The following is a 57,513-nucleotide window of genomic DNA, read 5'->3' as shown; positions in this document are numbered from 1 at the left end:
TCAGTTCCTGGAGCCCGAAAGGGGCCTTGGGTGCGGGGAGCACCCGGGGTTTCGACGGGCTTCCGCGCACCGGGGGGTGGGGACCTCCCGCGAGGAGGAACAGCGCGGCGCGGGGGCGGGGGGCCTCCGAGGGGAGGAACAGTGCCGGGGGGCGGGGGCCTCCCGAGGGGAGGGGCAGTACGGGGGGTGGGGGCCTCCCGAGAACAGTGTTAGGCGAATACGTCGAACCACTGGGAACCTTGGGGGGTTCTGTGCAAGGGGGATTACTCAACCCGTCTCCGTCTGCGCGCGGGCGGCTGACGGACGGGGCGATCAGACAGCCCGCGATCGACTGGGAGCAGCGGTACCGCCGTACCGTGATCACCAGCGATACCGTGGCCACCGCCTTCGTGGTGGCGGCGATCGGCAACTTCTTCGGGGCCCGGGACGCGGCCAACTGGCATGAGAAGTGGGGGATTCTCGCATTCGGCACCGAGCTGCTGGTGCTGGGGGCGCTCGCGGTGAGCCGGGCGTGGGCTCCGGCCGTGCTCGGCCAGGGCGCCGAGGAATTCCGTCGGCTCGGACGTTCACTGTTCACGGCGACCGTCGTACTGGCGCTCGGCGGGATCGCCCTCACCTCGCGCAACATCAAGCTCTGGATCTTCGTCGCGATCCCCGCGATCGCGCTCATCACCATGACCGCGCGGTATCTGCTGCGCCTCTGGCTGCACAAACAGCGGAAGGAAGGGCGGTGTCTGCGACCGGTGCTCGCCGCCGGGAGCCCGGCCACCGTACGCGACCTGATCACCCGAACCCGCAAGTTCCCGCACCTCGGCTGGCGGGTGGAGGCGGTGTGCACGACGGACGGTCGCGGGCTCGACGGTGACCAGCTCGACGGAGTGCGGGTCGTCGGCCGGCTGGCGGACGTCGCCAAGCACGTCCGCCACGACGGCTACCGTGTCGTCGCGGTCACACCGGACCCGCACTGGTCACCGGACCGGTTGCAGCGGCTGGCCTGGAACCTCGAGGGCAGCGACGCCGAGATGGTCGTGGCCCCCGTGCTGATGGAGGTGGCCGGCCCGCGGCTGCACATCGACGCGGTGCTCGGGATCCCGCTGCTGCGGGTCAGCATGCCGACCTTCACCGGCGGCCGCCGCGCGGTCAAAGGGGTCGTCGACCGGATGGGCGCGGCGATCCTGCTGGTGCTGTTCGCGCCGCTGATGGTGTTCGTCGGGCTGCTGGTGCTGGCGGACAGCCGGGGTGGGGTGTTCTACCGCCAGCGCAGGGTCGGCAAGGACGGCCAGGAGTTCACCATCCTCAAGTTCCGCACCATGGTCGCCGGGGCCGACCGGGCACGTGCCGAGCTGGCCGACCGCAACGAGGGCGCGGGGCTGCTGTTCAAGCTCCGCCGGGATCCGCGGGTGACCCGGGTGGGATCGGTGCTGCGGCGGTACTCGATCGACGAGCTCCCGCAGCTATTCAACGTGCTCACCGGATCGATGTCGCTCGTCGGCCCGCGGCCTCCGCTGCCGGAGGAGTCCGCCGCGTACGGCCCGGACATCCGGCGGCGGCTGCTGGTCAAGCCAGGCCTCACCGGCCTGTGGCAGATCAGCGGGCGCAGCGACCTGCCGTGGGAGGAGGCGGTCCGGCTGGACCTGCGGTACGTGGAGGACTGGTCGCTCGCCCTGGACACGGTGATCTTGTGGAAGACGCTGCGTGCGGTGCTCCAGGGGCAGGGGGCCTATTGATGCGCGGGCTCCTACTGATGCGCGGGTGCGTCTTGATGCGCCGTGGGTGTCGTCCGGTCGGCGCATGGAGGGCAGGCCGGAAGGGCCTGCCCGGGGGGAGGAACGGGTCATGAGGGTCAGCGTTTTCGGGCTCGGCTACGTGGGCTGTGTGTCGGCCGCGTGCCTGGCCAGCATGGGGCATGAGGTCATCGGGGTGGACGTGAACCAGGTGAAGATCGACCTGGTCAACGACGGCAAGGCCCCGGTGGTCGAGGAGCGGATCGGCGAGCTCATCGCCGAGGTGGTGCGCACCGGGGCGTTACGCGCCACCGGTGACGTCCGCGAGGCGATCATGGGCAGCGAGGTGTCGCTGGTCTGCGTGGGCACGCCGTCGGAGCCCAACGGCAGCCTGTGCACCACGTACTTGGAGCGGGTCACCGAGCAGATCGGCGCCGCGCTGGCCGAGGGGGCCAAGCAGGGGGGCCGGCACACCGTCGTGTTCCGCAGCACCATGCTCCCGGGCACCTGCCTGAACCTGCTGGTGCCGATCCTGGAGAAGTACGTCGGCGGCACGGCCGGGGTGGACATCGGGGTCGCGGTCAACCCGGAGTTCCTGCGCGAGGGCACGAGCGTGCGGGACTTCTTCGACCCGCCCAAGACCGTCATCGGCGAGCTCGACCCGGCGAGCGGCGACGCGGTGGCGGCGCTGTACGACGGCTTGCCCGGGGAGGTGTTCCGGGTGCCGGTCCCGACGGCCGAGGCGATCAAATACGCGGACAACGCCTTCCACGGCCTCAAGATCGGCTTCGCGAACGAGCTGGGCGCGGTGTGCCAGGCGCTCGGGGTGGACTCGCACCAGGTGATGGACGTGTTCCTGGCCGACCGCAAGCTGAACATCAGCCCCGCCTACCTGCGGCCCGGCTTCGCCTTCGGCGGCTCCTGCCTGCCCAAGGACCTGCGCAGCCTGGTCCACGCGGCGCGGCGGGCCGATGTCTCGGTGCCCATCCTCGCCCATGTGCTGCCCTCCAACTCCGACCACCTTCAGCGCGCGGTGGAGCTGGTCGAACGCACCGGCAAGCGCCGGGTGGGCCTGTTCGGGCTGTCCTTCAAACCCGGCACCGACGACCTCCGCGAGAGTCCGCTCGTCGAGCTGGCGGAGAGGCTCTTCGGCAAGGGGTACGACCTGCGGATCCACGACGCCAACGTGAGCCTGTCCCGGCTGCTCGGCGCCAACCGCGAGTACATCGAGACCCGGCTGCCGCACCTGGCGCAGCTGCTCGCGGACTCCGTCGAGGAGGTGCTCGAGCACGCCGAGGTGTGCCTGGTCGGGACCAGGGACCCGGCCGTGCTGTCGGCGCTGCCCCATGGCGACGGCCCGCTGATCGTCGACCTCGTCCGCCTTCCCGACGCCGAGGCGCGCCGGGCCGAACCGGGGTACATGGGCCTTGCCTGGTAACGCGATCAGCGGTGGAGGGCCGGGCCGGCGCGCGCTGATCCTGGTGGAGAACCTGTCGGTGCCGTTCGACCGGCGGGTGTGGCAGGAGTGCACGACGCTGCGCGACGCGGGCTGGACGGTGGACGTCATCTGTCCCCGGGGGAGCAAGCGGGACACGGAGCCGGAGGCGGAGATCGAGGGGGTGCGGATCCACCGCTACCCGTTGCGCGCGGCCACCGGAGGGCCGGCCGGCTATCTGCGGGAGTACGGATCGGCGCTGTGGCATACGGTCCGGCTGGCCAGGAAGGTCGGCCCGGTCGACGTGGTCCACGCCTGCAACCCGCCCGATCTGCTGTTCCTGCCGGCCCTGTGGCTGAAGCGGCGCGGCGCGCGGTTCGTCTTCGACCAGCACGACCTGGTACCCGAGCTGTATCTGTCCCGGTTCGACCGCGGCAAGGATCTGCTCTACCGCGCCGTGTGCGCCCTGGAGCGGCGCACCTACCGGGCCGCGGACGTCGTGCTCGCCACGAACGAGAGCTACCGGGACGTCGCGGTGCGCCGTGGCGGCCGGCGGCCGGAGGACGTCTTCGTGGTGCGCAGCGCACCCCAGATCGACCGGTTCCAACCGGTGCCGCCCGAGCCGGAGTTGAAGCACGGCAAGCCCCATCTGCTGTGCTACCTCGGCGTCATGGGCCCGCAGGACGGCGTCGACTACGCCCTGCGCGCCCTCGCGAAGCTGCGCGACGAGCTCGGGCGGACCGACTGGCACGCGGTGTTCATCGGCTCCGGCGACGCCTTCGACGCGATGGTGGAGCTGTCCCGGCGACTCGACCTCACCGAGCAGGTGCGGTTCACCGGGCGCATTCCGGACGCCGACCTGGTGCGCTACCTGTCCACCGCGGATGTGTGCCTCTCGCCCGACCCGCGCAATCCGCTCAACGACGTGTCGACCATGAACAAGGTCCTGGAGTACATGGCGATGGGCCGGCCGATCGTCTCGTTCGACCTGAAGGAGGCGCGCGTCTCCGCCGGTGACGCCGCCGTCTACGCGCCCGCCAACGACGAGGCCGAGTTCGCGGGGCTCATCGCGCTGCTCCTCGACGACCCGGACAAGCGGGCCCGGATGGGCAAGATCGGCCAGGAGCGGATCGGCGGGCCGCTCTCCTGGCGGAACTCACAAGCGTCACTGCTCGCCGCCTACGCATCGGCGGGCGACCCGGAACGGGCAGGGAAGAGGCCGCGCCGTTGAGCGATGACACGATACGCCTGGTCACGATCGGGCGGATGATCCGTCGGCGCTGGCGGCTGCTCACCATCCTCGCCGTGCTGGGGGCGCTCGTCGGCTACGGCACCTCCTTGCTGTTTCCGCCGCGCTACACGGCCTCGGCATCGGTACTGCTGCCGGGGGCGTGGGAGGAGCGCGAGCTGCTGACCCAGGCGGAGATCGCGACCAGTTCGGTGGTGGTCGACCGCGCGGCCGCCGCGCTCGGCTGGACCGGGGTCAGCGGCGGCGAGCTGCGGGATCGGGTGAGCGCCGAGGCCGCCGACGGGAACATCATCAAGATCTCGGGTACGGCCGAAACCCCGGAGCGCGCGCAGCGCCTCTCCGACCAGGTGGCCCAGCAATTCGTCACCTTCGCCGCGCGGCTCGCGGGCGAGGACACCGACTCCGAGGCGTCGGCCGGGCCCGAGGACTTGCGGAAGTTGGTGGTGCGGACCAGCCGCCGCATCACCGAGCTGGCCGATGCCGCCGATCCGGGGCGGACCGTGGAGAGCGTGCAGGGCCGCACCGAACTGGAGAAGCTGCGCATCGCGCTTCAGGAGGCGGTGAAGAAGCTGGACGAGGCCGACCCGGTGACCAACAAGTCCACCATGGTCGTCATGGGACCGGCGGCCCGGCCGTCCGGCGAGGCACCGCCGACGAGGACGCAGTTCATCGTCGCCGGAGCGCTGCTGTTCTTCCTGTTCGCGGTCATCGGCCATCTCACCGCCGCGCGGATGAGTCGCCGGCTGCGCACCGAACCGGAGATCGCCGCGGCGCTGGGCTCGGCGCTGCTGGGTACCGTCGACGTACCCGGTGAACGGCCCGCGCACCGGCCGGAAGGCAGTGGTCCGCGGGCCCGGATCCGCCGGCTGCTCGGCGTCGACATCCGGTGGGACCTGCCGACGCCGCAGGCGTCCGGGGACGAGGCCGGCAGGCACCTCCGCTACCGGCGGGTGTGCGCCCGCCTCCGGGACCGGCTGCCGGGTCCCCGGCGGCTGCTGGTGGTCGTACCCGAAGGCGACGAGATCGCCCGCCGGGCCGCGGAGCGGCTCGTCGCCGAGTCCGACGGCGATCCCTCCCCATCCTCTTCGAGCGGGGGATACCCCGTGCTGCGGGTGGTGGAGGTCTCGGTGTCCCAGCCGCTGGTGCCGGACCGCGGCACCGAGTCCGGTGCCCTGGTCGTGCTCAGCGCGGGCAACTGGACCGCGGGGGAGCTCACCGGCATCGCCGAGGCGTGTGCGGACGGCGACCACGAGATCGTCGGCATCGTCGTCGCCGGCGCGGTCCGGGTCCGCCCGAAGCGGTCCGCCGGCCACCCTCCGGAGGACGCCACTCCGGCGCTCGCGGGTCGCGGCCACGCGACGGGAGGTGCGGTGTGACGACGGGCACCACCTCGGAGCGGTCGGCGGCCGCTCCGCTGTTCGACCTTCAGGCGCTGGTGGTGGCGGTGCGCAGGCGCCGCCGCCTCTGGTGCTCCATGGCTCTGCTGGGGCTGCTGGCCGGTGTGGCGATGGCGGTCCTGCTGCCGCCACCGCCGACCGCGGTGACCAAAGTGCTGGTCGCGCATCAGGAGGACCAGCCGAACGACACCGGAACGCTGATCCGCACCGATGTCGCGCTGCTGGGCACCACGCGGATCGCCGACATGGCCCTGAAGTCCCTCAACTCCCCGGAAAAAGCGGAGGACTTCCTGCGGGACTACCGGGGCACCGGCCTGACCAACAACCTGTTGCAGATCGATGTGACAGGTGACAGCGACGCGGAAGCGGTGGCCCGGGCCAAGGCGCTGGCCGACGCGTTCGTCGCGGACCATGTGCGGCGGATGCGGGAGACCGCGAAGGCCGAGTCCAAGGCCCTGCTCGACCAGCGTGACCGGGTACGGGACGAACTCACCGAGGTCAACAAGGCGATCGGAGACCGCTCGCCGGACAGCGACCCGGAAGCGTCGGCGAGCACCGAGTCGCTCTTCGCCCGCCGGGCCGAGCTCAACTCTCGGATCGCCGACTTCGACCAACGCGCCGCGGAGGCGCGCACCGGCACGCCCCGGATCATCGCCGGCACGCAGATCGTGGACGCCCCGCGCGCCGTGCGGCACTCCCCGCTCAAGGCCGCCGCCACCAACGGCGCGATCGGGCTCGTCCTCGGGCTCGTCCTCGGGCTCGCGGTGGCCGCGGTCGGCACGGTGGTGGCGGACCGCCCGGTGCTGCGCCGGGAGATCGCGGCGAACCTGGGCGCCTCGGTGATCGCGGAGCTGCCCCACCGGTCGGGCGGGCCGTGGCGGCGCCGACGGGTCCGGACGGCACGGACGAGGCTCACCGAGTCCCTGGCCCGCACCGTGCGCGGCTCCGCGGAACCGGTGTCGCTGCTGGAACTGGGCTGTGCGCGCGGCACGACCGTGATCGCCCTGGACCTCGCCAGGGCACTGGCGGCGGATGGGCCAGTGGCGATCATCGACGGTCTGCCCGGCCCGCAGCTCGCAAGACGCCGCCCGAAGCCGGGGGACCCGACCGTGGTCAGCGGCGAGCACGCCGCGGCCATGTCGCACCAGGAGCGCCGGTTCGGCGTCGGCTCGGTCGCGCCCGGCACCGTGTGGACCGATCTCCACTACCTCGGTACCCAGACCGTGCTCGTCGTGCGTGCCGGGCACGGCAGCGCCGCCTGGCTGCACACCGTGGCGCGGCAGCTCGCGGACCAGCGCATTCCGGTGATCGGTGTGGTGCTGATCGACCCCGATCCGCGGGACCGGACCGACGGCACGCTGTGGGACGGGCTGCACATCGCGCTGCGGGGCCACGGCGAACGGCTGGCCCGGCGACACGGGACGGGCCAACTACGGACGGAGCGACCGCCGATGTGGGCCGCACGAGTCCCGGACAGCGACCAGGAGGCGCGGTAGCACATGTGTGGCATCGCAGGTACATACCGATGGCCGGACGGCAAGGCCGTGACCGACCGGCTCACCCATACCCTCGCCCACCGCGGTCCGGACGGGACGGGCCGGTACGGGCACCCCGCCGGGGACGGCGAAGTACACCTCGGCCACCGCCGGCTGGCCATCATCGACCTGTCCGGGACCGGCGCCCAGCCGATGGTCGCGGGCGGGCTCGCCCTGACGTACAACGGCGAGCTGTACAACGCGCCCGAGCTGCGTGCCGAACTGGCGGCCGCCGGGGTGCGCTTCCGGGGCACCTCCGACACCGAGGTGCTGCTGGAGGCGTGGCGGCGCTGGGGCACGGACTGTCTGCCCCGGCTGCGCGGGATGTTCGCGTTCGCGGTCTTCGACGAGCGCACCGGTGACCTGGTGCTCGCCCGCGACCAGCTCGGCATCAAGCCGCTGTTCCTGCTCCGGCGCGGCGAGGGCCTGGTGTTCGCCTCCGAACTCAAGGCGCTCGCCGCCGTGACCGGCGGGTCGCTCGAGGTGGACCGCGCGGCGCTGGTGGCCTCGCTGCTGTACTACTGGGTGCCGGACTCGCGCTGCGCGTTCCGCGAGGCGGAGAAGCTGCCGCCGGGGAGCTGGCTGAGGTGCCGGCCCGACGGCCGGGTGGAGCGCGGCCGGTTCTGGAACCTGAAGGACGTCGCCGCCGAGGGCCGGGAGCGGGCCCGCAGCGGCGAGCGGCCGGACCTGGCCGCCATCGTCGAGGAGTCGACCCGGCGCCACCTGCTCTCCGACGTGCCCGTGGCGACCTTCCTCTCCGGCGGGCTCGACTCCAGCTATCTGACCGCGCTGGCGGCCCGCCACCGACCCGGGATCTCCGCTTACACGATCGGGTTCCGCGCCGAGGACGCCAGGTTCGAGGCGATGCCGGACGACCTGCGCTACGCCCGGCGGGTTGCGACGCGGTTCGGCGTCGATCTGCATGAGATCGAGATCGCCCCGAACGTGCTCGACCTGCTGCCGAAGATGACGTACCACCTGGACGAGCCGATCGGCGACCCCGCCGCGATCAACACCTTCCTGATCTGCTCGGCCGCCCGGGAGGCCGGGGTCAAGGTGATGCTCTCGGGGATGGGCGCCGACGAGCTGTTCGCCGGTTACCGCAAGCACCTGGCCAATCTGATCGCGCTGCGCTACCAGCGCGTCCCGCGGCCCCTGCGGCGCGGGGTGTCCAGGGCCGTGGACCGGCTGCCGGTGGCCACGGCCCGCCGGGGGTACCGGTCGGTGCGCTTCGCGAAGCGGTTCCTCTCCTTCGCCGATCTGCCGGAGGAGACCGCGTTCCGGCGCAGCTACACCATGTACGACCAGGACGAGCTGCTGGCATTGATCGATCCGGACCTGGTGGGCACGGTCGAGGACGTGCTGACCGAGCATGCGGACGTCTACCAGGACAACGACCTCGACGACTTCGTCAACCGCATGTGCCTGGGCGACGCCCGGATGTTCCTGCCGGGCCTGAACCTCACGTACACGGACCGGTCGAGCATGGCCGCGTCCACCGAGGTGCGGGTGCCGTATGTGGACGTCGAGGTGGTCAGGGCGGCGTTCGCGGTGCCCGGTGACCGCAAGATCGTCGGACGGCAGGGGAAGGCCGTCCTCAAGGAGGCGGCCACCTCGATCCTGCCCCGGGAGATCGTGTACCGGCCCAAGGGCCTGTTCAGCGCCCCGCTGCGGGCCTGGATGAGCCGGGATCTGGCACCGCTGGTGCGCGAGGTGGTGCACGACGGCCTGCTCGTCAGTTCCGGGTTCCTGCGGCGTGACGCGCTGGCGCGGATGGTCGCCGAGGACGCCGCCGGGCAGCGGGACTTCTCCAAGCATCTGTGGCATGTGCTGACCCTCGAGTACTGGTATCGCGGCGCGACCTCCGAGGCCGGTCAGAGCGCTCATCTGACGGCGTAGAACCGGCGCAGAACCGGCGCGGAACCGGCGTAGAACCGGCCTAGAAACAAGGGGACTTCGGGTGAAACAGGTTGTGCAGAACTACAAGAGCGGCGAGCTGGCGCTGCTCGACGTGCCGGTGCCGGGGTGCAAGCCGGGCGGTGTGCTGGTCCGCAGCGCCTACTCGCTGATATCCACCGGGACCGAGCTCATGAAGGTGTCCGAGGCCGGCATGTCGATGCTGGGCAAGGCCCGCTCCCGGCCCGACCAGGTGGCCAAGGTCGTGCAGAGCGTGGCCACCAACGGGGTGCCCGCCACCTACCGCAAGGTGATGGGCAAGCTGGACTCCTACACCCCGCTCGGCTACTCGCTGTGCGGGGTGGTCGAGCAGGTCGGCGGCGGGATCGACGATGTGAAGGTCGGCGACCTCGTGGCCTGTGCAGGCAATGAGCACGCGCTGCACGCCGAGCTGAACTGGGTGCCGAAGAACCTCTACGCCCGGGTGCCGGACGGCCTCGCGCCGCGGCACGCGGCCTTCGGCACCGTCGGGTCGATCGCGTTGCAGGGCGTCCGCCAAGGCGAATCCCGCCTCGGCGAAGTGGCGCTGGTCATCGGCCTCGGGCTGATCGGGCAGCTGGTGGTGCAGCTCCTCGCCGCCTCGGGAGTCCGCGTCGTCGGGGCCGACCCCGACCCGGCGCGTTGCGAACTCGCCGAGCGCCTGGGCGCGGCGGCCTGCGGCGACCCCGCGTCCGCGGCCGTGGAGACCGCCGTCGCCGAACTCACCGGCGGTCACGGCGTGGACCAGGTGTATCTGGCCGCCGGCGGCGGCAGCAACCAGCCCGTCGAGCTGGCCGCCCGGCTCTGCCGGGACCGCGGCCGGGTCGTCGACATCGGCAAGTGCCGCCTGGACCTGCCGTGGAACGCGTACTACGAGAAGGAACTGGACGTCCGGTTCTCCCGCTCTTACGGCCCCGGGCGCTACGACCCGGAGTACGAGCTCGAGGGGCGCGACTACCCGATCGGCTATGTGCGCTGGACCGAGCGCCGCAACCTGGCGTGCTTCCTCGATCTCCTCGCCCGCGGCAGCGTCGACGTGGAGCCCCTGGTCTCCCACGTGGCCGACTTCGATGACGCCGTCGAGACGTACCGGCGCCTGAAGGACGGCGACCTGAAGGCCGTGGCCGTGCTGTTCCGGTATCCCGGCCACCCCGACCGAGCCGCGGAAGGGGAAGCCCCGGCGGTGGCCGTGCCCGCGGTGCGCCGCGGTGGCGGAGTGTCCGCCCCGGCCCGGCTGGCCAACGCTTCGGTGCGGCTGGCGTTCGTCGGGGCGGGAAACTACGCCACGTCGATGCTGCTGCCGCAGCTGGAACGGCGTGCAGGCGTCGAGCTGTCCACGGTCGTCACCACTACGGCGCTGTCCGCGGCCAACGCGAAGCGGAAGTTCGGCTTCGCCGAGGCGACCACCGATCTCGACGCCGTGCTCGGCGACAAGTCCATCGACGCGGTGTTCGTCGTCACCCGCCACAGCTCGCACGCCGAACTGACCATGAGGGCGCTGCGGGCCGGCAAGGCGGTGTTCGTGGAGAAGCCGCTGGCGCTCACCGAGGACGAGCTGGCCGGTGTGCTCGCGGCGGTGGAGGAGTCCGGCAACGACCGGCTCCAGGTGGGCTTCAACCGCCGGTTCGCACCGCTGCTCCAGGAGGCCGGGAAGCGGTTCGGCTCCCGGACCGGCCCGGCGAGCCTCCGCTACCTGGTCAACGCGGGCCGCCTCGAGCACGGCAGCTGGTACCTCCAGCAGGGCACCGAGGGCTCGCGGTTCGACGGCGAGGGCGGACACTTCATCGACACGGCGAGCTGGCTGCTCGGGGCCGACCCGGTCTCGGTGTACGCGGTCGCCACATCCGGCAACGACGACCTCCAGGTCGTACTGCGCTACCCGGATGGGTCCACCGCCACCATCGCGTACGTCACCACCGGCTCGCCGGGCTTCCCCAAGGAGACGCTGGACCTGATCGCGGACGGCAAGGTGCTGCGGCTCGACGACTTCGTCCGTGCCGCCGTTTACGACGGCCGCCGCAACCGGTGGGTCAGTTCGCGGCTGCCCAGGGCCCGGGACAAGGGCCAGTCCGCGGAGCTGGCCGCGTTCATCAAGGCCGTGCGGACCGGCGGGCCGATGCCGGTGCCGCTGGAGTCGCTGGTCGCCACCACGGCGGCCACCCTCGCCGTGCGGGCCGGGCTCGCCGCCGGCGCGCCGGTGGCATTGGCGGGGGCGCGATGACCATGACTCCAGCCTGGTACCTGCGGCGGCTCTCCCGGATGGGACCGCGGGAGGTCGGCGGCCGGGTGGGCGACGCGGTGCGCAGGCGGCGGTGGCGGTCGGCGCGGCCGGACTGCCCGAGCGTGACCGGCGCCCGGTTCACCGCGGTACTGCCCGCGGGGACGATCGCCGCGGTGCCACCGGACGCCGCCAAACGGCTCATCGCCGAGGCGGACCGGCTGATGGCCGGGCACGCCGAGTACTTCGGGGTGGACCGCGACGACCTGGTCGACCCGGACTGGTGGTACGACCCGAAGACCGGGCGCCGGGCTCCGGAGGGCTACGCCTTCGACGTGCCGTACCGCGACGAGGACGCGGTCGGGGACATCAAGCAGATCTGGGAGCCGTCCCGGCACCAGTACCTCACCCAGCTCGCCGCCGCCTACGCGATCACCGGGGACGAGCGGTACGCCGAGCGGGTGGCCGAGCACCTGCGGTCGTGGTGGACGGCCAACGCGCCGCTGCGCGGAGTGCACTGGACCAGCGGCATCGAGCTGGGGATCCGGCTGCTGTCCTGGGTGTGGATCCGCCGGCTCCTCGACGGCTGGCCGGGCGCGGCCGGGCTGTTCGAGGGCAACCCGGTGGCGCTGAACCAGATCTGGCACCACCAGCGCTGGCTGGCCGCCTTCCCGAGCCGGGGGTCCTCGGCGAACAACCACGTCATCGCCGAGGCCGCCGGGCAGTTGGCCGCGGCCTGCGCGTTCGGCTGGTTCCCCGCCTCGGCGCGCTGGCGGGCCGACGCGCTGCGGTCGCTCGAGCGGCAGCTGCGGGGCAACACCTTCGCCTCCGGCCTCAACCGCGAGCTGGCCACCGAGTACCACGGACTGGTGCTGGAGCTCGGCCTGGCCGCGGTGGCCGAGGCGGATGCCGCCGGAGTGCCGGTCCCCGCGACGGTCCGGCTGGTGCTGCTGCGGATGACCGACGCGCTCGCGGCCGTCGTGGACAGCCGGCTGCGGCCACCGCGCCAGGGGGACGCCGACGACGGGCACGGTCTGGTCGTGGACGGCGCGGGCACCGACCGCTGGGCCTCGCTGCTGGCCACCGGGGACGCCGTGTTCGGCCGGCTCGCCTGGTGGCCGGCGGTGACCGGCACCGATGTGCGCACCCCGCTGCTGGCCGCGCTCATCGAACCCACCGAACCGCCGGTGACCCGTCCACCGAGCCGACCGGCCCACTTCGCCGACGCGGGGCTCACGATCCTGCGCGGCCCGGGAGAGATCTGGTGCCGCTGCGACGGTGGTCCGCACGGCTTCCTGTCCATCGCCGCGCACGCCCACGCGGACGCGCTGTCCGTGGAGGTCCGGCACGACGGGGTCGACGTGCTCGCCGACCCGGGGACGTACTGCTACCACGGGCAGCCCGAGTGGCGGCAGTACTTCCGGTCGACCCTCGGCCACAACACCCTGCGGCTGGACGGTGGTGACCAGTCCCTCTCCGGCGGCCCGTTCCTGTGGACCCGGCATGCCCGCAGCCGCGTCCTGGTCGCGGAACCATCCGATGAGGGCGTGGCCCGCTGGTGTGCCGAGCACGACGGCTACCAGCCCTCCGTGCACCGCCGCCGGGTGGAACTGACGGCCGCGGACCGGGAGCTGAGGGTGGTCGACGAGGTGCGCGGCCCGCGCCGGGAGGTCCACCTGGCGTTCCACCTCGGCCCGGCGATCGCCGCGGACCTGGTGGCCAACCGGGCGGTGCTCACCTGGACCCGGGACGGCGAGGACCGCTCCGCGGTGCTCGACCTGCCCGGACAGCTGTCCTGGCGGGCACATCGCGGCGCGACCGAACCGCCGCTCGGCTGGTACTCCGCCGGCTTCGGGCGCAAGGAACCCAGCACCACACTGGTCGGCACCGGCTTCGCCGACGGCGCGCGGGGGTTCACCACCGTACTCAGGTTCCGCGGCTAGGGGTGGGGCGCGTGGTGATCAAGTGGCGGAACTGGGCGTTACCGGTGGCGGCCGCGGCGCTCGTCCTGCCGGTGGCGACCGGCTGTGTGAGCACGCCGGGCGGCGCCCCGGCCGCGGAGCCGACCGCCGCGCCGTCCGCGGCCCGGTCCGTGGCGTGTTCGTTCGCCAAGCCCACGGCCGGGCCGGCGAAGGCGCCGGCGGGCGCGGTGACGGTCGACCCCGCGGTCGTCGGTGACCTGGCGGCGAAGACCAAGAGCAACCCCCCGCACACCACGTTCTGGCTTCGACCGGGCAAGCACAGGCTCGACCCGGACCGCTATGCGCAGGTCATCCCCAAGAAGGGGGACCGCTACCTCGGCGCGCCGGGCGCGGTGCTCGACGGCCGGAAGAAGAACCAGTACGCGTTCGGCGGCACCGCCCGCGACGTCACCATCCGCCATCTGACCGTGCAACGTTTCGTGGCGCCGCCGGACGAGGGCGTGGTCAACCATGACTCGGCCGACGGATGGGTGATCGAGCACGCGACGATCCAGGACAACTCCGGCGCCGGGCTGATGGCCGGTGCCCGCCAGCGAGTGCGCGCCAGCTGTCTGCGCGACAACGGCCAGTACGGCATGAACGCCTACAAGGCCAAAGGCCGTATCAGCGGCCTGGTGGTCGAGGGCAACGAGATCACGGGCAACAACACCGGCGACTGGGAGCGGCGGCGCAAGGGCTGCGGCTGCACCGGAGGCATCAAGTTCTGGGCCGTCGACGGTGCCGATGTACGTGGCAACTGGGTGCACGACAACCGTGGCACCGGGTTGTGGGCGGACACCAACAACAACGACTTCCGCATCGAGAAGAACGTGCTCGAGGCCAACGACGGGGCCGCGCTGATCTATGAGACCAGCTACAACGCGGTCATCCGGAACAACACGATCCGGCGGAACAACTGGGTCGAGGGCCGCAGGGAAGCCGAACGCGGCGACAACTTCCCGTATCCGACCGTCTACCTGTCCGAGTCCGGCGGCGAACCACGGATCAAGGCCCGCACCGACAAGATCGAGATCTACCGGAACGTGCTGGAGAACAACTGGTCCGGGATCACCCTGTGGGAAAACGCCGACCGGTTCTGCAACAGTCCGGCCAACACCTCATCCGGTGACTGCACCCTGCTGGTCCGGGACACCGGCCGCTGCGCGAGACCGGCGATCGCCAAGCCACCGCTCTACGCCGACTGCCGGTGGAAGACCCAGCGGGTGGACATCCACGACAACCGCTTCGTGCTGGACAAGTCCGTCGTCAAGTGCACGGTGAAGTGCGACCGGATGGCGGTGCTGGCCAACTACGGCACCTATCCGGACTGGTCGCCGTACCAGGGCGAAGGGGTGGCCGAGGCGATCACCCACAAGCAGCACAACCGCTGGCACGACAACGTCTACCTCGGGCCATGGCAATTCGTCGCCCAGGACCCGAGCCGGGTGCTCGACTTCGGGCAGTGGCAGATCACGCCGTACCAGCAGGACGCGGGCAGCACCCTCCGCGCACGGGACGGTGGTTGAGATGGGCGGGGGGCACACACCGAAGATCGTCGGGACGGTCTGGGGGCTGCTGGTCCTCAACACGCTCGGCTCCGCCGGGGCGAAGACCATCGTCCCGCTGCCCCGCTCCCTCATCCAGATGGTCACCATGGGCGCGCTGGTCGCCGCGTTCGCGCTGGCGCTGGCGGTCAACCTCGGGCTGCGCATCCGGGCCAGCGCGTACGTATTCCTGCTCACCCTGCTCCTGGTGACGAGCGTGATCTCCAGCGCGCATCTGGAGTCCGGGTTCGGCGCGCTGTTCCGCTGCGCCCGGCTGGCTCTCTTCGTCGGCACGCTGTGGCTGCTCAGCCGCTGGTGGGACGGCGACCTGACGTTCGTGCGGCACCACATCCGGATGTACTTCGCGGTGCTCGGGTCGGTGGCCATGGGCCTGGCCGTCGCACCGGGCGCGGCCCTGCCCGACCTCTACGGCGGGCGGCTGGTCGGCGCGTTGTGGCCGCTCACCCCGCCGCAGATCGGACAGTACGCCGCGGTGATCATCGGGCTCACCGTGCTGCTCGTACTGGGCCGCAGGACCGACAGGGTGAGCGCGGCGGTGGTCATCGTGCCCTCGCTCGTCCTGCTCGCGCTGACCCATACCCGGACGGCCACGCTCGGCCTGTTCCTCGGCCTGGCGCTGGCGATCGGCTCGCTCCTCCTCACCAGCGGCGCGGCCCGCCGCTTCTTCAGCTGGGCGGTGCTGTGCGCCACGGTGGCCGCGGTGGGGTTCGCCTCCGTGCTCCAGGCGTGGTTCCTGCGCGGACAGAGCAAGGAGAACTTCTCCAGCCTCACCGGTCGGGCCAAGGTCTGGGACGCCCTGCTGGCCGCGCCCAGGACGGCGGGGGAGAAGTGGTTCGGCATGGGCCTGGGCGACAAGTCGTTCGGCGGGCTGCCGATCGACAACAGCTGGCTGGCCGTCTACAACGAGCAGGGTCTGGCCGGCGTCGCCCTGGTCGCGGCGATCATCCTCGTGCTGGGCGGTGTCGCGTTGCTGCGGCCGCCGTCGCTCGAGAGGGCCTGCGCGATCTTTCTGATCAGCTACTGCGCGATCGCCTCGTACACCGAGGCCGGCCTTGGCGACGCCTCGCCGTATCTGCTCCATCTGGCCCTGGCCGCCTCGCTGTTGGCGGCACCCGCCGCGGCCGCTCCGCTCATGACGCCCGAACTCCGTCGACGACACATTCCGCGCTGGGCCCGGAGATCGGAGGTTCCCTGAGCATGCACGTCCTCGTGGTGCACAACCGCTACGCCTCGGCGCAGCCGAGCGGCGAGAACAAGGTCGTCGACCAGGAGGTGGAGCTGCTGCGCGCGGCCGGCCACCATGTCGGGGTGTTCGAGCGGCGCAGCGACGACATCGCCGCCCGGTCCCTCCTCGGCAAGGCCGCGGTGCCGCTGCTCGTGCCGTGGAACCCGGCGGTCCGAGCGGAGCTCACCACCCGGCTGCGCGCCGAGCGGCCCGACGTGGTCCACGTCCACAACGTCTTCCCGCTCCTGTCGCCCGCGGTGCTCGCCGCCTGCGCCGACGCCGGTGTGCCCGCCGTCGCCACGCTGCACAACTACACCCAGGTCTGCCCTCCCGGCACGCTCCAGCGGGACGGCCGGCCGTGCGCCGAGTGCGTCGGATCCAAGGCACCGCTGCCCGCCGTCCGGCACGGCTGCTACCGGAGTTCCCGCCTCGCGACGGTGCCGCTCGCGGTCAGCCTGTCGGTCAACCGGCGGCGATGGTGGTCCGGCGTGCAGCGGTTCCTGTGCATCTCCGCGGCGCAGCGCGACGTCCTGGCGCGGGCCGGTATGCCGGCCGAGCGGCTGGCGGTGAAGCACAACTTCGTGCCCGACCCGGGCGTCCGCCGAATGGGCGGGGGAGAGCAGCTGCTCTATCTCGGCCGGCTCGCGGAGGCCAAGGGCGTGACGCTGCTCATGGCCGCGTGGGACGAGCTCGCGGCGAGCGGCGGGGTGGGCGTACCGCTCGTGATCGCCGGCGCGGGGCCACTGGAGCGAGAGGTGACCGCCTGGGCGGCGGGCCGGGACGACGTGAGGTACGTCGGCCTGTTGGACCCGGCGGAGTGCGCCAAGGCCATCGCGCGATCGGTCGCCGTGGTGGCTCCCTCGACGTGGCTGGAGGCGTTCGGCCTGGTGGTCGTGGAGGCGATGGCGGCCGGGGTCCCGGTCGTCGCCGCCGGTCACGGCGCCTTCGTCGAACTGGTCGAGGACGGTGTGACCGGGCTGCTGCACCAGCCGGGCGAGCCCGCCTCGCTCGCGTCCCGGATACGCCGGATCGCGGCCGATCCGGCCCTGGGCCGGGAGATGGGCCAGGCGGCCCGGCTCCGTTACGAACAGGGTTTCAGCCCGGCCGTCGGGCTGGAGCGCCTGGTGGAGGAGTACCGCACCGCGATCGCGGGTCGGTCAGCGCTGACTCGCGGCGGGGACTCCCGCGCGAGCAGGGGGGATGGGGACAGTAGATGACACGATGCCGACTCTGCGGCTCGGAAGCGATGACGAGCGTCGTCGACCTCGGGGCGACGCCACCATGCGAGAGCTTCCTCGCCGCGGACCAACTGGACAAGCCGGAGCCCGCGTACCCGCTGCACCTGCGGGTCTGCACCGACTGCTGGCTCGCGCAGATCCCTCCGCTGATCACGCCGGAGGAGACGTTCAGCGAGTACGCGTACTTCTCCTCCTACTCGACGTCCTGGGTGGAGCACGCGCGCACGTTCGTCGCCGACGCCGCGGCGCGGCTGGGCCTCGGCACCGGCGCCTTCGTGGTCGAGGTCGCGAGCAACGACGGCTACCTGCTGAAGCACGTGGTGGACCGGGGGATGCGCTGCCTGGGCATCGAGCCGTCGGTGAACGTCGGCGCCGCGGCGCGCGACGCGGGCGTGCCCACGCTCACGGAGTTCCTGAGCCCGGAGACCGGCTCGGCCGTCCGCGCCGAACACGGCCCGGCGAACCTGGTCGTGGCCAACAACGTGTACGCGCACATCCCCGACGTGGTCGGGTTCACCGAGGGGCTGCGCGCCCTGGTCGCCGACGACGGCTGGGTCTCCATCGAGGTGCAGCACCTGCTGACCCTGATCGAGGAGAACCAGTACGACACGATCTACCACGAGCACTTCCAGTACTACACGGTCGCCTCCGCGTCCCGGGCCCTTGCCAGCGGCGGACTCGCGCTCGTGGACGTCGAGCTGCTGCCCACCCACGGCGGCTCCATCCGGCTGTGGGCCCGGCCCACCGAGGTGGCCGGTGAGCCCACGCGGAACGTGTCCGACGTGCTGGCCCGGGAGAAGGCCGCCGGGCTTCAGGAGCTGTCCGGGTACACCGAGTTCTCCGCCCGGGTGGCCAAGGTGCGCCGGGACCTCCTGAAGTTCCTCATCACAGCGGCCGAGCGCGGCGAGACGGTCGTCGGCTACGGCGCCCCGGGCAAGGGCAACACCCTGCTCAACCACTGCGGCATCCGGCCCGACCTGCTCCCGTACACGGTCGACCGCAACCCCTACAAGCACGGCAGGTTCACCCCGGGCACCCGCATCCCGATCCTGCCGCCCGAGCGGATAGCCGCCGACAAGCCGGACTACGTGCTGGTCCTCCCGTGGAACCTGCGGGCCGAGCTGGTCGAGCAGCTGTCCTTCGTGCACGACTGGGGCGGCCGACTGGTCTTTCCCATTCCTGAACTGAGCATTGCCGAGGTCGCGTCTTGAAGGGGCACAGCATGAAGGTCGTTCTGTTCTGCGGCGGTTACGGGATGCGGATGCGCAGCGGTGCCGCGGACGACGTGCCCAAGCCGATGGCGATGGTCGGCCCCAGGCCGCTGATCTGGCACGTCATGCGCTACTACGCGCACTTCGGGCACACGGAGTTCATCCTGTGTCTCGGCTACGGGGCCCACCACATCAAGGACTTCTTCCTCAACTACGAGGAGACGACGTCCAACGACTTCGTGCTGCGCGGCGGGCGGACCGAGCTGCTGTCCACCGACATCTCGGACTGGACGATCACGTTCGCGCAGACCGGCGTCGAGTCGCCGATCGGGGAGCGGCTGCGCCGGGTGCGGCACCATCTGGACGGCGACGAGATGTTCCTCGCCAACTACGCCGACGTGCTCACCGATGCCCCGCTGCCGGAGATGATCGACAAGTTCGCCCGGCGCGACGCCGGTGCGTCGATGATGGTGGTACCGCCGCAGTCCTCGTTCCACTGCGTGGACCTGGGCGATGACGGCCTGGTGGGGGGCATCACCGCGGTGAGCGAACTGCCGCTGTGGGAGAACGGCGGCTACTTCGTGCTCCGCCAGGAGATCTTCGACCACATCCCGGAGAACGGGGACCTGGTCGCCGACGGATGCGCCCAACTGGCCAAGCGCGGCCGACTGGTGGCGCACCAGCACCGCGGCTTCTGGAAGCCGACCGACACCGTGAAGGAGCGGGCCGCGCTCGACGCCGCCTACGCCCGGGGCGACCGCCCATGGGCCGTATGGGAGCGGGACAGCGCCGGAGCACGGGCGTGATCCGGCTCGGCGCCGGACGCCCGGACCGGATCGCCGCGGTGGGCGCGCACTGCGACGACATCGCCATCGGCGCGGGCGGCACGCTGCTCGCGATGTGCCGCGCACGGCCGGGGCTGCGCGTCGACGCCCTGGTGCTCTCCGGCGGCGGCAGCGAGCGGGAACAGGAGGAGCAGGCCGCGCTCGCCGCCTTCTGCCCCGGCGCCGACCTGCGGCTGACCGTGCACAAGCTGCCGGACGGCCGACTGCCCGCGCACTGGGAAGAGGCCAAGGCCGCGGTTGAGGAACTGCGCGCGCGGACCGAGCCGGATCTGGTGCTGGCGCCGCGCACCGATGACGCGCACCAGGATCACCGCGGCCTGGCGAAGCTGATACCCACCGCCTTCCGCGACCACCTCGTGCTCGGCTACGAGATCGTCAAGTGGGACGGCGACCTCGGCCGTCCGGCGGCGTACCAGCCACTGTCGCCGGAGATCGCCGAACAGAAGGTGCGGCTGTTGCAGGAGCACTACCCCTCGCAGCGGCACCGGCCCTGGTACGACCGGGAGGCCTTCCTCGGCCTCGCCCGGATCCGCGGCATCGAATGCCACGAGCGATACGCCGAAGCGTTCGCCGTCACCAAACTCACGCTCAACCTGGGGGGTTGAACCTTGCGCGTACTGCTGACCGGACACCAGGGCTATCTGGGAACCGTCATGGCGCCCGTCCTCACGGCCGCCGGACACGAGGTCGTCGGCCTCGACTCCGGCCTCTTCGCCGACTGCGTCCTGGGCCCGGCGCCCGCGGACCCCCCGGGTCACCGGGTGGACCTGCGCGACGTCACGGCCGAACACGTGGTCGGGGTCGACGCCGTGATCCACCTGGCCGCGCTCTCCAACGACCCGCTGGGATCGCTGGCGCCGGAGCTCACCCACGACATCAACCACCACGCGTCCGTACACCTTGCCCGGCTGGCCCGCGACGCCGGGGTGCGGCGCTTCCTGTACGCGTCGACCTGCTCGGTCTACGGCGCCGCCGGCGGCGACGACCTGGTGGCCGAGGACGCCCCGCTGCGCCCGGTGACGCCGTACGCGGAGTCCAAGGTCCGGGTGGAGGACGACCTGCACGCGCTGGCCGACGGCGACTTCACCCCGGTGTTCATGCGCAACGCCACCGCCTTCGGCTACTCGCCCCGGCTGCGCGCCGACATCGTGCTGAACAACCTGGTCGGCCACGCGCTGCTGTCCGGCGAGGTGCTGGTGCTCTCCGACGGCACCCCCTGGCGCCCCCTGGTGCACGCCGCCGACATCGCACGGGCCTTCAGGGCCGCGCTGACCGCGCCGCGGGAAGCGGTGCACGACCGGGCGTTCAACATCGGCAGCGAGGCCAACAACGTCACGGTCGCCGAGATCGCCGGGCAGGTCGCCGAGGCGGTGTCCGGCGCGAAGGTGAACATCACCGGGGAGAACGGTGCCGATCCGCGCTCGTACCGGGTGGACTTCTCCCGGTTCCGCACGGCGGTACCCGGCTTCGACTGCGAGTGGACGGTGAAGCAGGGCGCGCTCGAACTCGCCGACGCCTACCGGCAACACGGGCTGACCCGCGAGGACTTCGAGCAGCGCTTCACCCGCCTCGCCGTGCTGCGCGCGGCGTCCGACGCCGGCACCGTCGACGACACGCTGCGGTGGCGCCGGTGACCATGCATGGAGGAGAAGGTGCCGGTGAGGAGATGCACGCCCTGGTGGAGCGGCTGTACCCGCTGTGCCGGAGCATCACCGGCGACGGTGTGCGCGCCACCCTGGAGATCGTCGGCGAGTACGTCCCGCTGAAGGTGCACGAGGTGCCGACCGGGACGCAGGTGCTCGACTGGACGGTGCCCGAGGAGTGGAACATCAGGGACGCGTACATCGCCGACCCCTCAGGGAAACGGGTCGTCGACTTCGCCGCGTCCAGCCTGCACGTGCTCGGCTACAGCGTGCCGGTGTCGCGGACCATGCCGCTGGCCGAGCTGCGCGGACACCTGCACACCCTGCCGGACCACCCGTCCTGGGTGCCCTACCGCACCAGTTACTACCAGCCGGAATGGGGGTTCTGCCTGGCCCAGGAGACCCTGGACGCGCTGCCGGACGGCGAGTACGAGGTACGTATCGACTCCACGCTCGCGGACGGGCACCTCACCTACGCCGAGCACGTGGTCCCCGGGCAGGTCCCCGACGAGGTGATCGTCTCCTGCCACGTCTGCCACCCCTCGCTGGCCAACGACAACCTGGCCGGCATCGCCGTGGCGGCGTTCCTGGCCCGGGCGCTGGCGGAGCGGACGCCGTACCACACCTACCGGTTCATCTTCGCTCCCGGCACCATCGGGGCGATCACCTGGCTGGCCCGCAACGCGGAGCGGATCGACCGGGTCAAGCACGGCCTCGTGCTGGCCTGTGCCGGTGACCGGGGCTCGTTGACGTACAAGCAGAGCAGGCGCGGCGACGCGGAGATCGACCGGGTGATGCGGCATGTGCTGGCCGCCTCCGAACGCCCGCACCGCGTCGCCGAGTTCACCCCGTACGGCTACGACGAGCGGCAGTTCTGCTCGCCCGGGTTCGATCTCGGCGTCGGTTCGCTCACCCGGACCCCGTACGCGGGCTACCCCGAGTATCACACCTCGGCGGACAACCCGGACTTCGTCTCCCCGGAGGCGATGGCGGACACCCTCGCCGTCTGCCGCGAGGCGTTCGCCGTCCTCGACCGCAACCGGCGGTACCTCAACCTCAGCCCCTACGGCGAACCACAGCTCGGCCGACGTGGGTTGTACGACTCGCTCGGCGGCCGCAGCGACGCCAAGCAGGCCCAGATGGCCATGCTCTGGGTGCTCAACCTCTCCGACGGCGAGCACAGCCTGCTGGACGTCGCGGAGCGATCCGGGCTGCCGTTCGACACCGTCGCCGACGCGGCCGGCGCCCTGCACGGCGCCGGGCTGATCAAGGCATGACGCCGATGCCCACCGAGGGGGAGAAGACGACGACACCGGCGCCACCGGCCGGATCCGCCAAGCGGGCCCTCGTCGGCCGGCTGTCCTGGGGACTGGCCGACCAGGCGGCCTCCAGCATGTCCAACTTCGCGGTGGGCATCTACGTGGCCCGCTCGCTGGGGGTGACCGCGTTCGGCGTGTTCAGCCTGGCCTGGGTGACCTACGGCGTGGTGCTCAACATCTCCCGCGGGCTGGCCACCGATCCGCTCGTGGTGCGCTTCAGCGGGGTGCCGGACGCGTCCTGGCGCGGGGCGGTGGCCCGCTCGACGGGCACCGCACTCGGCGTGGGCGCGGCCATCGGCGCGGCGTGTCTGGTGGCCGGGCCCGCCCTCGGCGGCCGGGTGGGCCCCGCGTTCGTCTGCCTCGGCGTCATGCTGCCGGGGCTGCTGCTCCAGGACGCCTGGCGGTTCTCGTTCTTCGCGGCGGGCGCCGGGCGGAAGGCGTGTCTCAACGACGTCGTGTGGGGCGTGGCGCTCGTCCCGGCCATGGTCGTGGCCGCCCGCGTGGGCAGCGTGGCCGCATTCGTCCTCGCCTGGGGCGCCTCCGCCACGGTGGCGGCGGGGTACGGCTACCTCCAGTCCGGCATCCGGTCCCGGGTGACCGGGGCGCGCGGATGGCTTCGCGAGCAGCGCGATCTCGGCTACCGGTACCTGGTCGAGAACACCTGCCTCAGCGGCGCGAGCCAGCTGCGGGCGTACGGGCTCGGCGCCATCGTCGGGGTCGGCGCGGTGGGCGCGGTGCGGGGCGCCGAGCTTCTGCTCGGCCCGTTCCTCGCCGTGTTGATGGGCCTTTCGCTGGTCACCGTCCCGGAGGCGGCACGGGTGCTGCGGCGGACCCCGCACCGCCTCGGCGCGTTCTGCCTCCTGCTGGGTGGCGGGCAGGCCGTCGGCGCGCTGATCTGGGGCGGGGCGCTGCTGCTGATGCCGGACCGGCTCGGCGAGTTGGTGCTCGGCGGTGTCTGGCACTCCGCCGCACAGCTCATCCTGCCGGTCACCCTCGGGGTCGCGGGCGCCGGCCTCGGCACCGGCGCGGCGGCCGGGCTGCGCGCGCTCGGCGCCGCCCGGCGCAGCCTGCGCTCCCAGCTGTTCGCCTCCGCCGCTTACGTCGGCGGCGGGCTCGGCGGGGCGGCCGTCGCCGGCACGGTCGGCTCGGCCTGGTGCGTCGCCGCCGCGACCGTCAGCGGCTCGGCCGTGTGGTGGCTGCACCTGCGGTCCGCCCTGCGCGAGCACCACCAAGGGGGTGTCTGATGGATCTCCGTGGGGAAGGAGCGGCGTTCGGTGCGGCGAGAGCACGTGCCGGGCGTCGCGACGCCACGGGGATCCATCAGACACCCCCTGAACTCGATCCCCGAAGTGAGGACCTCATGACCGCCCACCCCAGGCTGAGCATCGGCCTGCCCGTGTACAACGGCGAGGAGTACCTGGCCGAGTCGCTCGACGCCCTGCTCGGCCAGACCTACGAGGACTTCGAGCTGGTCATCTCCGACAACGCCTCGACCGACGGGACCGAGGACATCTGCCGCGAGTACGCCGCGCGGGACGCGCGCGTCCGGTACCTCCGGCTGCCCCGGAACGTCGGCGCCACGCCGAACCACAACTACGTGTTCACCCAGTGCCGCGGCGAGCTGTTCAAATGGGCCTCGCACGACGACCTCTACGCCCGCGATCTGCTGCGGTCCTGCGTCCAGGCGCTGGACGAGCGGCCGGACGTCATCCTCGCCCACGCCGACCAGGCGGTCATCGACGGCGACGGCCAGGTGAAGGTCCCGTACGAGTACACGCTCGCCACCGGCTCACCGCACCCGGCGGAGCGCTTCCGCAGCATGCTGTTCGAGCCCGGCGGTGACGACTTCTACGGGGTGATCCGGGCCGCCGCGCTGCGCCGGGTGAGGCCGATGGACAGCTACCACCACGCGGACCGCACCTTCGTCGCCGAGATCGCCCTGCACGGGCGGTTCCACCAGGTGCCGGAGCTGCTGTACTTCCGCCGCGACCACCCCACCCGCGCCGAGCGGGCGAACCCGAGCAAGCGCTCCCGGTGCGTCAACCTGGACCCGCGCCGGGCGGGCCCGCTGCACCCGACGCCCCGGCTGCTCGCCGAGTACGTCTGGGGGTTCGCCTCGGCGATCCGGCGGGCCCCGCTGTCCCCGGCCGACCGGCGCGCGTGCTACCGCCACCTGGCCGCGTGGATGACCAGCCGGGTCCGGCCGGGCGGCGGCGGTGAGCGGGTCGAGGACCGCACCCCGGTCGACCCGGCCAAGCTGACCGTCTCCGTCGACGCCCTCGTCGCCGGACGTGAGGGGCGGCGGGCATGAGGACGGCGCCACGCGTGGGGGTGTTCGGCCTGCTCGGCTCCGGCAACCTCGGCAACGACGGGTCACTCGAGGCCGTCCTCGGGTACCTCCGCGCCGAGCACCCGGACGCGGTCGTGGACGCGCTGTGCGGCGGACCCGAGGCGGTGACGGAGAAGTTCGGGATCCCGGCGACGCGGCTGCACTGGTACCGCGGGGAGTACCGGACCGCGTCGCGTGCGAACGCGATCGCGGCGAAGGGTCTGGGCAAACTCGTCGATGTCTTCCGCACCTCCGCCTGGGTGCGCCGGCACGACGTGGTGATCGTGCCGGGCATGGGCGTCCTGGAGGCCACGCTGCCACTGCGGCCCTGGGGCTTCCCGTACTCGCTGTTCCTGCTCTGCGCGAGTGGCCGGCTGCTGCGCACCCGGGTCGCGCTGGTCAGCGTCGGCGCCGCCGAGATCGGCGACCGGCCGACCCGGGCCCTGGTGCGCTGGTCGGCGCGGCTGGCCGCGTACCGGTCGTACCGGGACACCCAGTCCCGCGACGCGATGCGGGCGATGGGTGTGGACACCGCGCGCGACGAGGTCTACCCGGACCTCGCGTTCTCCCTGCCGGCACCACGGGCGAGCACACCCACCGGCACGCCGGGTCCCGTCTGCCTCGGTGTCATGGACTTCCACGGCGGCAACGACGACCGCGCCCGGGCCGAGGAGATCCACCGGCGCTACCTCGACGGGACGATCCGGTTCGTCCGTACGCTCGTCGAGGAGGGCAGACCGGTCCGGCTCCTCACCGGCGACCAGTGCGACGCGTCGGTGGTCGCCGCGATCCTCGACGCGGTCGACTCACCGCTGGTCACCGCGGCCGAACCGACCTCACTGGCCGACCTGATGAACGAGATGGCGGCCGCCGACACCGTGGTGGCCGTCCGCTACCACAACCTGATCTGCGCGCTGAAGACCGGAACGCCCGTGCTCGCGCTCTGCTACGCGGCGAAGAGCGACGCGCTCATGGAGCGCATGGGCCTCGGCGCGTACTGCCACCCGGCGCGCGAGGTCGACGCCGACCGGCTGCTCGAACAGTTCCGGGACCTGGAGAAGCAGGCGGCGAAGCTACGGCAGACCCTCACCGAGCGGAACCGGGCCGCGGCAGAGCAACTCGCCGACCAGTTCGCCGCGTTGACCGCGTCCGTGTTCCCGACGACCGACCACCCTCACACCCCGCGGAAGGCTCGATGAAAGCGACCGAAGTCCCGGCGATCGCCGGCGCGTACCTGTTCGAGCCCACGCCGCACGCCGACGAGCGCGGCTTCTTCTGCCGCACCTTCGACGCCGATGCGGTCCGTTCGGTGGGCCTCGACCCGGGCGCCTTCGTCCAGGACAGCCTGTCCCGCTCGGTCCGCGGCGTGCTGCGCGGCCTGCACCTGCGCTCCGGCGCCGGCGAAGCCAAGCTGGTGCGGTGCTCGTACGGGAAGGTCTTCGACGTCGTCGTGGACCTGCGGCCGGACTCGCCGACCTACCTGGGCCGGGCCTTCTTCGAACTGTCCGGCGAGACGCAGGCGACCCTGTACATCCCGGCGGGCTGCGCGCACGGCTTCCAGGCGCTGACCGAGACCGCCGACACCTCGTACCGGATCGACCGCCCGCACGATCCGGCCGAGGACGTGACGATCGCCTTCGACGACCCGGAGCTCGCCATTCCGTGGCCGCTGCCGGTCACGTCGATGTCGCAGCGGGACCGGGAGGCGCCGAGCCTCGCCGAGGTCCTGAAGCACAAGGAAGGGTGAAGTCGGCTTGGACACCGAAGGATTTCGACTACCCCGGTCGCGGACGGCGAACGAGCGGCTGCACACCATGATCCCCGGGGGCGCGCACACCTACGCCAAGGGCGACGACCAGTACCCCGAGGACCTGGCCCCGGTCATCAGCCACGGCCGCGGTGCCCACGTGTGGGACATCGACGGCAACCGCTACGTCGAGTACGGGTCCGGCCTGCGGTCGGTCAGCCTCGGCCACGCCCACCCGGGCGTGCTCGCGGCGGTGCGGCGGGAACTCGACCGCGGCGCCAACTTCGTCCGGCCCTCCATCGTGGAGGCCGAAGCCGCGGAGCGCTTCCTGGCCACGGTGGAGACCGCCGAGATGGTGAAGTTCGCGAAGAACGGCTCCGACGCCACCACCGCCGCGGTGCGCCTCGCCCGCGCCGCCACCGGGCGCTCGCGGGTGGCCATCTGCGCCGACCACCCGTTCTTCTCCGTCGACGACTGGTTCATCGGCACCACGCCGATGTCCGCGGGCGTTCCGGCGGCGACCAACGAGCTCACCGTGGCGTTCCCTTACGGGGACCTGGCCGCCACGGAGGAGCTGCTCACCCGGTACCAGGACGAGGTCGCCTGTCTGATCCTCGAACCCGCCACCGCCGTCGAGCCCCCGCCCGGGTACCTCGCCGGTCTGCGCGAACTGGCCGACCGGCACGGCTGCGTACTGATCTTCGACGAGATGATCACCGGCTTCCGCTGGTCCGAGGCGGGCGCCCAGGGCCTCTACGGCGTCGTCCCCGACCTCTCCACGTTCGGCAAGGCGCTGGGCAACGGATTCGCCGTCTCCGCGCTGGCCGGGCGCCGCGAACTGATGGAGCTGGGGGGCCTGCGCCACTCCGGCGACCGGGTGTTCCTGCTGTCCACCACGCACGGCGCGGAAACGCACTCGCTGGCCGCCGCGATGGCCGTGCAGACCATCTACGCCGAAGAGGGCGTCACCGCGCGGCTGCACACCCTCGGCGAGCGGTTGGCCGCCGGTGTCCGCGACGCCGCGGCCGGTCTGGGGGTCGGCGACCACGTCGTCGTCCGGGGCCGGGCCAGCAACCTGGTCTTCGCCACCCTCGACGAGAACGGGCGGCCGTCGCAGAAGTACCGCACCCTGTTCCTGCGCCGACTCCTCGCGGGCGGGGTGCTGGCCCCGTCATTCGTGGTGAGCAGCGCGCTCAGCGACGCCGACATCGATCACACCGTCGACGTGGTGGCCCAGGCGTGTGCGGTGTACCGGAAGGCACTGGACGCCGGTGACCCCACCCCGTGGCTGGGCGGACGACCGGTGAAGCCAGTGTTCCGCCGCTTGGCGTGACGTGGCGACGTGGTGTGACGCGGTGACGTGGTGTGGTGTGACGCGGCGACGTGGCGTGGCGTGACGTCAGCGACGCTCGCGCCGAGGGGCGTCGGCCACCCGGTCGACCAGCCACGCGGTCGCCGGAATCACCGCCAGCGCGGTGCACCAGCCGCCGAGGACATCGGTCGGATAGTGCGCGCCCAGGGCGACCTGCGCCCATCCCATCGCGGCGCCGGCCACGAGCGCCGCGGCGAGCACGAGTGATAGGCCGGCCGTCCCGCCGAGGCCGAACCGGCCGGTCGCGAGCAGCGCCACGACGATGGCGAGTCCGGTGAAGAAGGCGGTGTGCCCGCTCGGATAGGACAGGTTGCCGTCGCCGTGGATGGTGCGTCCCACCAGATGCTTGAGCAGCGTCGCCGTCCCCACGGTCATGGCGGCGCCGGCGACGACGAGGACCGCCGCGCGAGGACGCCGAAGCAGCAGACAGCTTGCCACGACGGCCACGATCAGCGTCGCCGCTCCGGCGGGTTCCCCCAAGAAGTCCATGGCCAGGGCGACGCGCCTCCAGGGCGGCCGCACGCTGTCCGCCGTCGGGTCGACGAGCCACCTGTCCACCCCGCCGGGCTCGCCGTGGCCGGCGTACAGCACCCCGAGCACGCAGACCACCAGCGCGGCGAGGGCCGCGACCGGCCCGAGCCGCGCGCGCAACGACAGGGGCAGCACCGCGGGCGCCGGTCGGCCGGTCAACGCGAGCCCCCCGTCGTGTCCGATCCACCCTCGCCGGCCTGGCCGTCGCCCTGGTCAAGGGCATCAGGATCAGCCTCTACGCGTCATCACCTGTCATCCTACCGGGAGTTCGTCAATCCCGGCGGCGGAGATGAACGCCGTGGAAGGTGGTCCGCGAGGCGATCGTGTCCGCGGAGCTGACGGGCGGAGCTGACGGTGGATCAGCGGTCATCGGTGACGCATGATGAAGGTGGCCGTTCCGCCAGAAGCGAGGTGCAGCGTCCCGATGAAGCGCAAGACCAGAATCCTGCTGGCGGGCCTGGCCTCCGTGGGCGGCGCCGTCACCGCCGCGGGCATGCTGCACAACCGCAGGCCCGATCGCAGGGAACTCCTCCACGCCACGGTCTACAGCGAGCCCGGCTACAGGGGCCGTAACCAGACGCTGACCTGGAACGGCCACAAGCACGAGGTCGTCCCGCTCAACCGGGTACAGCTGCCGCGCATCGGCTCGATCACGCTGGACCGGCTCGTGTACCGCTTCAAGCCCGATGTGCGGCTGCCGAACATGCGCTTCCTGTGGCACGCCCTCACCGAGCGCCCGGACCGCACGGACCCCGAGGGCGGCGTGGCCAGCTTCATCGCCATGCACGAGCTCGCCGGGATGTTCTCGGCGGGCTGGTGGGAGCCGGTCCGCGAGTCCGAGGCGCGGTCGGGAGTGCGGCTCTGGGCCGGGCGCCCCGGCCATCCGCCGCCCGCGCACGACGAGGGGGGCCCGTCCGGCGATGCGGCTCCCCGCGAGGCGGCTCCCCGCAAGGCGGCCTTTGGCGAGGCGGCCGCTTCCGATGCCCAGCCCTGGTGCGACATCCTGGCCAACACGCCCGACCTCGGCTCCTGGAGCACCCGCACCCGCTACCTCGAACTCGGCTACCACGCCGGAAGCGGCCCCCGCGGCTGACCGCGCGCCGGGGTGCGGTGTGACGTGAGGGGGAGTCGTGAAGAGTTCGCGCGCGATTCTCGGGATTCGGTCACGGGAGCGGAAGACTTGGGGGGCTCACTCGGCGCTTCGAACAGGTCGGGCGCCGACCCATGCGAGGGGAGACCGGGCAACGATGTTCACTCTGGTGCGGAGCAGATTACGGACGGCCGCGTTCGCGCTCTCGGCGGTGGCGGCCCTCGCCTTCGCCGGGACCGGGACCACGGCGAGCGCCACGACCGGCGCGGCAGCGGCCCCCGCTGTCGCGAAACAGGGGCCGACCTCGGTGGCGTACGTCGAGGTGAACAACAACAGCATGCGGAACGTCGGCAAGTACACCCTCGCGGGCGGCGGCGGCAATGTCTTCGACGTCGCCGTGATCTTCGCGGCGAACATCAACTACGACACGGGTACGAAGGCGGCGTATCTGCACTTCAACGAGAACGTGCAGCGCGTCCTCGACAACGCCGCCACGGAGATACGCCCGTTGCAGCAGAAGGGCATCAAGGTCGTCCTCTCGGTGCTCGGCAACCATCAGGGCGCGGGCTTCGCCAACTTCCCTTCGCAGCAGGCGGCTTCGGCGTTCGCGAAAACGTTGTCGGACACCGTGTCCACGTACGGCCTCGATGGCATCGACTTCGATGACGAGTACGCGGAGTACGGCAACAACGGCACCGGCCAGCCCAATGACAGCTCGTTCGTGCACCTGGTGACGGCGCTGCGCGCGAACATGCCGAACAAGATCATCAGTCTCTACAACATCGGCCCGGCCGCGTCGCGCCTCTCCTACGGCGGCGTCGACGTCTCGTCCAAGTTCGACTACGCTTGGAACCCGTACTACGGCACCTGGCAGGTTCCCGGCATCGCACTGCCCAAGTCGAAGCTGTCCCCGGCGGCCGTCGAGATCGGCCGGACCTCGCAGAGCACGGCCGCCAGTCTCGCCCGCCGCACCGTCAGCGAGGGGTACGGCGTCTATCTGACGTACAACCTCGACGGCTCCAATCGCGGCGCCGATGTCTCCGCGTTCACCAGGGAGCTGTACGGCAGCGACGCCGTCTACACGCCGTAGGGCGACCGCACACCTGCGTACGCGCGACGGCCCGGGCAGGCTGGGCGGCCCCCGGGGCGCTCCGGGCGGACGGATAGCCTGGGCCCGTCAGCGAAGATCGCAGAGAAGCTCGCAGAAGGGCGGAGCACATGGCAGACATCATGGAGACGGCGGCGCGGAAGGTCTTCGAGCGCTACGACCTCGACGGGGACGGCCTGGTCACCGCGGACGAGTACCGTAAGGTCGTGGCGGAGCTGGAGGGCTCGGAGATCACCCAGTCGCAGGCCCAGGAGCTCATCGACTCGCTCGACACCAACGGCGATCGCCAGATGTCCTTCGAGGAGTTCTGGGCGGCCATGAACTCCTGAACCGAAGCCTGCCGTGCCGAAAGTACGCGGAGACCCCGGGCCGTCATGTGCTCGGGGTCTTCTGCGCCCGCAGGCCGCTCGGCGGGAGGTCACGAGCCGACGGCCTTGTTGCGGTCGCCGGGCAACAGCGACATGAGCTTGGCGCTGCGGTACGGCGGCCACGCCGCCTGCTTCCGCGTCGCGGGGTTCGCGTCCTTGGTGAACGCGCCCCAGTAGCGCACCATCGCCCGCGACAGTCGCCGCTGCTCCGGTGTCGCGCCGTGGTGGTCCGCCGGCCGGACACCTGGCCATTCGGCCGCGGGCGCGGGCGGCTGCCAGCGCAGGCCGCCGACCGGCCGCTTACTTGTTCCGCGCCCGCCATTGTTCCGCTTTCGCCTCGGCCTCCTCGAACCTCAGCCCGGCGACCTGCGCCAGCGGCACATCCTTCAGTGGGCAGCCGGCGTAGTGGTCGGCCCTCTCGCTCGGAGCGGCGTCGCATCCGGGGCACTGTCGAGGAGGCATGGTGCTCCTTGTCCCTATGTCGAGTCGTGGTTGTCGGCCCCGGTCCGCCATCTCCGAATCGCGTTGCCTATGTGTGGCTTCACCCAGACGAGCGGCACAACGACGACCGGGGCGGCCGTAGTGCCCGCTGCGAGCCACCGCCACGCGGGTGCCGCCGCGTGAGCCGACGGGGCCAGGGCAAGACTACTTCCCACCGCCAGGCACAGGAGCCCCGACGAGTAACAGCGGTCCGCTCGTCCGGCCAGCCTGGTCCATCTGGAGTAGTGATTCCGTTGGTCCTCGATCAGCTGCTTGCGCCGATCGTCCGGTATCTCGGAAAGCGGACCCCACCAGGCCTCGACATCGCCGCGCGAGTACAGATACTGGCGGGAGCGAACGCCCCATACCACCGCCATGACCATGAAGAGCGTGGTCAGGGCGAGTGCGAGCAACGTGGGGCCGGGCCAGCGGAATTCGTCGCGGTCCGTGATGACGAGCCCCAGCAGCGTGATGCTCGCGCCACCGAGGAGGGGCGCCGCGGTCGTGTACTGCCCCTCGCGCGCGGCCGACCAGTTCAGCGGCGCGGGCTTGCGCCACGAAGGTTCCACGCTCCCCCCTCGAAGGAGGTGGTCGGCGGTCACGTATGCCGTCCCCGCCCCGATGGAATACCCGGACAAAGTACAGCGCGGCAGCATGGGGTGGAACGCCTCGAACAGGCCAGAAGGAAGGCATCGCCGCCCGCCGGAAAATCGGTGGAGCCGCACCCTCGTGTGCCGTTACCGTGCTTCCGCCCACAGTCACTCCGTCAAGGACGAGCCGTTGTACACCAAGTGAGATCCACCTAGCACTGATCCGTCGCGCGTCGCACCTGTGCGCCGTGCTCCTTTTCGCTGCGGTCTTCTCACTGGAACCGGTGTATCTCTATGTCCATGAACTGGGCGTTCGTGCCCACCCGCCTGCCGATTGTGCTCCGCCGTAGCCACGGGTGCGCCTCCGGGCGCTTCCGGGTGAAGGGCTTCCGTGCCGACGCGACCGAGCGGCCGGCCTGGCAGTCGCCGTACGGTCCGCCGCTGCCCCGCGCACACCGCGGCCGGTGGGTGCCTGTGCCGGGGTTGGCCACGCCTCGGTCCGCTGTGCGGCGTGGATACCCGTGCGGCCGGTGACGACGGTCCTCATGCGTCCAGACCACCGCGCTTGATCAGCTGACTCGCGATGACATTGCGCTGGATCTCGTTGGTGCCCTCGCCGACGATCATCAGCGGGGCGTCACGGAAGTAGCGCTCGACGTCGAACTCGGTGGAGTAGCCGTAACCACCGTGGATGCGGACGGCGTTCAGCGCGATCCGCATCGCCGTCTCGGAGGCGAAGAGTTTCGCCATGCCGGCCTCCATGTCCACCCGGCGTCCGGCGTCCGCCTCCCGGGCCGCGTAGAGGGTCAGCTGGCGCGCCGCGGTCAGCGAGGTCGCCATGTCGGCCAGGTAGTTGCCGATGGACTGGTGCTGCCAGATCGGCTTGCCGAACGACTCGCGCTCCTGTGCGTAGGCGAGCGCGTCCTCGAATGCCGCCCGGCCCACACCGAGGGCGCGGGCGGCAACCTGGAGGCGGCCGGTCTCCAGGCCCTTCATCATGTGCGCGAAGCCCTTGCCCGCCACGCCTCCGAGCAGTGCGTCGGCGGGTGCCCGGTAGTCCTCGAAGGACAGCTCGCAGCTCTCCACGCCCTTGTAGCCGAGCTTGGGCAGGTCACGCGAGACGGTCAGCCCGGGGCCGTGCTCGGCGAGCAGGATGGAGATGCCCGTGTGCGCGGGGCTCGCGTCCGGGTCGGTCTTGCACAGCAGGGCGATGAGCTGGGACCGGCGGGAGTTGGTGATCCACGTCTTCGCGCCGTTGACCACATAGCCGTCGGCCTCCCCGCGGGCGACGGTGCGCATCGCCTGGAGGTCGGAGCCGCCGCCCGGCTCGGTCAGCGCCATCGTCGCCCGGACCTCACCGGTGGCCATCCTCGGCAGGTAGCGCCGCTTCTGCTCCTCCGTGCCGAAGCGCAGCAGCAGTTTGGCGACGACCGTGTGCCCTCCCATCGCGCCCGCCAGGCTCATCCAGCCACGGGCCAGCTCCTCGGTGATCAGCACATAACACGGGGTGGAGACCGGGGTGCCGCCGTACTCCTCCGGGACGGCGAGTCCGAAGATCCCGAGCGTCTTCATCTGCTCGATGAGGGCTTCGGGGTAGGTGTTGGCGTGCTCCAGCTCCTGGACGACGGGCTTCACCTCCCTGTCGACGAAGTCGTGCACGGTGCGGACGATGAACCGCTCGTCCTCGGACAGGATGTCGAGTGTGCTCATGCGTGATGCTCCTCGTGGGGTGCCGTGGATGCCGTTGCCGCCTCGGGCCGTTCAGATGGCGTGCTCGGTACTGAGGCTTTCGATGTCAGCCGTGCCGTACCCCAACTCGGCCAGGACGCTGCTGGTGTGTTCGCCCGCGGCGGGTACGCCGTCCATGCGCGGGACCGTGCCCGCGAGGTCCACCGGCGGCAGCAGCGCGGGCACGGTTGATCCGCCGGGGATCCGTACACTCCGCCAACGACCGCGGGCTCCGAGCACGGGGTGGGCCAGGAACTCCGCGATGTCGTTGACTCCGGCATTGGCCAGACCCGCCCGGTCCAGCAGTCGCGTCGCCGCTTCGCTGTCGAGTTCTCCGAAGCGGGCGGCCACGATCCCGTTCAGCTCAGCGCGGTGCGCCACACGGTCGGAAGTGGTGGCGAATCGCTGGTCCCCGACGAGGTCGGGCCGCTGAAGGAAGTGCTCGCACAGGGCGGCCCATTCGCGCTCGTTCTGCACCGTGAACAGGACCTCCTTGCCGTCGGCGCAGGCGTAGGCACCGTAGGGGGCGATGGTGGCGTGCTGGGTGCCGATGCGCGGGGGCTGGGTGCCGCCGTGGCGGGTGTAGTACGCGGGCTGGCTGACCCACTCGGCCAGGGCCTCGAACAAGGAGACCTCCACGGCTCTCGCGGTTCCGGTGGTCGCGCGGGTGAACAGAGCGGTGAGGATGCCCGAGTAGGCGTACATGCCGGCGGCGATGTCCGCGATCGACACTCCGACGCGGGCGGAACCGTGCTCATTGCCGGTGAGCGAGACCAGGCCGGTCTGGCACTGCACCAGCAGGTCGTACGCCTTGCGGTCGGCCCATGGGCCGTCGGCCCCGTAGCCGGAGATGGAACAGGGGATCAGCGAGGGGAAGCGCTCCGCCAGGGCCTCGGCGCCGAACCCCATCCGGGCGACCGCCCCCGGGGCCAGGTTCTGTACGAACACGTCCGCCCGGTCGAGCAGTCGCTCCAGGACCGTTCTGCCCGCGTTCGACTTCAGGTCGAGCGTCACGGATTCCTTGGAGCGGTTGAGCCAGACGAAATAGCTGGACTGCCCGTGCACCGTGGTGTCGTACCGGCGGGCGAAGTCACCACCGCCCGGGCGCTCCACCTTGATGACCCGCGCGCCGAGATCCGCCAGCTGACGGGTGGCGAAGGGAGCGGCCACCGCCTGTTCGAGGCTGACGACGGTGATACCGGAAAGCGGCGGACGGTCCGGGTGATCGGTCATGGGGGCCTCCAGGGGGGCGCGGGTCCCGCATCGGGAGTGCCATCATGAACAGGCATCGACCCATTAGTGAAATAGCATTTCGTGATGTCCCCATGCCCGCAGTGGATGCCGCGGAACGGCCGGAAGGAGGGGGAACGCCATGGACGTCAAACAGCTCAAGGCGATCGTCACGGTGGCCGAGGTGGGTAGCGTCACGCGCGCCGCGGAGCTGCTCCATCTGGTCCAGCCCGCCGTCACCCGGCAGATCCGCACCCTGGAGCAGGAGCTCGGTGTCGAGCTCTTCGAGCGGACCGGGCAGGGCATGCGCCCCACCGGAGCGGGGGCGATCATGGTCGACCGGGCGCGGCGCGCCCTGAACGAGCTGGAGCGGGCCCGCGCCGAGGTGCAGCCGGCCCCCGGCGAGGTGGCCGGTATCGTCACCGTCGGCCTGCTGGAGAGCACCAGCGACCTGCTCGCCGAGCCACTGGTGACGGCGATCGCCCGCGATCACCCCGGCATTGAACTCCGGCTGATGACCGCCTACTCCGGGCATCTCCAGCAGTGGCTGGACGACGGCGACCTCGACCTCACCCTGCTCTACAACCTGAACAGCACGCCCTCCCTCAACGCCCTTCCCCTGGCGCGTGAGCGCCTGTGGGCCGTCGCTCCGGCATCCGCCGGACTGCGCGCCGACCGCCCTGTCCCCTTCACGGAAACGGCCGGGCACCCACTGGTCATGCCCACCTCGGGCCATGCGCTGCGCAGTCTGATCGACGCGGCGGCCGCGCGTGCCGAATCCGCCATGAACGTGGTCGTGCAGACCAACTCGATGCACGTGCAGAAGCGACTCGTACTGGCCGGGCACGGCTGGACCGTCCTGCCCGGTCTCGGCATCGCCGAGGACGTGGCGCGGGGCACCCTGAGCGCCGCGCCGCTGAGCGAGCCCGAGGTGTGGCGCTCCATCGTCCTCGTCACCCCGAGGGCCGGACGCACCCCTCCCGGCGTGGAGGCCGTCGCACGAGAACTGGTCCATCAGGTCAACTCGGCTGTCACCCAGGGCAGATGGCCCTCCGCGCGGTTGCCGGGAGCCGAAGCTCCGGCCGGGCTCGAGTGATCTCGCGCTGCGGTTCCTCATGCCCGCTACGCATGGCCACATCAGCTCTTTTTATTACTCTGCCTGCCTCATCAAACCCCATGATGGAGTCCAGACCTTGAACCGGGGCGCTCGTACGCGCTCACCCACCGGACCGTGAGGACACCCAGACCATGCCAGCCACCCCGCCCTCGCTCAAGTCCTATGTGGAGTCATGGACGCCAGGGCCGATCATGGCCGAGGACGCCCTGCCCACCGGCCCGGTGGAAGCCTTCTCGGCGCTGCTGGACCTGCCGGGCGCGGCCGCCGGGGCCGGTGACCCGATCCCGCCACTGTGGCACTGGTTCTACTTCCTCACCTGGCCCGCGCAGCGCGATCTGGGCGCCGACGGCCATCCGTCGCACGGCCACTTCCTGCCGCCTCTTCCCGGTCGGCAGCGCATGTGGGCCGGTGGACGTTGCGAGATTACCGAGCCGCTCCGACTCGGCGAGCCCGCCGAACGCGTCAGCAGCCTCGGCTCGGTCACCGTGAAAGAGGGCCGCACCGGGGAGATGCTCTTCGTCACCGAGCGGCGCGAGTTCCGCCAGCGCGGTCGCATCCGCCTCGTGGAGGAGCAGGACATCGTCTACCGGTCCGGACGCGGCGCCGCACGGCATCCCGTCGCCCTGGACGAGTCCGCCGTCCCCCGCCCCGCCGACCCGTGGCAGCTCCGACTGCGACCGGATCCCGCGCTGCTCTTCCGCTTCAGCGCCCTCACGGCGAACGCCCACCGCATCCACTACGACACGCCGTACGTCCAGCATGAGGAGGGCTACCCCGGGCTGGTGGTCCACGGCCCCCTGCTCGCTCTGCTCATGCTCGAACTGCCTCGCCGCCACTCCCCGGAAGCCCGGGTGCGCTCCCTGTCCTACCGGCTGCGGCGGCCGGTGTTCTCCGGCGAGCACCTCGCGGCCTGCGGTGCTCCCGCCGGTGACCGCGCCGAACTGCGCGTCGCCACCCACCGGGAAGACCGGCACGCCACGGCGGAGGTGACCTTCGCATGAGCACCCTCGCCGAGCGGATCGCCATCGCCAGAAGTCTCCTGTTCGTACCGGGCGACCGGCCCGACCGCTTCGGCAAGGCCGCCGCGTCCGGCGCCGATCTCGTCATCGTCGACCTGGAGGACGCGGTCGCGGCACCGGACAAGGAGCGTGCCCGCGACCACACCGCCGCCTGGCTCGCCCACGGCAACCCCGCGATCGTACGGATCAATCCGCCCGGCACCACCTGGGCCGAAACGGACCTGCGGATGGCGGCGGAGCACGGCAGTCCCGTCATGGTGCCCAAGGCCGAGGACCCCGTCGCCCTCGCGGACCTCGCCGCACGCATCGCCGGACGGTGCGCTCTCGTCCCGCTCATCGAAACAGCGCTCGGCCTCGAGAACGCCCCAGCCGTGTGCGCCACACCCGGTGTCGTACGCGCCGCGTTCGGCAACGTCGACCTCGCCGCACAACTCGGAGTGGCCCCCGACGACCACACGGCGCTGACCTTCGCCCGCTCCAGGCTGGTCCTCGCCTCGGCCGCGGCCGGTATCGCCCCGCCCGTCGACGGCGTCACCACCGCCGTACGCGACGCGGGAGCGCTGCGCGCCGACACCGCCCACGCGCGGCGCCTGGGCTTCACCGGAAAGCTCTGTATCCACCCCGCCCAACCGCGGCTCGTCGCCGAGGGGTTCGCCCCGTCGGCGGAGGAGCTGCGGTGGGCCCGTGCGGTGCTGGACGCCGGTGACTCCGTCACCACGGTGGACGGACGGATGGTCGACAAACCGGTACTGGAACGCGCCCGACGCACCCTGGCCCAGGCCCGCGCACCGCACACCGGCGCCTGACACCGCCGGTCAGACCGCGCGGTGGTCACGAGAGGCAAGCCGTCGGACCGTATTACGGTAATCTTGTCGCTCAAGATGCCGTATGACAGTCGTACGGCTCGACGAAAGAGGGTGTTCGGCATGCCCAGCGCAGAGTTCCCGGCCCCGGAGACGCGTCCCCTGCGGCTCCGGGAGGTCACGATTCCCAACCGTGTCTGGATGTCCCCCATGGCCCAGTACTCCGCCGGGGCCGAGGGGAAGCCGACCGACTGGCACCTCGTGCACTACGGCGCACGTGCGGTCGGCGGCGTTGGCCTGATCATGGTTGAGTCCACGGCCATCGGACCGCGACACCGGACCACCTCGGCGGACCTGGGCATCTGGAACGCGGAGCAGGCGGCCGCGCATCGGCGCCTGACCTCGTTCATCGCCGAGCACGGCGGAGTTCCCGCGGTTCAGCTGATAGCCGCGGGACGAAAGGGTTCGCACCAGGTCCCGTGGGAAGGCGGGGGGCAGAACGGCCCGGTGAGCCCGGCCGACGGCGGCTGGGAGACGATCGGTCCGTCGGCGATTGCGTTCGGGGATCTGGCCGTTCCGCGGGAAGCCACCCGGGCGGACATGGATGAGGCCGTCGAGGCGTTCGCCCATGCGGCGCGGATGGCGCACGAGGCGGGGTACGACGTCGTGGAGATCCACGCCTCGCACGGATACCTGCTGCACCAGTTCCTCTCTCCCCTGGCCAACAGCAGGACGGACGAGTACGGGGGAAGTCTGGAGAACCGGATGCGCCTTCCGCTGCGGGTGGCCCGCGCCGTCCGCGAAGCGTTCCCGGCGAGCAAGCCGGTCTTCGTCCGGATCACCGCCACGGACTGGGCCGACGGCGGCATCTCCGTCGACGAGGCGTCGATCTTCGCCAAGGAGCTCGCGGCCGTGGGCATCGACCTCCTCGACGTCACCTCCGGTGTGCTGGTCCGAGACGCCCGGCCGCCGGCCCGGGACGGAGTCAACGTCGAGTTCGCGAAGACGCTCAAGAAGGCTTCGGGGATCGCGGTCGCCCCGGTCGGCGAGATACGCGACCTGTCGTTGGCCGGCGATGTCGTCGCCGAGGGCCATGCGGATGCCGTGCTCGTCGGGCGCGCTCTGCTCCGGGACCCGTACTTCGCGTTGCGCAATCGGGCCGATGGCCGGTTGGCCTGGCCGAATCAGTACCACCGCGCGGTGTGAGGTCTCCGGCACGAGGACGCCTCCTCGACGGTCGGCCTGGGCAGCCAGGCTTCATATGGGCCATACATATGGACCATACTGCGATACAGTGAATCACAATGCGGCACAAGGAGTCTGCGATGTCGAACCCAAGCGCGACTACGACGACGCGTGCGGTCCAGCGTTCGAATGACACGACGATCCGGTACGCGATCAGTGGTCCGGCCGACGGGCCGACAGTGGTCTTCGTCCACGGCTGGGGATGCGACCGTGATGACTTCGGCGAGGTGAGCGCCTTCCTCCCGGAGGGCTACCGCGTCCTCGCGGTCGATCTCGCCGAGCACGGTGAGTCGAGGTCCACCCGAGATGTCTGGACGATGGAGGAGTTCGCCCGTGATGTGGCGGCCGTGGTGGAGGCCGAGCGGGTGGACACCTGTGTCGTGGTCGGGCACTCGCTCGGCGGGGCGGTGGCCGTCGAAGTCGGCCGACTGCTGCCCGATGTGGTCTCGCACGTGGTCGCGCTCGACGCCCTGCACTATCTCTCGCTGTTCCCCGCACAGGACGAGAACCAGGTCCAGGCGATGCTGGAGTCGTTCGGCGAAGACTTCTCCGCGGGTGTGCGGGGCATGGTCGAGGCGGGTTCACCGGCCGGTACCGACCCGGGGTTGAAGGACGCGTACTTCGAGAAGATGGTGTCCGTGCGGCAGCCCGCGGGCCTGCGGTCACTCGAGGGACTGGTGCGCTGGCACATGGATGAGGCGCTGCGCGAGGTGAAGCAGCCGATCACCGTGTTCGCGGTGCGTGAGATCCTCACGCAAGAGGCGATCGACCGCTACGGCGACCGCATCCGCATCGTGCCCGTCGACCTGGGCAGCCATCACTTCCACCGCGAGTCGCCCGAAGGCACGGCTGAACTCGTGGCCCGGGTGGTGGCCGGATAAGGCCACCACCGGACCACCCCGCTCATGGCTGCCGCTGGGGCCGTCAGGCGGATGAGATCAGCCGGCTGATCTCATCCGCTGCCGCGATGACCAGCTGCGCCAGGTCCTTCTCCCGCGCGCTGTCATAGCGGATCTCCGGCATGGAGAGCGTGAGCGCCGCGATGGGTTGCCCGACCGGGTTCGTGACGGCCGCGGCGATCGAGGAGACGTGCGGGCGGTACCACGACGACGAGATGTTGAGCGCGTACCCGCGTTCGGCGGTCCGGGCGATCTCCTGTCGGAGTTCATCCGAGTCCGGCATGGGGAACTCCGCGAACTCCTCAAGTTCGCGCCGCAGCAACTGGTCGATATCCGCGGCCCCGAGGCGCGCCATGATCGCGACCCCCGCCGAGGTGGCTTGAAGGGGCAGGCGCGTGCCGATGTCGAGAAACACCCGGACGACGTGCGTGCTGTCCTCTCTCGCGACGATGACGTAGTCCTCGCCGTCGCGGAGGCCGAGCTGGACGGTCTCGTCCGTCTCGGCCGCGAGTCGCTTGATGACGGGCCCCGCCACCTCGCGGAGGTCCTGCTCTCCGGCGCCCCGCAGTCCGAGGGTGAGGGCCTTCATCGTCACACCCCATCGCGCGTGCTCGGGGTCGACGACCCGTAGCCAGCCGGCCTGCTGGAGCGTCACCAGGCACCGCTGCGCCGAGCTTTTCGGGATGTGCGTCACGCGGGACAGTTCCGAGACGCCGATCGGCTGTCGGAGGGCGACTTCCTCGAAGACGCGGAGTGTGCTCAGCACGCTGTTCATCGATCGGACGCCGGCGCTCCGTTTGTCCTGGCCGGAGGCGTCCTTGTCGCCCTCTTCTATGCGCATAAGGCAAAGATCCTAGCACCCGGCGTGACCTCATTCCGGCGTGAGCGGGGCCCGGCGCACCCGCCCGATCGACACCTTCCGCTTTACGGCTACACTCGAACTGGATTACATTGCGGCACGGTGTACCGCGACGCGAAACGGAGCCACCATGGAACTCAACGTCGTAGGGGACGTCGTCGTCTCAGGGTCGCCGCGGCGCCCGATCCGGGATCCCGCCCGACCGGGCGACTCGGCCTTCGGCCTGCTCCAGGGCGGTGACCTGACCATCGGCAACCTGGAGGTGCCGCTCACCGCGTCCGGGGAGCGTGCCGAGAAACTGGTGGCGATGCGCGCTCCGACGTCGGGCGCGGCGGAACTGGCGGCTCTCGGCTTCGACCTCATGTCCCTGGCCATGAACCACGCCATGGACTACGGCGCCGAGGGCATGCGCGACACGGTGCGGGCCCTGGACGCCGCGGGAGTCCTGCACGCCGGCTTCGGCGAATCGATCTCCGAGGCGACCCGTCCCCGTGTGGTCTCCCTCGGTGAGAGCAGCCTGGCCTTCTTCAGCTTCTGCTCCGCGCTCCCACTGGGCGCCGACGCCACTGCCGACCGGCCGGGCATCGGGGCGATCCGGGTGCGCCAGAGCTTCGAGTTCGACAGCGGTTTCATGGACGAGACCCCCGGCACGCCTCCCTTCGTGCACTCGAGCGCGCACGAGCCGGACGTCCTGGCGGCCGAGGCTCTGATCCGCGAGGCCACGAAGCACAACGACTTCGTGGTCGTCGCGCTGCACTGGGGCGTTCCGTTCTGCTACCTGCCGACGGCGCAAGGGCCGCTGGCGCGGTACCAGCAGCCCTTGGCGCGGCGCCTGATCCACGCCGGGGCGGACCTCGTCATCGGGCACCACCCGCACTGCCTCCATCCGGTCGAGTTCTACGAACACGGCCTGATCCTCTACTCGACCGGGAACTTCGTCTTCGACTGGTGCGACGGGTGGAGCCCGGATTCGATGGTCGCGAAGGAAGACGCTCATCCCTCCGCTCCCTATCAGCCGGCCCTGTTGAAGGGGCCCTGGTACGAGAGCGCGGTATTCCGGGTGCGGCTGGGAGGGGCCGACGGACCCGAGCTCCGCCTGGACCCCATCGAGCTCGACGCGGACAGTCAGCCGGTCATTCCGACGCCCGAGGCGGCGGCCTCGATCCTCGCCCGGTTCGCCGAGGCGTCGAGGGAGTTGGATCCGTCCATCGTGGTGGACGAGGACGGGCGGGTGCGGCGCCGGGTGGCCGCCGAGACGAACGCCGATGCCTAGGCGCCCCGCCCGGCGGGGTGTCTCGCGCGCCACCGGCGACATTCGACGTAGCTCTCCTTGGAGGAAACATGACTGAAGAACAGCAGCCGTGGCAGTGGGACGAGCCGACCTGGCGCGGGCACGTCGGACGCGTGCGGGCCGGGCGCCGGCTGCGGCCGGAGTCGTGGCCGGGCGGTGCCAGGGTGGCCGTGGCCCTGTCGTTCGACTCCGACCACGAGACGCCCGCGCTGCGCGACGGCGAAACCCTCCCGGGCAAGCTCGCGCAGGGCGAATACGGCGCCCGTGTCGGTGTGCCGAAGATCCTGAAACTGCTCGAACGCTACGATGCGCCGTCGTCGTTCTTCGTGCCCGCCGTCTCCGCCCTGCTCCACGAAGGCGAGGTCAAGTCCTATGTGGATGCCGGGCACGAGGTCGCGCTGCACGGCTGGATCCACGAACGCAACAATCAGCTGCCGCCCGAGGCGGAGCGCGACCTCGCGTTCCGCGCGATGGACACGCTGGAGAAACTCGCCGGGACACGGCCGGTCGGCATCCGCACCCCGTCCTGGGACTTCTCGCCCCACACCCTGGAGATCACCCGCGAGCTGGGCCTGACATACGACTCGTCCCTGATGGCCGACGACGACTGCTACGAGATCGTGGCCGACGGCAAGCCGACCGGCATCGTCGAGCTGCCCCCCGAGTGGATCCGCGACGACCTGGCGTACTTCACGATGGACCGGTTCACCTCGCTGCGGCCGTACACGCCGCCGCGCGGAGTGCTGACGATCTGGCGTGACGAGTTCGACGCCGCCTACGCCGACGGCGGGATCTTCCAGCTCACCATGCACCCCCACTGCATCGGCCATCGCTCGCGGATCGCCGTCCTCACCGAGCTGCTCGACCACATCGCCTCGCACGAGGGCGTCTGGTTCGCCACGCACGCCCAGGTCGTCGACCACGTGCTCACCGAAGCGGAGAAGTGACGCGGGACGGCCTCGTCACGGACGGGGCGAACGGCAACATCCACCAACCCCCGGAAGGAAGGTGCGACCATGACGGACACCAGGGGACGCGTCAAGCGCGAGTTCGAGAAGAACCTGGACCTGGTCACCGAGCTCTCGCACAGCATCAACGCCAATCCTGAGCTGGCTTTCGAGGAGTACGGGACATCGGCGGCGATCATCGCGGCGCTTGAGGACAGCGGTCACTTCACGGTCGAGAAGGGCGTGGCCGACCTGCCGACGGCATTCGTGGCGTCGGCCGGATCCGGCGACCTGGTCTTCGGCGTCTGCGCGGAGATGGACGCCCTCCCCGACATCGGCCACGGCTGTGGTCACAACGTCATCGCCGCGTCGGCCGTGGGTGCGGCGCTGGCGCTGGCCCCGTTCGCCGACGAGCTCGGACTGACGGTACGGGTCTTCGGCACACCCGCCGAGGAAAGCGGGACCGGCAAGGAGATCATGGTGAACCGCGGCGTCTTCGACGGGACCCACGCGGCCATCATGGTTCACCCCTCGCTGAAGGATGTCGTCACCCCGCAGCTCCGCGCCTCGCGGTCGTGGCGCATCACGTACACGGGTCGTGGCGGGCATGCCTCGCGGCCCTGGAGCGCGCTGAACGCCGCCGACGCGACGGTCGTCGCCCAGACCGCCATCGGTCTGCTGCGCCAGCAGCTGCGCGACGGCATCAGGGTGCACCACGTCGTCAAGGAAGCCGGGTCGGCCGTCAACGTCATCGCGGACCGCGCCGTGGTCGACTGCATGATCCGCTGCGACACGATCGACGAGGTCGATGAGGTGTGGGAGCGGGTGCGACGGTGCTTCGACGCCGGAGCCGTCGCCACCGGGACCGGTGTGGAGTTCACGTCCTTGCCGTCCATCTACCGCGAGTTCCGTCATGACCGGGATCTGGCGCCGATCTTCGAGTCCAACGCGAAGGCCATCGGTCGGACCTTCCCCGACTATCCCGACAAGATGTTCGGGTCGACCGACATGGGCAACGTCTCACTGCGGATCCCCGCGCTGCACCCCATGCTCTCGTTCGACCTTCCGACCGAGGAGGGCAATCACACCGCCGCCTTCGCGGCCGCCGCGGCGGGCCACGACGGCGACCGGTTCGTTCGCGACGCCGGACTGGCCATGGCGCTGACGATCGCGGACGTCGCGCGGTCGGAGCCGATCCGCGCGGGACTGATGGCCCGGGCCTCCCATGGCTGAGGGGGCAAGGGCCCGCGGCCGTACGCGGTCAGCCGGAATCGGCCTGCCGGGCGGAGAGTTCGCGGAGCGTGGTCGCCGCGGCATTGCGGACGTGGAGCTCGCACGCCGCACGAGCGGCGTCGGCGTCACCGCGCACGGCCGCGGCGTCGTGGATGGCGGTGAGTTCCCGAACGGTCTCCGGCGCACGTCCCTCGGCCTGCATGGACAACCCGCGCAGCATCTGCACGCGGGCGTGGATGCCGCGCAGGGTCGAATCGATGACCGGATTCACCGCCCCGGCGATGAGGACGCTGTAGAACTCGTCCTTCATCGCCAGCCGCTCGGCCAGGTCGGCATCGGGGTAGGTGCGTGACATCCGCTGAAGCACCTCACCCAGGTCTTCGCGCTGCTCGGCCGTAGCTCGCTCGGCGAAGAGCGCCCCGGCCAGGCCCTCCAGTGCACACCGCACCTCGAAGAGGGCCTTGACGTCGAACGGCGTCAACTCGGTGACGACCGGGCCACGATTGGGCACCGTGGTCACGAGCCCCTCGGATTCGAGCTGTCGCAGAACCTCGCGGATGACCGTCCGGGAGACCTCGTAGCGCGCACACAACCGTGCTTCGACCAGCCGCTCACCTGGTTCGAATTCCGATGCGAGCATGTCCTCACGGAGCAGTTCGAGCACCTGGGACCGCAGTGGCGCAGCCACGCGCTGAACCCGTCGCGTCACCACGCGACTACCTCCCGTTCAAGCCAATTGTCAATAACACCGTAATATACCACGGATGGATTCAAGGCCTTGGCATGACTGAGAATACCGTATTATGGTAATAGGGCCTTGTTGTGCTGGCCGAAGGAGTGCACATGACCACTGTTCAGGAGCCGCAGGAGTACATCGACGACATGGCGCGCAAGCGGGGTTATGTCCTCGATTACCACAAGGTGATGGCCAAGCAGGATTTCGACGTACTGCGGGCCGCCAACGGTCTCGTCGGCGCGGCCTACCTCGACCAGCGAACTCTCGACCGTAAGACGAAGGAGCTCATTTTCATCGTCAGCCTCACGGTGATGCGTGCCTCGAAGGGGCACATCCAGAGCCATATCAAGGTCGCGCTCAGCCTGGGTCTCACTCCGCAGGAGATTCTCGAGGCGATCGAGATCAGTCTGCCCGAGGCGGGCATCGTGGCTTTCCAGACCGGATTCGAGGCCTGGCGTGAGGTCGTCGGGGCTGACGGCCTGGAACCGACCGTGGAGGTCTTCCAGGGCGGTTCCGGCGGCGGTGCCTGACCGTGCGCGAACTCGTCGACCCCCTGGCGATCAGCAGACCCACGATTCAAAAGGTGGAACAGCCGTGACGAACACTGTCACCTTCATCGGCCTCGGCACGATGGGGCGGCCCATGGTCCGCAACCTCGCGCGATCCGTGCCGGTGGCGGTCTTCGACGTCGACTCGAACGCGATCGACGCCGCTGCCCGGAACGAAGGTGTGACGGCGTTGGCCGGTCCCGCCGGCGGGGCCGAGGCCGATGTCGTGATCCTCATGCTTCCGAACAGCGCGATCGTCGAGCGCGTCCTCGGCGACCCGGGGGACGCGGAGAGCTTCGCCGGCCGCCTGCGCCCGGGTGCGCTGGTCATCGACATGGGTTCGTCGGCGCCGCCGGCGACTCGGGAAACGGCCGCTCGGCTCCGGGAGCGCCATGTGGCCATGGTCGACGCCCCGGTCTCCGGCGGTCCCCGCAAGGCCGAGACGGCCGAGCTGACGATCATGGTCGGTGGACCGGCCGAGGACTACGAGCGGGCCCTTCCGCTGCTGCGCGCGATGGGCTCGTCGGTGACGCATGTCGGCCCATCCGGATCCGCGCACGCGCTGAAGGCTCTCAACAACCTGCTGTCGGCCATCGGGCTGGTCGGGGCGCTCGAGGTGCTCACGGCCGGAACCAAGTTCGGTCTGGACCCTCGGACCATGCTCGACGTCATCAACCGGTCCACCGGCCGCAACCAGTCGACCGAGGTCAAGATCGGGCCGGAGGTGCTGGACGGACGGTTCCAGGTCGGGTTCTCCCTCCCGCTGACCGTCAAGGACATCACCACAGCCCTGGAGCTGTCGGCGTCCATGGGCCTGTCACTTGAGGTGTCGGAGGCATGCGTCCAGTTCTGCCGGGCCGCGCTCGCCGACCTTGGCCTTGGTGAGAAGAGCCCGGATCAGTCCGAGATGGCTCGCTACCTGGCGAAGGTGACCGGCGTCGACCTGACCGGATGAGAAGCGCACCGCACGGGTGAGCGGGTGGTCATGCGTAACGCGGACACCGAACAGGGCGTCACGGGTGTCCTGCGTGACCTGCTCCACGACCGGGACCTCGATGCGCTCGCCATCGCCATAGACCCACCTGCCCACCTGCCCACCTGCCCACCTGCCCACCGGCCCAACCCACCGGTCCGGGTGCGTCGTCAGGCACGTCCGGCGCGGCGGGGGCGACTGCCCTGGCCACCGGTGGTGAACCGGGACGGCGGCAGGCCGAAGGCGCGGGTGAAGGCGGTGGTGAAAGCGGCGGGGGAGGCGTAGCCGAGGCGGCCGGCGGCCTCGGTGACAGAAGCGGTACGCAGCAGCGGTACGGCCGCGAGCAGACGGGCGCGGGCCCGCCAGACGGCGGGGCTGTCCCCGGTCTCCGCGCGGAAGCGCCGGGTGAAGGCTCGTTCGCTCCGGGCCGTCCGGCCGGCCCAGACCGCGTTGGTGATGCCGACGTCGGGCGCGGCCAGATACTCCCGGCACAGTTCCGCCAGGTCGGGGGAGGGCGGAAGCGCGACGTGGAAGGGGAGCGGGGTGCGCTCGGCGATCTCGTGCAGCAGAAGCTCGGCGATGCACCCTTCCCGCCCCGACAGGCCGTAGTCGGCCTCGAACTCGACGGCGCTCACGAGGAGTTCGCGAAGCAGCGGTGGTACGTCCACGACCGTGCAGGTGGCGGGCCACCAGGGAACGGCGTCCGGCTCGATGTGAAGACTTCGACGGCGTGCTCTCCCGGACGAAGGGCCGGGCGAGACGCGTGGGCTAGTCCCGCATGATCTCGGGCTCGTGCCGGCGCAGCAGACGCGCCACCGCGAAGCCGCAGATCAGGCCGATCGCCAGGAGCACACCGAGGTCGATGCCCCACTGGGTGACGGTGTGGGCCCACAGCGGATCGAGATCGTCCGGCTTGTCGAGGTTCCAGGGTGGCATGGTGTGCGCGAGGTCGAGGGTGGTTCCGGCGCCGGCGACCGCCCAGCGGGCGGGCATCAGCCAGCCGAGCTGTTCGATGCCCGGAGAGTCGAACAGCTTGAAGAGGACCCCGGTGAAGACGACCTGGACGACGGCGAACATCACGAGCAGCGGCATGGTCTTCTCCGGGGTCCTCACCAGCGCGGAGATGACCAGACCGAAGAGCATGGTGGTGAAGCCCAGCGCGCTGATGACCACGCAGACCTCGACTGCCGTGGGCATGAGCAGCCCCTGGGCGGGCAGTTGGCGGGCGGAGAAGCCGATCGCGCAGATGACGACACTCTGCATCGTGGTGATCAGACCGAGGACGATCACCTTTGACATCAGATACGCGGATCGGGACAGACCCGTGGCCCTCTCCCGTTCGTAGATCACCCGTTCCTTGATCAATTCACGTACGGAGTTGGCCGCGCCGGAGAAGCACATGCCGACGACCAGCACCAGCAGAATGGTTCCGGACTCCTGGTTGTAGCGGAAACCGCTGTCGGGCGGTGGCGGGGCGAGTCCGTATTTCGCCGGAATCAGACAGCTCACCCCGCCCAGCACGGCCGGGAGCAGCAGCATCAGCGCCATGAAGCCCTTGTCGGAGGCGATGACCGACACATAGCGGCGCATCAGCGTCCACAACTGGCCGAGCCAGCCCTGTGGTTTGGGTTGCAGAGCCCGTGCGCGCGGCTGGGCCGCGGGGGCGCCCCGCTGCGGCGGTGCGGCCGAGTCGATCTCCGCGATGCACCGGCCGTACTGCCGGGAAGCCCGCCAGCGCCCGCCCCAGTCGTCCTCGCGGTGGTTCTCGAAGGCGGAGAAGACATCGGCCCAGCTGTCGTGACCGAAGTAGTCCAGGGCCTCGCCCGGGGGGCCGAAGTACGCCACGGAGCCGTCGGGGGCCATGACCAACACCCGGTCGCAGAGGGAGAGTTCGGCGACCGAGTGCGTCACCACCAGCACGGTGCGGCCGTCGTCGGCGAGTTCCCGCAGCAACTTCATGACATCGCGGTCCAGGCCCGGGTCCAGACCGGAGGTGGGCTCGTCGAGGAAGAGCAGGGAGGGCTTGGTGAGCAGTTCCAGCGCCACGGACACCCGCTTGCGCTGACCGCCGGAGAGCGAGGCGACCTTCTTGGCCCGGTGGACGTCGAGTTTGAGTTCCTGGAGCACCTCGTCGATACGGGCCTTGCGCTCGGCCGCCTTGGTGTCACCGGGGAAGCGGAGCTTGGCGGCGTACTTCAGAGCGGTGTCGACGGTCAGTTCCTTGTGCAGGATGTCATCCTGCGGGACCAGGCCGATACGGCGGCGCAACTCGGCGAACTGGGCGTAGAGATCGCGGTGGTCGTAGAGCACCTGACCACGGTCGGCGGGCCGGTAGCCGGTGAGTGCGCGCAGCAGCGTGGACTTCCCGGAGCCCGACGGCCCGATCACCGCGACCAGCGACTTCTCGGGGACACCGAATGAGACGTCGTTGAGGATGGTCTTGCCGCGCCCGACGGTCACCGTCAGGTTGCGGGCGGTGAAGGACACCTCACCGGTGTCGACGAACTCCTCCAGCCGGTCTCCGGCGAGACGGAAGGTGGAGTGGCCGACGCCGACGATGTCGTACGGGCCGATGACCTGGCGGTGCACGGGCTGCCCGTTGACATAGGTGCCGTTGTGACTGCCGAGGTCGACGATTTCGAAGCGTCCGCCGGGCAGCGGCCGGAACTCCGCGTGGTGGCGGGAGACATACGGGCCCTCCACCACGAGTTCGTTGTCCGGCGCGCGACCGATGCGCAGCCGTTGTCCCAGGTCGAGTCGGTGGACACCCGAGGGGTCCCGGTCGATGGACAGGGCCGCGGCGGCTCCACCGGGACCGGCCGCGGGTCCTTCGGGCCGGTCGGCTGCCCGGGCGTCGCCCGCGTCCACGGGAGTACGGGGGGCCGCGGCACGGGTGAGGTCGGATGCCGCGGGGTGGGGGAGGGGCCGGAACAGGCCGTCGCCATGGGCCGCTGCCGCCGCCCCGGCGGGGGCGACGGGGGCCTCGCCCGCCCGGGGACCGGGCACTACCGGGGGTGTGGGGGCGGGTGCTACCGGGGATGCGGGGGCGGGCGCCGCCGACGTGCCCCGATCCGTGGCATCCCGCCGGGCCTGGGGACCCGCCTCGCCCTGGTGCAGCCCCGCGCGCATCCGAGCGTCGGCACGGACCTGAGCGTCGGCACGCACCTGGGCGTCACCCACCGCCGCCGGGGCTCCGGTGAAGTCCAGCCGCATGCCGGTGGTGACGTTTCCCAGCCGGATGATCGAACCGTGGCCGATCTCGATCCGCTGGATACGACGCCCTTCGGCGAACGTGCCGTTCGCGCTGCCGAGATCTTCGATGACCCATGTCCCGCCGTCACAACGGATCGTCAGGTGCCGCCGGGAGACCCGGCGGTCGATGAACGAGATGTCGGCCTGCTGGTCGCGCCCGATGGTGTAGCTCCGGGACGGGTCCAGGGTCCAGGTGCGTCCATTGGCATGCAGTACAAGTTCCGGCACGTCTGCCCCAAGTCGGTCGTGTGCACCGAGGCCGTCTGCGTGAGGGCGGAGGACGGCTCGGACGGTTCCTGCGGTTCCGGCGTGCGCCCGGACGTCCCGGGCGCGGATGGGCGTCATACGGGCTGCGGCGCGAGGTGGTCGGGCATCACGGCGGTGTGTCCTCGGGGAGTCGGAGTTGGGGTCGGGGTCGGGGTCGGGGTCGGGGGCGGAGCCAGCGTCAGGGTCGGGGTCGGAAACCGAGTCGGTCGACCGGGTGTACGGCCCGGACCGGGGCACATCGAAGCCTACGGTCATGGCCGGTATGGAAGAGGGCGCGGGACACACGGAGGTTGCGCGTCATGGCGCGCCGCCGGGGATTCCGGGGCCGGACGGCCGCCGCTGGTGATGACGGTGGCGTGAGCGCCTTGAACAGGTGGCCACACCCGTCGTATCGTTCCGATCCGGATCGGAACGTTATAAGGAGTGACCACTATGCGAGCAGCTGTCGTGCGGCCGTCCGGGGCGCTTGGCGTGATCGAGGTGCCAGAGCCGGAGCCCGGGCCCGGCCAGGTACTCGTCGAGGCCGAAGTGATCGGCGCGGGCTATGTCGACGTCATGCTCAGCCGGGGCGAGTACCGCGGCATTCCCGGCCCGGGCTCCGTGCCGGGGGTGGAAGTCGTCGGCCGAGTGCGGGCGGCCGGACCGGGTGCGCCCGGCGATCTGGTCGGTCGTCGGGTGCTGGCCATGCCCGGCTTCGGCGGTTACGCCGAGCGAGTCGTCGTCGACGCGGACCGGGTCCTGCCGGTGGAGCGGGAGGCCGACGCCGCCGAGGCGGTCGGGCTGGGCGTGAACGCGCTCGTCGCCGAGACCGCGCTGTACCGGGCGGGGGTGGCGGCGGGCGAACAGGTTCTCGTCCGCGGTGCGGGCGGCGGAATCGGTTCGCTCGCAACGCAGCTGGCGTCCGCCCGTGGGGCCGAGGTCACCGCGGTCACCTCCTCGGCGGCGCGTGGCGAGCGGCTGCTGGAGTTGGGCGCATCGCGGATCGTGGACCGGACCGGCTCCGCCGTCCCCGACCGGACCTACGACGTGATCGTGGACACGGTCGCGGGCCCGGACACCGGCCGGTATCTGAGACTGCTGCGCGACAACGGACGCCATGTGATGTGCGGCGGCGTCGCCGGTGCTCCGGACGAGGACCTTCTCGCGGCGCTGCTGGGCGACTTCCACAAGTCGCCGACGCTGCTGGCGCTCAGTCTGAACTCGCTGACACCACGAGAGTTGCTCCGCTCCTGGCAGGAGATCACGGCGCTGTGGACCAAGGGCTCGCTCTCGCCCGTGCTTTACCGGCGTCTCGCGCTCACCGACGCCCAGCAAGCCCTGGAGCTGCTGGAACGCGGAACGCCGTTCGGCAAGGTGGTGCTGGTCCCTCGGTAAGGTGGGCGGATCACGGCGGCAGCAGGGAGGCGCGATGGCACGCCGACGCGACGAGCGCATCGACCGCGCCGTGCTGGCCGCGGTGTCCGAACTGGTGCGGGAGGTCGGCTACTCGGCGCTGACCATGGAGGCCGTCGCCGCCCGCGCGGGCACCACCAAACCGGCCATCCGCCGCCGCTGGAGGAGTCGGCCGCACCTGGTCGTCGCGGCCATGGCGGACGAACGGGTCGGGGTGGTGGAAATCGACACCGGCTGTCTGCACTGCGACATCGTCGGGCACCTGGAGGCGCTGCGCGTCGGCATGGCCGATCCCGCCCTCGGCCGCGTGATCCCCGCACTGCTGGCCGACCTCGCCGACGATCCCCGGCTGCACGAGGAATTCCTCGCCATCGTCTGGGAACCCCGCAGGAATGCCTGCGCGGTCTCGCTGCGCAGAGCGCGGGAACGCGGCGAGGTGGTAAAGGACCTCGATGTCGACCTCCTGCTGGACCTGTTCGCCGCGCCCGTCGTCTTCCGGGCGTTGTTTCGCCATGCCGAGCTGGGGCCGGACCTCGCCGAACTCGTCACCCACGCCGTGCTCGTCGGGGTGGGTGACAGCAGGGCGTCCTACTGCACGAACCCGGCTGGTCAGGCGAGCTCGCGCGGCACGGCACCGCGTTCGCCGTTCGCCACCTGATACTGGGCGATTATCGACAGACAGAGCGCGGACAGTGTGTCGTGGCGGAGCCGTCCGCCGATTTCCAGAGCCTCCCGCAGATCGGTGAGGGAGGCAGTCGGCTCGCCCCGCAGATGCTGGATGGTGCCGCGCAGCAGAAGCAGCCGGGCGAGCAGTTCCGGGCGGCCCCGGCCGTGCTCCAGCTCCACCGCCTCGTCGGCGTGGCGGAGTGCGGCGTCGCCGTCGGCGTCCCGGGCCGCCAGCGCGGTCGCCGCCGCCAGGGCGACAGCGCGGTAGACCGAGTCCGGCGCGGCGCGGTCGAGGGCCTGTGCCACCAGGTCGGCGGTGCCGGTGACCCGCCCATCGGCCGTGTCGACGGCGGCGAGCGCACTGGCCAGCAGCAGTTGGCGTTCGTCCGCACCGGCTCGCAGCCGGTGCAGCGCATGCGTCAGATGGGTACGCTCCCTCGCCAGCCGTTCCAGCGTGGCGGAGGGGACCACGGCCTCACCATGCAGCGGCAGGCATATCGCGGTCAGCCAGCTGACCAGCCGTTCATACGCCCCGGTTTCCTCGCCCTCGGCGATGAGCCTGTCGTGTCCGAAGCAGCGCATGGACTCCAGGAGCCGGAACCGGGTGGGACCGCTGGGGTCGGCCACCGGAGTGATGACGGACTTGGCCTCCAGGCCGACGAGGAGCCGCGGTATCGCGGCGTCCGGGCCGGGCAGGTCGGCGGCGACCGCCGCGGCGGCGTCCGGGCCGAAGTCGCCGGAGAGTACCGACAGCCTGCGCAGCAGCGCCCGTTCCTCCGGGCTCAGCAGGGCGTAGCCCCACTCCAGCGAGGCACGCAGGCTCTGGTGCCGGTCGTCCGCGAGCCGCCAGCCGCTGGTCAGCAGGGTGAGCCGGTCCTCGAGCCGGGTCACGATCTCGGCCGGTGGGAAGACCCGGACCAGCCGGGCGGCCATCTCGATGGGGAGCGGCAGCCCGTCCAGCCGGGCGCAGATCTCGCCGACGTGTGCCGCGTTGTCGTGGGTGAGCCGGAAGCCGGGCACGACGGCGCGGGCCCGGTCCACGAAGAGCGTGACCGCGTCGGAGCGCAGGCACGCGTCGAGCACGGTGTCGGACCCGGAGTCGGACCCGGACCCGGAGTCGGGCAGGGGCAGACCGGCCACCGAGTAGACGGTCTCACCGGGCAGTTGGAGCGCCTCGCGGCTGGTGGCCAGCACCCGCAGCCGCGGCCGGCCCGGCAGCAACTCGGTCAGCAGCCTCCCGCAGCCGTCCAGCACATGTTCGCAGTCGTCGAGCAGGAGGAACTGGTCCCGGCCGGTGCTCTCGGGGCCGTCGGAGGCGGCGGCGGTGGAGGGCGGCGTGGCGCCGGGCGGCTCGCCGAGCGCGGCCAGCACCTGCCGACGGATCTCGTCGGGCTCGGTGTGGGAGCCGAGCCGCACCACCGACGCCACGCGGCGTTTGCCACGGACCTCCTGACCGGCCAGTTCCAGCGCCAGCCGGCTCTTGCCGATCCCGGCGGGGCCGGTCAGTGTCAGCAGCCGTACGCCGTCCAGCAGCCGGGCCAGCTCCATCAGCTCGTCGGTGCGGCCCACGAGGCTGCTCAGCTGGGTCAGCGGTCCACCGCCCAGCGCGGTGTCCATGCCGCCCGCCTTCTGCCTCGACCGATAGGCGCGCTGTCGGCAGGCGTTGGAACAGTAGCGTGCCCGGGGAAGGGACCCGCCGGACCGGGCCGGTCTGGACAGCGGTTCACCGCAGGTGTCGCATCTGGCAGTGGACAATGGTCACCCACCTTCGCATCACCAGGGGTAGGAAGAAGCACTGACGTTCCGGGGGGCCAGGGGACCATCCGGGCGATGGCGCCGAGCGCGGCGCCGGAGTCACCGAGTCCGGCCGGACGCACGGTCGGCCGCCCATTCGAGCCGCCCGTCACGCGCGTGTTCAGCGTGCGTTCGATCGACCGCATCAGGGCCGGACCGGCGTCGACCAGCCCACCGCCCACGACGATCACGCGCGGACCCACGGCATGGCTCACGGCGTCCAGCATTCCGCCGACGTAGGCGCCGACCCGCTCCAGGACGGCGTGTGCCTCACGGTCTCCCGACCTGACCGCGGCCATCAGCTCCGGCAGGTCCGCCGCCGTACCTCCGGCGGCGCGGTAGGCGTCGAGTACGGCCCCTATCGAGGCCACCGTCTCCAGGCACCCGGTCCCACCGCACTCGCAGGGCGCGCCGTCCGGTTCCACGGTGATGTGGCCGAACTCCCCGGAGCGGCCGTGAGCGCCCCGGTGGAGTGCGCCGGCCACCACGAGTGCGCCGCCGACCCGGTGCGACAACCGCAGGTACAGCACGTCCCGTTCGCCGGCCGCCGCGCCCCAGATCGTCTCGGCCAGTGCCGCCAACCGGGCATTGTTGTCGATCAGCACCCGCGCACCGAAGCGCTCGCGGACCAGCTCCGAAACCGTGTGGTGCCGGGACGTCCGCATGGGGCCGTGGTCCGGCGCGCCGACCGGTCCGACCACCCCGACGCCGATGCCGTTCGGCGCGCCGGACCGCAGCGCCCCGCTCGTCAGGGTGTCCGCCAGCCGCCATGCGATGTCCACACGGGCCCGCCACGGCGTGTCGGCGCCGTGTGCCTCCCCCACGGCGCCGGCGATCTCGCGTGACGCGTCCATCGTGGCCACCCGAACCGCCCGCCGCGCGAACTCGATGCCGAGCAGCAGACCGGTTCCGGGGTTCACGGTCAGCACCTCGGCCGGGCGGCCCCGCTTGCGCCGGGCCGCTGCCGGTATCGAGGCGAGCACGGTGCCGTTGTCCATGAGCGCTCCGACGACGTCGTGGAGCACGGTGCGGGACAGCCCGCACAGGGTCCCCAACTCGCTCCGTGTCAGCGGGCCGTGTTCCCGCAACAGGCGCAGCACCAGGGTCTTGTGGGAGGCGGAGGCCCGTGTCCTCTCGGTCAGCATGGCGGCAGGGTCCCCTCTGTGAACACGGCTGTCGCGTGGCAGGACGCGGATGATTCGGTCGCTTGTGGCCCGAGAGGCTAGAGAGCGATTTTGTGGGAATTCTGTGGGTTTTCGAGGCGGCGCGGCACGGGCGCCCGGACCTCGTCAGGCCCCCGCGGTCCGCGATCCGCCGGGCCGGTGTGCCGCCGTGTGGGCCACCTGAATGACGTCCGCGAGGGCGGCCGGACGCGAGAGGAACGGTGAGTGCGAGGAGTCCATCTCCACAACCGTCGTCGGCCGGGCGGAAATGGCGTCGATTTCCCGGACCATGAGGCGCTGCAACGCGGGCCGTATGGCGTTGTCCGCGGTGCAGACGACGTAGCTGTGCGGGATCGAACCGTACCGCTCGGCGGTCACCGTGATCGGTTCGGAGGTGACGCCGGCAGGCGCGTCCGTGCTCAGCAGCGAGACCGCCGCCTCGGCGGTCACCTCGTCGGTGACGTCGTTGTAGAACGTCTCGCGGATGACGGCCCGGCGATCGCTGTCGCCCGTGTCGTAGCGCAGCGCACCGACCGCTGCCGGGTCCGCCGAGAGCCCGCCCGCCACCATCTCTCCCGCGTTCTCCGGCTTGCGGAGGTACTGTCCCACCGGCGCCCCGCTGACCGGCGCGAACGCCGTTACGTACATGAGTCCGGCGAACAGTTCCGGCGCCCGTTCGGCAGCGGCGGTCGCCACGGCGCCGCCCATGCTGTGCGCCACGACCAGACACGGCCGGCCGCCCCCGATCCGCCGCACCTGCTCGACCAGGCTCGCGGCCGCGGAGGACGCCGTGATCCCGGCCACCGGCGAGGGCTCCGTGGCGAACGCGTCGGCATCGAACGGACGCGCCCATCGCGACCGGGGTGAGCGGCTCTTCAGACCGTGTCCGTCGAGGTCCACGGCGACCGAGGCGACACCACGGCTCGCGAGTTGCTCGGTGACCAGGCTCCAGCACCAGCTGCCATGCCAGAAACCGTGAACAAGCACCACAGGGGCCGTGAATTCCATGCTTTTCCTCTTTCATCCTGTATCTCGGCAATCAACCGGGACAGCAGGACCATAGACACGCGCCGGGGACGGGCAAACAGCTCAGCCACGTACTGACGGCCGGTGGATAAAACGGGCGGCCCTCGGGACGCCGCCCAGATGCGCTGGACGCGGCCCCCGGTGCGACGATGTACCTCATGAAGCGCCCTCTCGACGTGGCCCACGATCCGGTCGCCGACGCGGACCCGGACTGGATGCCCACCCCGGGGACCCAGGTGACGGACCGGATCCAATTGGGGGACTTCCTCCGCCGCCGCCGTGAGGCCCTGCGTCCGGAGGACCTCGGCCTCGCCCCGGGCGCCCGGCGCAGGACTCCCGGGCTGCGCCGCGACGAGGTGGCGGCGATGGCCAACATGTCCACGGCGTACTACGAGAGTCTCGAGCAGGCACGTGGCCCCCAGCCATCGGTCGCGATACTCGCGAGCATCGCGACCGCCCTGCGACTGACACCCGACGAACGGAACTATCTGTACCTGCTGGCCGGGCACGCGCCCCCGACGCCTGCCGAACCCCCGGACTACCTCGACCCGGGGCTGTCGTACACCCTGGACGCGGTGGCGGCCACGACACCCGCGCTCATCACGGACGACCTCTCCAACGTCCTGGCACAGAACCCCTTGAACACTGCCCTGTTCGGCACGTTCACCGACCGGCCCGGCCACGAGAGGAACCTGACCTGGCACTGGTTCACCTCCCCGCACTGGCGCTCCGTACTGCGCTCGGCGTCGCCGGAGGAGGAAGAGGCGACCAGCCTGCTGTACGTGGCCGACCTCAGGGCCACCGCCACCCAGCGCGGCCACGATCCCGCCGCCGCGACCCTGGTCTCCGATCTGCGTGCGGCCAGTGCGGAGTTCGCCGAGATGTGGGACCAGCACCGGGTGTCGACGCTGCGCTGCTCGACGAAATCCGTGTTCAGCGAGCAGGTGGGGCGCCTTGACCTGGACTGCGTCATACTCGCCAGCCCACTGTCCCGGCAGCGGCTTCTCCTGCTTCAACCCGTGCCCGGCACGGAGACGACGGATCGCCTGAGCCGCCTCCTGCCGGATTAAATCGCGGACCCGGGGGACGAATTCAGATCCGGCTTCTGGTGCCGCGGTCCGGTGTTAGCGTCAGCCGCCATGAGCAACGTAGACGGAAGGCACGACGCCCGATTCGACGCTGTCCGCGCCAAGATCGAGGAGAACGTGGC

The 57,513-nt window shown here is 71.1% G+C and carries 50 protein-coding genes and 1 pseudogene (1 of these 51 cut by a window edge); 38 read left to right on the top strand and 13 right to left on the bottom strand.

Going from position 1 to position 57,513, the window contains the following annotated elements; translation table 11 throughout:
• The first annotated feature begins 251 nt into the window (after positions 1-251).
• From ABD329_RS15895 to ABD329_RS15795, 21 genes are all read left to right on the top strand, one after another.
• The gene (locus tag ABD329_RS15895; protein ID WP_198275189.1) at positions 252-1,727 is read left to right on the top strand and encodes a sugar transferase; all 1,476 of its coding nucleotides are present in this window, start codon (positions 252-254) and stop codon (positions 1,725-1,727) included.
• Between the two features lie 109 nt (positions 1,728-1,836).
• Positions 1,837-3,162 carry a nucleotide sugar dehydrogenase gene (locus tag ABD329_RS15890; protein WP_198275190.1) on the top strand — a complete coding sequence of 442 codons (1,326 nt, stop codon included), beginning with the start codon at positions 1,837-1,839 and terminating at the stop codon, positions 3,160-3,162.
• Positions 3,152-4,390: a glycosyltransferase family 4 protein gene (locus ABD329_RS15885; RefSeq protein WP_198275191.1), complete on the top strand. Its 1,239-nt coding sequence runs from the start codon at positions 3,152-3,154 to the stop codon at positions 4,388-4,390. The genes ABD329_RS15890 and ABD329_RS15885 overlap by 11 nt, the downstream gene beginning before the upstream one ends.
• Positions 4,387-5,784, top strand: coding sequence for a YveK family protein (locus ABD329_RS15880; RefSeq protein ID WP_198275192.1), 1,398 nt, complete (start codon positions 4,387-4,389; stop codon positions 5,782-5,784). The genes ABD329_RS15885 and ABD329_RS15880 overlap by 4 nt, the downstream gene beginning before the upstream one ends.
• Positions 5,781-7,301: a Wzz/FepE/Etk N-terminal domain-containing protein gene (locus tag ABD329_RS15875; protein ID WP_198275193.1), complete on the top strand. Its 1,521-nt coding sequence runs from the start codon at positions 5,781-5,783 to the stop codon at positions 7,299-7,301. Before ABD329_RS15880 ends, ABD329_RS15875 begins: the two co-directional genes overlap by 4 nt.
• Positions 7,302-7,304: 3 nt before the next feature.
• A complete protein-coding gene (gene asnB, locus ABD329_RS15870) occupies positions 7,305-9,239 on the top strand; it encodes an asparagine synthase (glutamine-hydrolyzing) (RefSeq protein WP_198275194.1) in 1,935 nt (644 codons plus the stop codon).
• A 61-nt stretch (positions 9,240-9,300) separates the two neighbouring features.
• The gene (locus ABD329_RS15865) at positions 9,301-11,496 is read left to right on the top strand and encodes a bi-domain-containing oxidoreductase (protein ID WP_198275195.1); all 2,196 of its coding nucleotides are present in this window, start codon (positions 9,301-9,303) and stop codon (positions 11,494-11,496) included.
• Positions 11,493-13,436 carry a heparinase II/III family protein gene (locus tag ABD329_RS15860; RefSeq protein ID WP_198275196.1) on the top strand — a complete coding sequence of 648 codons (1,944 nt, stop codon included), beginning with the start codon at positions 11,493-11,495 and terminating at the stop codon, positions 13,434-13,436. Before ABD329_RS15865 ends, ABD329_RS15860 begins: the two co-directional genes overlap by 4 nt.
• Positions 13,437-13,447: 11 nt before the next feature.
• The gene (locus ABD329_RS15855; protein ID WP_344316515.1) at positions 13,448-14,980 is read left to right on the top strand and encodes a right-handed parallel beta-helix repeat-containing protein; all 1,533 of its coding nucleotides are present in this window, start codon (positions 13,448-13,450) and stop codon (positions 14,978-14,980) included.
• A gap of 1 nt (position 14,981) precedes the next feature.
• Positions 14,982-16,214 (top strand): O-antigen ligase domain-containing protein, encoded by a 1,233-nt coding sequence (locus ABD329_RS15850; RefSeq protein WP_198275198.1) that lies wholly within the window; start codon positions 14,982-14,984, stop codon positions 16,212-16,214.
• 2 nt (positions 16,215-16,216) lie between these two features.
• A complete protein-coding gene (locus tag ABD329_RS15845; RefSeq protein WP_198275199.1) occupies positions 16,217-17,461 on the top strand; it encodes a glycosyltransferase in 1,245 nt (414 codons plus the stop codon).
• Positions 17,458-18,693 (top strand): class I SAM-dependent methyltransferase, encoded by a 1,236-nt coding sequence (locus ABD329_RS15840; protein WP_198275200.1) that lies wholly within the window; start codon positions 17,458-17,460, stop codon positions 18,691-18,693. Before ABD329_RS15845 ends, ABD329_RS15840 begins: the two co-directional genes overlap by 4 nt.
• Before the next feature lie 11 nt (positions 18,694-18,704).
• Positions 18,705-19,499, top strand: coding sequence for a glycosyltransferase family protein (locus tag ABD329_RS15835; protein WP_198275201.1), 795 nt, complete (start codon positions 18,705-18,707; stop codon positions 19,497-19,499).
• Positions 19,496-20,143 carry a PIG-L deacetylase family protein gene (locus ABD329_RS15830; protein WP_198275202.1) on the top strand — a complete coding sequence of 216 codons (648 nt, stop codon included), beginning with the start codon at positions 19,496-19,498 and terminating at the stop codon, positions 20,141-20,143. Before ABD329_RS15835 ends, ABD329_RS15830 begins: the two co-directional genes overlap by 4 nt.
• Positions 20,144-20,146: 3 nt before the next feature.
• Positions 20,147-21,172, top strand: a complete 1,026-nt coding sequence (locus ABD329_RS15825; protein WP_198275203.1) for an NAD-dependent epimerase/dehydratase family protein — start codon at positions 20,147-20,149, stop codon at positions 21,170-21,172.
• A 2-nt stretch (positions 21,173-21,174) separates the two neighbouring features.
• Positions 21,175-22,458 carry a DUF4910 domain-containing protein gene (locus ABD329_RS15820; protein ID WP_198275228.1) on the top strand — a complete coding sequence of 428 codons (1,284 nt, stop codon included), beginning with the start codon at positions 21,175-21,177 and terminating at the stop codon, positions 22,456-22,458.
• Positions 22,455-23,744, top strand: a complete 1,290-nt coding sequence (locus ABD329_RS15815) for an MATE family efflux transporter (RefSeq protein ID WP_198275204.1) — start codon at positions 22,455-22,457, stop codon at positions 23,742-23,744. The genes ABD329_RS15820 and ABD329_RS15815 overlap by 4 nt, the downstream gene beginning before the upstream one ends.
• A gap of 116 nt (positions 23,745-23,860) precedes the next feature.
• Positions 23,861-24,811, top strand: coding sequence for a glycosyltransferase family 2 protein (locus ABD329_RS15810; protein WP_198275205.1), 951 nt, complete (start codon positions 23,861-23,863; stop codon positions 24,809-24,811).
• Positions 24,808-26,028 carry a polysaccharide pyruvyl transferase family protein gene (locus tag ABD329_RS15805; protein WP_198275206.1) on the top strand — a complete coding sequence of 407 codons (1,221 nt, stop codon included), beginning with the start codon at positions 24,808-24,810 and terminating at the stop codon, positions 26,026-26,028. The genes ABD329_RS15810 and ABD329_RS15805 overlap by 4 nt, the downstream gene beginning before the upstream one ends.
• Complete coding sequence (locus ABD329_RS15800; protein ID WP_198275207.1) at positions 26,025-26,576, top strand: dTDP-4-dehydrorhamnose 3,5-epimerase family protein; 552 nt, start codon at positions 26,025-26,027, stop codon at positions 26,574-26,576. Before ABD329_RS15805 ends, ABD329_RS15800 begins: the two co-directional genes overlap by 4 nt.
• A 7-nt stretch (positions 26,577-26,583) precedes the next feature.
• A complete protein-coding gene (locus ABD329_RS15795) occupies positions 26,584-27,909 on the top strand; it encodes a glutamate-1-semialdehyde 2,1-aminomutase (RefSeq protein WP_198275208.1) in 1,326 nt (441 codons plus the stop codon).
• Between the two features lie 66 nt (positions 27,910-27,975).
• Here the strand turns inward: ABD329_RS15795 and ABD329_RS15790 are convergent, their stop codons facing one another.
• Positions 27,976-28,638 carry a phosphatase PAP2 family protein gene (locus ABD329_RS15790; RefSeq protein WP_198275209.1) on the bottom strand — a complete coding sequence of 221 codons (663 nt, stop codon included), beginning with the start codon at positions 28,636-28,638 and terminating at the stop codon, positions 27,976-27,978.
• A 265-nt stretch (positions 28,639-28,903) separates the two neighbouring features.
• Here ABD329_RS15790 and ABD329_RS15785 point away from each other — a divergent pair, with 265 nt between their 5' ends.
• The 3 genes from ABD329_RS15785 to ABD329_RS15775 all read left to right on the top strand — a co-directional run bounded on the left by ABD329_RS15785 (position 28,904) and on the right by ABD329_RS15775 (position 31,006).
• Entirely contained in the window at positions 28,904-29,572 is a 669-nt protein-coding gene (locus tag ABD329_RS15785; protein ID WP_198275210.1) for a hypothetical protein, read from the top strand.
• 154 nt (positions 29,573-29,726) lie between these two features.
• Positions 29,727-30,659 carry an endo-beta-N-acetylglucosaminidase H gene (locus ABD329_RS15780; RefSeq protein WP_198275211.1) on the top strand — a complete coding sequence of 311 codons (933 nt, stop codon included), beginning with the start codon at positions 29,727-29,729 and terminating at the stop codon, positions 30,657-30,659.
• Between the two features lie 128 nt (positions 30,660-30,787).
• Positions 30,788-31,006: an EF-hand domain-containing protein gene (locus ABD329_RS15775; protein ID WP_198275212.1), complete on the top strand. Its 219-nt coding sequence runs from the start codon at positions 30,788-30,790 to the stop codon at positions 31,004-31,006.
• Between the two features lie 89 nt (positions 31,007-31,095).
• Here the strand turns inward: ABD329_RS15775 and ABD329_RS15770 are convergent, their stop codons facing one another.
• From ABD329_RS15770 to ABD329_RS15750, 5 genes are all read right to left on the bottom strand, one after another.
• Entirely contained in the window at positions 31,096-31,230 is a 135-nt protein-coding gene (locus ABD329_RS15770; RefSeq protein ID WP_198275213.1) for a hypothetical protein, read from the bottom strand.
• 115 nt (positions 31,231-31,345) lie between these two features.
• A complete protein-coding gene (locus tag ABD329_RS15765) occupies positions 31,346-31,507 on the bottom strand; it encodes a hypothetical protein (RefSeq protein WP_344316512.1) in 162 nt (53 codons plus the stop codon).
• 14 nt (positions 31,508-31,521) lie between these two features.
• Positions 31,522-32,094, bottom strand: a complete 573-nt coding sequence (locus ABD329_RS15760; RefSeq protein WP_198275214.1) for a hypothetical protein — start codon at positions 32,092-32,094, stop codon at positions 31,522-31,524.
• A gap of 564 nt (positions 32,095-32,658) precedes the next feature.
• Positions 32,659-33,825 carry an acyl-CoA dehydrogenase family protein gene (locus tag ABD329_RS15755; protein ID WP_198275215.1) on the bottom strand — a complete coding sequence of 389 codons (1,167 nt, stop codon included), beginning with the start codon at positions 33,823-33,825 and terminating at the stop codon, positions 32,659-32,661.
• 51 nt (positions 33,826-33,876) lie between these two features.
• The gene (locus tag ABD329_RS15750) at positions 33,877-35,076 is read right to left on the bottom strand and encodes a CaiB/BaiF CoA transferase family protein (RefSeq protein ID WP_198275216.1); all 1,200 of its coding nucleotides are present in this window, start codon (positions 35,074-35,076) and stop codon (positions 33,877-33,879) included.
• 139 nt (positions 35,077-35,215) lie between these two features.
• On the opposite strand from ABD329_RS15750, the gene ABD329_RS15745 reads away from it, so the two are divergent.
• From ABD329_RS15745 to ABD329_RS15725, 5 genes are all read left to right on the top strand, one after another.
• Positions 35,216-36,169 (top strand): LysR family transcriptional regulator, encoded by a 954-nt coding sequence (locus ABD329_RS15745; RefSeq protein ID WP_198275217.1) that lies wholly within the window; start codon positions 35,216-35,218, stop codon positions 36,167-36,169.
• Between the two features lie 152 nt (positions 36,170-36,321).
• Positions 36,322-37,191: an HTD2 family dehydratase gene (locus ABD329_RS15740; RefSeq protein WP_198275218.1), complete on the top strand. Its 870-nt coding sequence runs from the start codon at positions 36,322-36,324 to the stop codon at positions 37,189-37,191.
• The gene (locus ABD329_RS15735; protein ID WP_198275219.1) at positions 37,188-38,015 is read left to right on the top strand and encodes an HpcH/HpaI aldolase/citrate lyase family protein; all 828 of its coding nucleotides are present in this window, start codon (positions 37,188-37,190) and stop codon (positions 38,013-38,015) included. The genes ABD329_RS15740 and ABD329_RS15735 overlap by 4 nt, the downstream gene beginning before the upstream one ends.
• A gap of 120 nt (positions 38,016-38,135) precedes the next feature.
• Positions 38,136-39,218, top strand: coding sequence for an NADH:flavin oxidoreductase/NADH oxidase (locus tag ABD329_RS15730; protein WP_198275220.1), 1,083 nt, complete (start codon positions 38,136-38,138; stop codon positions 39,216-39,218).
• Between the two features lie 119 nt (positions 39,219-39,337).
• Complete coding sequence (locus ABD329_RS15725) at positions 39,338-40,138, top strand: alpha/beta fold hydrolase (protein WP_198275221.1); 801 nt, start codon at positions 39,338-39,340, stop codon at positions 40,136-40,138.
• Between the two features lie 43 nt (positions 40,139-40,181).
• Here ABD329_RS15725 and ABD329_RS15720 read toward each other — a convergent pair whose 3' ends face one another.
• Positions 40,182-40,997 (bottom strand): IclR family transcriptional regulator, encoded by an 816-nt coding sequence (locus ABD329_RS15720; protein WP_198275222.1) that lies wholly within the window; start codon positions 40,995-40,997, stop codon positions 40,182-40,184.
• Positions 40,998-41,145: 148 nt separating this feature from the next.
• On the opposite strand from ABD329_RS15720, the gene ABD329_RS15715 reads away from it, so the two are divergent.
• The 3 genes from ABD329_RS15715 to ABD329_RS15705 all read left to right on the top strand — a co-directional run bounded on the left by ABD329_RS15715 (position 41,146) and on the right by ABD329_RS15705 (position 44,486).
• Entirely contained in the window at positions 41,146-42,288 is a 1,143-nt protein-coding gene (locus ABD329_RS15715) for a CapA family protein (RefSeq protein ID WP_198275223.1), read from the top strand.
• A gap of 68 nt (positions 42,289-42,356) precedes the next feature.
• On the top strand, positions 42,357-43,253 hold the full coding sequence (locus tag ABD329_RS15710; RefSeq protein ID WP_198275224.1) for a polysaccharide deacetylase family protein: 897 nt from the start codon (positions 42,357-42,359) through the stop codon (positions 43,251-43,253).
• 69 nt (positions 43,254-43,322) lie between these two features.
• Positions 43,323-44,486: a M20 family metallopeptidase gene (locus tag ABD329_RS15705; protein WP_198275225.1), complete on the top strand. Its 1,164-nt coding sequence runs from the start codon at positions 43,323-43,325 to the stop codon at positions 44,484-44,486.
• Between the two features lie 28 nt (positions 44,487-44,514).
• Here ABD329_RS15705 and ABD329_RS15700 read toward each other — a convergent pair whose 3' ends face one another.
• Entirely contained in the window at positions 44,515-45,174 is a 660-nt protein-coding gene (locus ABD329_RS15700) for a GntR family transcriptional regulator (RefSeq protein ID WP_309142599.1), read from the bottom strand.
• Positions 45,175-45,329: 155 nt separating this feature from the next.
• Here ABD329_RS15700 and ABD329_RS15695 point away from each other — a divergent pair, with 155 nt between their 5' ends.
• A complete protein-coding gene (locus ABD329_RS15695; RefSeq protein WP_198275226.1) occupies positions 45,330-45,752 on the top strand; it encodes a carboxymuconolactone decarboxylase family protein in 423 nt (140 codons plus the stop codon).
• A 64-nt stretch (positions 45,753-45,816) separates the two neighbouring features.
• Positions 45,817-46,725: an NAD(P)-dependent oxidoreductase gene (locus ABD329_RS15690; protein WP_198275227.1), complete on the top strand. Its 909-nt coding sequence runs from the start codon at positions 45,817-45,819 to the stop codon at positions 46,723-46,725.
• A gap of 188 nt (positions 46,726-46,913) precedes the next feature.
• Here ABD329_RS15690 and ABD329_RS15685 read toward each other — a convergent pair.
• A pseudogene (locus ABD329_RS15685) lies at positions 46,914-47,468 on the bottom strand (helix-turn-helix domain-containing protein); the annotation flags it as partial.
• A gap of 43 nt (positions 47,469-47,511) precedes the next feature.
• Positions 47,512-50,223: an ABC transporter ATP-binding protein/permease gene (locus tag ABD329_RS15680; RefSeq protein ID WP_344316509.1), complete on the bottom strand. Its 2,712-nt coding sequence runs from the start codon at positions 50,221-50,223 to the stop codon at positions 47,512-47,514.
• 471 nt (positions 50,224-50,694) lie between these two features.
• Between ABD329_RS15680 and ABD329_RS15675 the strand changes: the two genes are divergently transcribed.
• Both ABD329_RS15675 and ABD329_RS15670 read left to right on the top strand, forming a co-directional pair.
• Complete coding sequence (locus tag ABD329_RS15675; protein ID WP_198277949.1) at positions 50,695-51,636, top strand: quinone oxidoreductase family protein; 942 nt, start codon at positions 50,695-50,697, stop codon at positions 51,634-51,636.
• Between the two features lie 34 nt (positions 51,637-51,670).
• On the top strand, positions 51,671-52,312 hold the full coding sequence (locus tag ABD329_RS15670) for a TetR/AcrR family transcriptional regulator (protein WP_198277950.1): 642 nt from the start codon (positions 51,671-51,673) through the stop codon (positions 52,310-52,312).
• Here ABD329_RS15670 and ABD329_RS15665 read toward each other — a convergent pair.
• The 3 genes from ABD329_RS15665 to ABD329_RS15655 form a co-directional block, all read right to left on the bottom strand.
• Positions 52,264-53,937 carry an ATP-binding protein gene (locus ABD329_RS15665; RefSeq protein WP_198277951.1) on the bottom strand — a complete coding sequence of 558 codons (1,674 nt, stop codon included), beginning with the start codon at positions 53,935-53,937 and terminating at the stop codon, positions 52,264-52,266. The genes ABD329_RS15670 and ABD329_RS15665 overlap by 49 nt on opposite strands.
• A complete protein-coding gene (locus ABD329_RS15660; protein ID WP_198277952.1) occupies positions 53,907-55,259 on the bottom strand; it encodes an ROK family transcriptional regulator in 1,353 nt (450 codons plus the stop codon). The genes ABD329_RS15665 and ABD329_RS15660 overlap by 31 nt, the downstream gene beginning before the upstream one ends.
• 144 nt (positions 55,260-55,403) lie before the next feature.
• Entirely contained in the window at positions 55,404-56,285 is an 882-nt protein-coding gene (locus tag ABD329_RS15655) for an alpha/beta hydrolase (protein WP_198277953.1), read from the bottom strand.
• Between the two features lie 176 nt (positions 56,286-56,461).
• Here ABD329_RS15655 and ABD329_RS15650 point away from each other — a divergent pair, with 176 nt between their 5' ends.
• Together ABD329_RS15650 and ABD329_RS15645 are read left to right on the top strand one after the other, a co-directional pair.
• Positions 56,462-57,373, top strand: a complete 912-nt coding sequence (locus ABD329_RS15650; RefSeq protein ID WP_246618553.1) for a helix-turn-helix transcriptional regulator — start codon at positions 56,462-56,464, stop codon at positions 57,371-57,373.
• Between the two features lie 69 nt (positions 57,374-57,442).
• Positions 57,443-57,513 carry the start of a serine hydrolase domain-containing protein gene (locus ABD329_RS15645; protein ID WP_198277954.1) on the top strand. Its footprint extends 1,078 nt past the window's final position, so the window shows 71 of its 1,149 coding nt (coding positions 1-71); it begins with the start codon at positions 57,443-57,445; its stop codon lies off the right edge, out of view.

Source organism: Streptomyces javensis (genome assembly GCF_039525925.1).
GTDB lineage: Bacteria > Actinomycetota > Actinomycetes > Streptomycetales > Streptomycetaceae > Streptomyces > Streptomyces asiaticus.
This window is presented reverse-complemented; position numbering and strand designations above follow the sequence as displayed.

What these genes read in the sequence shown, in the direction of transcription:
- ABD329_RS15705 (WP_198275225.1), top strand. Translation starts at nt 43,323, where the DNA reads ATGACGGACACCAGGGGACGCGTCAAGCGCGAGTTCGAGAAGAACCTG.
- ABD329_RS15750 (WP_198275216.1), bottom strand. Translation starts at nt 35,076, where the DNA reads ATGACCGATCACCCGGACCGTCCGCCGCTTTCCGGTATCACCGTCGTC.
- ABD329_RS15815 (WP_198275204.1), top strand. Translation starts at nt 22,455, where the DNA reads ATGACGCCGATGCCCACCGAGGGGGAGAAGACGACGACACCGGCGCCA.
- ABD329_RS15710 (WP_198275224.1), top strand. Translation starts at nt 42,357, where the DNA reads ATGACTGAAGAACAGCAGCCGTGGCAGTGGGACGAGCCGACCTGGCGC.
- ABD329_RS15775 (WP_198275212.1), top strand. Translation starts at nt 30,788, where the DNA reads ATGGCAGACATCATGGAGACGGCGGCGCGGAAGGTCTTCGAGCGCTAC.
- ABD329_RS15650 (WP_246618553.1), top strand. Translation starts at nt 56,462, where the DNA reads ATGAAGCGCCCTCTCGACGTGGCCCACGATCCGGTCGCCGACGCGGAC.
- ABD329_RS15675 (WP_198277949.1), top strand. Translation starts at nt 50,695, where the DNA reads ATGCGAGCAGCTGTCGTGCGGCCGTCCGGGGCGCTTGGCGTGATCGAG.
- ABD329_RS15755 (WP_198275215.1), bottom strand. Translation starts at nt 33,825, where the DNA reads ATGAGCACACTCGACATCCTGTCCGAGGACGAGCGGTTCATCGTCCGC.
- ABD329_RS15665 (WP_198277951.1), bottom strand. Translation starts at nt 53,937, where the DNA reads ATGGACACCGCGCTGGGCGGTGGACCGCTGACCCAGCTGAGCAGCCTC.
- ABD329_RS15785 (WP_198275210.1), top strand. Translation starts at nt 28,904, where the DNA reads ATGAAGCGCAAGACCAGAATCCTGCTGGCGGGCCTGGCCTCCGTGGGC.
- ABD329_RS15730 (WP_198275220.1), top strand. Translation starts at nt 38,136, where the DNA reads ATGCCCAGCGCAGAGTTCCCGGCCCCGGAGACGCGTCCCCTGCGGCTC.
- ABD329_RS15770 (WP_198275213.1), bottom strand. Translation starts at nt 31,230, where the DNA reads ATGGTGCGCTACTGGGGCGCGTTCACCAAGGACGCGAACCCCGCGACG.
- ABD329_RS15655 (WP_198277953.1), bottom strand. Translation starts at nt 56,285, where the DNA reads ATGGAATTCACGGCCCCTGTGGTGCTTGTTCACGGTTTCTGGCATGGC.
- ABD329_RS15765 (WP_344316512.1), bottom strand. Translation starts at nt 31,507, where the DNA reads ATGCCTCCTCGACAGTGCCCCGGATGCGACGCCGCTCCGAGCGAGAGG.
- ABD329_RS15715 (WP_198275223.1), top strand. Translation starts at nt 41,146, where the DNA reads ATGGAACTCAACGTCGTAGGGGACGTCGTCGTCTCAGGGTCGCCGCGG.
- ABD329_RS15695 (WP_198275226.1), top strand. Translation starts at nt 45,330, where the DNA reads ATGACCACTGTTCAGGAGCCGCAGGAGTACATCGACGACATGGCGCGC.
- ABD329_RS15820 (WP_198275228.1), top strand. Translation starts at nt 21,175, where the DNA reads ATGCATGGAGGAGAAGGTGCCGGTGAGGAGATGCACGCCCTGGTGGAG.
- ABD329_RS15660 (WP_198277952.1), bottom strand. Translation starts at nt 55,259, where the DNA reads ATGCTGACCGAGAGGACACGGGCCTCCGCCTCCCACAAGACCCTGGTG.
- ABD329_RS15780 (WP_198275211.1), top strand. Translation starts at nt 29,727, where the DNA reads ATGTTCACTCTGGTGCGGAGCAGATTACGGACGGCCGCGTTCGCGCTC.
- ABD329_RS15890 (WP_198275190.1), top strand. Translation starts at nt 1,837, where the DNA reads ATGAGGGTCAGCGTTTTCGGGCTCGGCTACGTGGGCTGTGTGTCGGCC.
- ABD329_RS15740 (WP_198275218.1), top strand. Translation starts at nt 36,322, where the DNA reads ATGCCAGCCACCCCGCCCTCGCTCAAGTCCTATGTGGAGTCATGGACG.
- ABD329_RS15725 (WP_198275221.1), top strand. Translation starts at nt 39,338, where the DNA reads ATGTCGAACCCAAGCGCGACTACGACGACGCGTGCGGTCCAGCGTTCG.
- ABD329_RS15745 (WP_198275217.1), top strand. Translation starts at nt 35,216, where the DNA reads ATGGACGTCAAACAGCTCAAGGCGATCGTCACGGTGGCCGAGGTGGGT.
- ABD329_RS15720 (WP_198275222.1), bottom strand. Translation starts at nt 40,997, where the DNA reads ATGCGCATAGAAGAGGGCGACAAGGACGCCTCCGGCCAGGACAAACGG.
- ABD329_RS15810 (WP_198275205.1), top strand. Translation starts at nt 23,861, where the DNA reads ATGACCGCCCACCCCAGGCTGAGCATCGGCCTGCCCGTGTACAACGGC.
- asnB (WP_198275194.1), top strand. Translation starts at nt 7,305, where the DNA reads ATGTGTGGCATCGCAGGTACATACCGATGGCCGGACGGCAAGGCCGTG.
- ABD329_RS15845 (WP_198275199.1), top strand. Translation starts at nt 16,217, where the DNA reads ATGCACGTCCTCGTGGTGCACAACCGCTACGCCTCGGCGCAGCCGAGC.
- ABD329_RS15735 (WP_198275219.1), top strand. Translation starts at nt 37,188, where the DNA reads ATGAGCACCCTCGCCGAGCGGATCGCCATCGCCAGAAGTCTCCTGTTC.
- ABD329_RS15850 (WP_198275198.1), top strand. Translation starts at nt 14,982, where the DNA reads ATGGGCGGGGGGCACACACCGAAGATCGTCGGGACGGTCTGGGGGCTG.
- ABD329_RS15805 (WP_198275206.1), top strand. Translation starts at nt 24,808, where the DNA reads ATGAGGACGGCGCCACGCGTGGGGGTGTTCGGCCTGCTCGGCTCCGGC.
- ABD329_RS15860 (WP_198275196.1), top strand. Translation starts at nt 11,493, where the DNA reads ATGACCATGACTCCAGCCTGGTACCTGCGGCGGCTCTCCCGGATGGGA.
- ABD329_RS15800 (WP_198275207.1), top strand. Translation starts at nt 26,025, where the DNA reads ATGAAAGCGACCGAAGTCCCGGCGATCGCCGGCGCGTACCTGTTCGAG.
- ABD329_RS15840 (WP_198275200.1), top strand. Translation starts at nt 17,458, where the DNA reads ATGACACGATGCCGACTCTGCGGCTCGGAAGCGATGACGAGCGTCGTC.
- ABD329_RS15835 (WP_198275201.1), top strand. Translation starts at nt 18,705, where the DNA reads ATGAAGGTCGTTCTGTTCTGCGGCGGTTACGGGATGCGGATGCGCAGC.
- ABD329_RS15670 (WP_198277950.1), top strand. Translation starts at nt 51,671, where the DNA reads ATGGCACGCCGACGCGACGAGCGCATCGACCGCGCCGTGCTGGCCGCG.